The sequence below is a fragment of the Arenibacter nanhaiticus genome (assembly GCF_900141935.1).
GTDB classification, from domain to species: Bacteria; Bacteroidota; Bacteroidia; order Flavobacteriales; family Flavobacteriaceae; genus Arenibacter; species Arenibacter nanhaiticus.
Genome location: NZ_FQYX01000032.1, coordinates 1 through 41,801, shown reverse-complemented (window position 1 = coordinate 41,801; position 41,801 = coordinate 1). Strand labels below are relative to the sequence as shown.

40 protein-coding genes are annotated in these 41,801 nt (G+C 38.9%); 18 read left to right on the top strand and 22 right to left on the bottom strand.

Features of this window, described 5'->3' with window-relative positions; translation table 11 throughout:
* The 5 genes from BUA16_RS15510 to BUA16_RS15490 form a co-directional block, all read right to left on the bottom strand.
* On the bottom strand, positions 1–283 hold a 283-nt coding region (locus tag BUA16_RS15510; protein ID WP_072765658.1), incomplete at its 3' end, for an ISAon1 family transposase N-terminal region protein.
* A 186-nt stretch (positions 284–469) separates the two neighbouring features.
* Positions 470–880: a hypothetical protein gene (locus BUA16_RS15505; protein WP_072765657.1), complete on the bottom strand. Its 411-nt coding sequence runs from the start codon at positions 878–880 to the stop codon at positions 470–472.
* A gap of 34 nt (positions 881–914) precedes the next feature.
* Positions 915–1,322 carry a lipocalin-like domain-containing protein gene (locus BUA16_RS15500; protein WP_072765656.1) on the bottom strand — a complete coding sequence of 136 codons (408 nt, stop codon included), beginning with the start codon at positions 1,320–1,322 and terminating at the stop codon, positions 915–917.
* Positions 1,323–1,676: 354 nt separating this feature from the next.
* Positions 1,677–3,101, bottom strand: a complete 1,425-nt coding sequence (locus BUA16_RS15495; RefSeq protein WP_072765655.1) for an amidohydrolase family protein — start codon at positions 3,099–3,101, stop codon at positions 1,677–1,679.
* A gap of 451 nt (positions 3,102–3,552) precedes the next feature.
* Positions 3,553–4,728, bottom strand: a complete 1,176-nt coding sequence (locus BUA16_RS15490; protein WP_143150537.1) for a helix-turn-helix domain-containing protein — start codon at positions 4,726–4,728, stop codon at positions 3,553–3,555.
* 652 nt (positions 4,729–5,380) lie between these two features.
* Between BUA16_RS15490 and mfd the strand changes: the two genes are divergently transcribed.
* On the top strand, positions 5,381–8,749 hold the full coding sequence (gene mfd, locus BUA16_RS15485) for a transcription-repair coupling factor (protein WP_394333080.1): 3,369 nt from the start codon (positions 5,381–5,383) through the stop codon (positions 8,747–8,749).
* A gap of 90 nt (positions 8,750–8,839) precedes the next feature.
* Entirely contained in the window at positions 8,840–10,171 is a 1,332-nt protein-coding gene (locus tag BUA16_RS15480; protein WP_072765652.1) for a TlpA family protein disulfide reductase, read from the top strand.
* Positions 10,172–10,205: 34 nt separating this feature from the next.
* Here the strand turns inward: BUA16_RS15480 and BUA16_RS15475 are convergent, their stop codons facing one another.
* Together BUA16_RS15475 and BUA16_RS15470 are read right to left on the bottom strand one after the other, a co-directional pair.
* A complete protein-coding gene (locus BUA16_RS15475) occupies positions 10,206–10,865 on the bottom strand; it encodes an aspartate kinase (protein ID WP_072765651.1) in 660 nt (219 codons plus the stop codon).
* A gap of 52 nt (positions 10,866–10,917) precedes the next feature.
* Entirely contained in the window at positions 10,918–11,277 is a 360-nt protein-coding gene (locus tag BUA16_RS15470) for a YraN family protein (RefSeq protein ID WP_072765650.1), read from the bottom strand.
* Between the two features lie 519 nt (positions 11,278–11,796).
* Here BUA16_RS15470 and metG point away from each other — a divergent pair.
* From metG to BUA16_RS15450, 4 genes are all read left to right on the top strand, one after another.
* Positions 11,797–13,866 carry a methionine--tRNA ligase gene (gene metG / locus BUA16_RS15465; RefSeq protein WP_072765661.1) on the top strand — a complete coding sequence of 690 codons (2,070 nt, stop codon included), beginning with the start codon at positions 11,797–11,799 and terminating at the stop codon, positions 13,864–13,866.
* A gap of 557 nt (positions 13,867–14,423) precedes the next feature.
* Positions 14,424–16,547 (top strand): Tex family protein, encoded by a 2,124-nt coding sequence (locus BUA16_RS15460; RefSeq protein ID WP_072765649.1) that lies wholly within the window; start codon positions 14,424–14,426, stop codon positions 16,545–16,547.
* 72 nt (positions 16,548–16,619) lie between these two features.
* Positions 16,620–17,522: a histone deacetylase family protein gene (locus BUA16_RS15455; protein WP_072765648.1), complete on the top strand. Its 903-nt coding sequence runs from the start codon at positions 16,620–16,622 to the stop codon at positions 17,520–17,522.
* Positions 17,523–17,588: 66 nt separating this feature from the next.
* Entirely contained in the window at positions 17,589–18,107 is a 519-nt protein-coding gene (locus BUA16_RS15450) for a ferritin (protein WP_072765647.1), read from the top strand.
* 551 nt (positions 18,108–18,658) lie between these two features.
* Here BUA16_RS15450 and BUA16_RS15440 read toward each other — a convergent pair.
* The gene (locus tag BUA16_RS15440) at positions 18,659–18,991 is read right to left on the bottom strand and encodes a single-stranded DNA-binding protein (protein ID WP_072765645.1); all 333 of its coding nucleotides are present in this window, start codon (positions 18,989–18,991) and stop codon (positions 18,659–18,661) included.
* A gap of 483 nt (positions 18,992–19,474) precedes the next feature.
* On the opposite strand from BUA16_RS15440, the gene BUA16_RS15435 reads away from it, so the two are divergent.
* From BUA16_RS15435 to BUA16_RS15420, 4 genes are all read left to right on the top strand, one after another.
* Positions 19,475–21,067 (top strand): M60 family metallopeptidase, encoded by a 1,593-nt coding sequence (locus tag BUA16_RS15435; protein ID WP_072765644.1) that lies wholly within the window; start codon positions 19,475–19,477, stop codon positions 21,065–21,067.
* 504 nt (positions 21,068–21,571) lie between these two features.
* On the top strand, positions 21,572–22,144 hold the full coding sequence (locus BUA16_RS15430; RefSeq protein ID WP_072765643.1) for a pentapeptide repeat-containing protein: 573 nt from the start codon (positions 21,572–21,574) through the stop codon (positions 22,142–22,144).
* 153 nt (positions 22,145–22,297) lie between these two features.
* Positions 22,298–22,687, top strand: coding sequence for an SMU1112c/YaeR family gloxylase I-like metalloprotein (gene gloA2, locus BUA16_RS15425; RefSeq protein WP_072765642.1), 390 nt, complete (start codon positions 22,298–22,300; stop codon positions 22,685–22,687).
* 32 nt (positions 22,688–22,719) lie between these two features.
* Positions 22,720–23,070, top strand: coding sequence for a hypothetical protein (locus tag BUA16_RS15420; RefSeq protein WP_072765641.1), 351 nt, complete (start codon positions 22,720–22,722; stop codon positions 23,068–23,070).
* Between the two features lie 14 nt (positions 23,071–23,084).
* On the opposite strand, the gene BUA16_RS15415 is transcribed toward BUA16_RS15420, so the two are convergent.
* On the bottom strand, positions 23,085–23,546 hold the full coding sequence (locus BUA16_RS15415; protein ID WP_072765640.1) for a CBS domain-containing protein: 462 nt from the start codon (positions 23,544–23,546) through the stop codon (positions 23,085–23,087).
* A gap of 212 nt (positions 23,547–23,758) precedes the next feature.
* Between BUA16_RS15415 and BUA16_RS15410 the strand changes: the two genes are divergently transcribed.
* The 4 genes from BUA16_RS15410 to BUA16_RS15395 all read left to right on the top strand — a co-directional run bounded on the left by BUA16_RS15410 (position 23,759) and on the right by BUA16_RS15395 (position 28,178).
* Positions 23,759–26,041: a M28 family peptidase gene (locus BUA16_RS15410; RefSeq protein WP_072765639.1), complete on the top strand. Its 2,283-nt coding sequence runs from the start codon at positions 23,759–23,761 to the stop codon at positions 26,039–26,041.
* On the top strand, positions 26,038–26,847 hold the full coding sequence (locus BUA16_RS15405) for an SDR family oxidoreductase (protein ID WP_072765638.1): 810 nt from the start codon (positions 26,038–26,040) through the stop codon (positions 26,845–26,847). Before BUA16_RS15410 ends, BUA16_RS15405 begins: the two co-directional genes overlap by 4 nt.
* Positions 26,848–26,968: 121 nt before the next feature.
* The gene (locus BUA16_RS15400) at positions 26,969–27,346 is read left to right on the top strand and encodes a hypothetical protein (RefSeq protein ID WP_072765637.1); all 378 of its coding nucleotides are present in this window, start codon (positions 26,969–26,971) and stop codon (positions 27,344–27,346) included.
* Positions 27,347–27,482: 136 nt separating this feature from the next.
* The gene (locus BUA16_RS15395) at positions 27,483–28,178 is read left to right on the top strand and encodes a hypothetical protein (protein ID WP_072765636.1); all 696 of its coding nucleotides are present in this window, start codon (positions 27,483–27,485) and stop codon (positions 28,176–28,178) included.
* Between the two features lie 113 nt (positions 28,179–28,291).
* On the opposite strand, the gene BUA16_RS15390 is transcribed toward BUA16_RS15395, so the two are convergent.
* The gene (locus BUA16_RS15390; RefSeq protein WP_072765635.1) at positions 28,292–28,798 is read right to left on the bottom strand and encodes a nuclear transport factor 2 family protein; all 507 of its coding nucleotides are present in this window, start codon (positions 28,796–28,798) and stop codon (positions 28,292–28,294) included.
* Complete coding sequence (locus BUA16_RS15385) at positions 28,791–29,285, bottom strand: hypothetical protein (RefSeq protein ID WP_072765634.1); 495 nt, start codon at positions 29,283–29,285, stop codon at positions 28,791–28,793. The genes BUA16_RS15390 and BUA16_RS15385 overlap by 8 nt, the downstream gene beginning before the upstream one ends.
* Positions 29,286–29,349: 64 nt before the next feature.
* Between BUA16_RS15385 and BUA16_RS15380 the strand changes: the two genes are divergently transcribed.
* Positions 29,350–30,291: an NAD-dependent epimerase/dehydratase family protein gene (locus tag BUA16_RS15380; protein ID WP_072765633.1), complete on the top strand. Its 942-nt coding sequence runs from the start codon at positions 29,350–29,352 to the stop codon at positions 30,289–30,291.
* A gap of 99 nt (positions 30,292–30,390) precedes the next feature.
* Here BUA16_RS15380 and rimK read toward each other — a convergent pair whose 3' ends face one another.
* The 7 genes from rimK to BUA16_RS15345 all read right to left on the bottom strand — a co-directional run bounded on the left by rimK (position 30,391) and on the right by BUA16_RS15345 (position 36,828).
* Positions 30,391–31,767: a 30S ribosomal protein S6--L-glutamate ligase gene (gene rimK / locus BUA16_RS15375; RefSeq protein ID WP_072765632.1), complete on the bottom strand. Its 1,377-nt coding sequence runs from the start codon at positions 31,765–31,767 to the stop codon at positions 30,391–30,393.
* A 105-nt stretch (positions 31,768–31,872) separates the two neighbouring features.
* Entirely contained in the window at positions 31,873–32,289 is a 417-nt protein-coding gene (locus tag BUA16_RS15370) for a VOC family protein (protein WP_072765631.1), read from the bottom strand.
* 49 nt (positions 32,290–32,338) lie between these two features.
* Positions 32,339–33,118: an RMD1 family protein gene (locus BUA16_RS15365; protein WP_072765630.1), complete on the bottom strand. Its 780-nt coding sequence runs from the start codon at positions 33,116–33,118 to the stop codon at positions 32,339–32,341.
* A gap of 5 nt (positions 33,119–33,123) precedes the next feature.
* Positions 33,124–33,438: a hypothetical protein gene (locus BUA16_RS15360; RefSeq protein ID WP_072765629.1), complete on the bottom strand. Its 315-nt coding sequence runs from the start codon at positions 33,436–33,438 to the stop codon at positions 33,124–33,126.
* Positions 33,439–33,441: 3 nt separating this feature from the next.
* Entirely contained in the window at positions 33,442–34,419 is a 978-nt protein-coding gene (locus tag BUA16_RS15355; RefSeq protein ID WP_072765628.1) for a deoxyhypusine synthase family protein, read from the bottom strand.
* Positions 34,406–35,350 (bottom strand): agmatinase, encoded by a 945-nt coding sequence (gene speB / locus BUA16_RS15350; protein WP_072765627.1) that lies wholly within the window; start codon positions 35,348–35,350, stop codon positions 34,406–34,408. Before speB ends, BUA16_RS15355 begins: the two co-directional genes overlap by 14 nt.
* Positions 35,351–35,370: 20 nt before the next feature.
* Positions 35,371–36,828 carry a type III PLP-dependent enzyme domain-containing protein gene (locus BUA16_RS15345; protein WP_072765626.1) on the bottom strand — a complete coding sequence of 486 codons (1,458 nt, stop codon included), beginning with the start codon at positions 36,826–36,828 and terminating at the stop codon, positions 35,371–35,373.
* Between the two features lie 498 nt (positions 36,829–37,326).
* Here BUA16_RS15345 and BUA16_RS15340 point away from each other — a divergent pair, with 498 nt between their 5' ends.
* Positions 37,327–37,992, top strand: a complete 666-nt coding sequence (locus BUA16_RS15340) for a hypothetical protein (protein WP_245795578.1) — start codon at positions 37,327–37,329, stop codon at positions 37,990–37,992.
* Between the two features lie 239 nt (positions 37,993–38,231).
* Here BUA16_RS15340 and BUA16_RS15335 read toward each other — a convergent pair whose 3' ends face one another.
* From BUA16_RS15335 to BUA16_RS15320, 4 genes are all read right to left on the bottom strand, one after another.
* Positions 38,232–38,741, bottom strand: coding sequence for a hypothetical protein (locus BUA16_RS15335; RefSeq protein WP_072765625.1), 510 nt, complete (start codon positions 38,739–38,741; stop codon positions 38,232–38,234).
* A gap of 139 nt (positions 38,742–38,880) precedes the next feature.
* Entirely contained in the window at positions 38,881–39,219 is a 339-nt protein-coding gene (locus BUA16_RS15330) for a hypothetical protein (RefSeq protein WP_143150536.1), read from the bottom strand.
* Positions 39,220–39,328: 109 nt separating this feature from the next.
* Complete coding sequence (gene moaC / locus BUA16_RS15325) at positions 39,329–39,760, bottom strand: cyclic pyranopterin monophosphate synthase MoaC (protein WP_072765623.1); 432 nt, start codon at positions 39,758–39,760, stop codon at positions 39,329–39,331.
* 5 nt (positions 39,761–39,765) lie between these two features.
* Positions 39,766–40,206: a molybdenum cofactor biosynthesis protein MoaE gene (locus BUA16_RS15320; RefSeq protein ID WP_178338900.1), complete on the bottom strand. Its 441-nt coding sequence runs from the start codon at positions 40,204–40,206 to the stop codon at positions 39,766–39,768.
* Positions 40,207–40,545: 339 nt separating this feature from the next.
* Here BUA16_RS15320 and BUA16_RS15315 point away from each other — a divergent pair, with 339 nt between their 5' ends.
* A complete protein-coding gene (locus BUA16_RS15315; RefSeq protein WP_072765622.1) occupies positions 40,546–41,445 on the top strand; it encodes a DMT family transporter in 900 nt (299 codons plus the stop codon).
* Between the two features lie 156 nt (positions 41,446–41,601).
* A partial coding sequence (locus BUA16_RS15310; RefSeq protein WP_218616770.1) for a hypothetical protein occupies positions 41,602–41,801 on the top strand: 200 nt, incomplete at its 3' end.

Here is a 41,801-nt window from a genome sequence, read left to right as displayed (position 1 = left end):
CCCAATCTCTTTGCACGGCTTTCCCCGTGGCCTTGTCCAGCCAACGGCGGCGCTTAATGTGGAGAAAGACTGATTTTCCTCGTAATGGGAAATCCTGGACGACGATCTCCTTATGAAAGCCATGACCTATTAAAATGCGATGTTTTTCCTCTTTAGGTGTATCCTTCTTTTCTTCAAAATATAAATGAAGGGTACCCTCTTCTGTTTTATGGGAGACAAGATTAAAGTGGGTTATTAATAGTTCAGGCAGTATAAGCTTTAATAGGTCGATAGATAATTCCAATGCTGTTCGTTTTTCTGCAAATATCGAACTCCTATTTCAATTCACACACAACTTTTGTGCTTGATCCAGAAACGCTTTCCCCATAAGCAGAAAAGGGATCCGTCAACAAGATATTAAGCCCTGGCCTATCAGCGGGCCGAATATTCCTTGGTTATTACAGGCAGTTATATCATTTTATTCAAATTATTATTTAATAAAATTCCACACCTGTACATCTACTTCTACCTCTGAATTATTAGATGGATGTTTTCTTGTTAATTTATAGGTTAATTTCGTGTTGTTGTGAAAATCTATATTTAAAAACTCTTGATTAGCTTGTTCTACAATGCTTTGAAAAATTATTTTTGCAGAAAGATCACTTACTTCTAAAGTATTTCCTGGAATAGCTTTAGTCATCATCCAATCTTTTTCTAAGAATAGTTCTGTAGCTTGGGTTGCACCTTCTGTATTGGGAGTAACCGTCATGTTCGTATAAGTTTCCAGCGTATAACTGTAAATAGTGGTGGCTTCATCATCGTCACTATTGCAAGATGTGAAAGATAATAGGGTGAAAACACTAAAAAACAGAATTATTAATCGCTTTGCGAAAATTTTCATTTTGATAAATTTAAATTGTCGTTATTATAAAAGACTATTTTCTATTTAGAACTATGACTTCTGATTCGTCTTCCATAGAAATCTCTTTCGTAGTGATCGTATTATTGTTATTACTGAATAAAATATTAATTTGTTGTATTAAAGTAGCTCCATTATTTTTTATAGAGTAGACATCATTTCCTTTATTCTCCCAATTGCCTCTTATTAATTCTTGCTTGTCACAATTATTTTCTGAATTTACGTTATAACCTTCTAGAATATAATTTCCGTCTTTTAGAAAAAGAATTTCTGTTTTTTTAGTGCATTCATTTACTGGGGCTTCATTAATTGTAACAATATTCCAAACACCAATAATAGGATCTTCAGAAATAGGGTCATCACCCTTACTACAACTTGTTAAACAAATCATGGCAAGTATAAATACATATAATACATTTTTCATTTCTATTTGATTTTTTAAAATTAGCGGGCAAGTAGCGCCTTATTTTTAGAGCGCGAAAATAAAATAAAAAAGTTCGAGCTAGCCTTATTCAGCCTCTTTTAACATTTCTTTACACTGCTTGGGCGTAATGCCTTCTTGTTTTTTGAATTCGGTATAAAATATTGACCTATTGTTGTTTTACATCTCCCTCGTACAGTTTTACAATAAATTAATTAGACAATACTTAAAGGTATTGAACAGTGGGCTAATACCTGCTTGAAGCTACCTTTAGGTTCAGTTCAATAACTAAGGCTTCATGTTGGACCATACCGGCCACACGAACACAGTTCTACGTTTTTAACCATAGTTTTTTTATTAATTTTTTAAACTATTCAAAAGTTCTTTCCAGTCATACTTTTCTTTATTAGCAGTATTCCATTTCTCAACTTCTGATAGCATTATGTCAATTTTACTTCTATCAATCCAGTTACCGTCAACGAATACACCTGAAATTTTCCTTGTATTGCATATTTTTTCTAAAGGATTTTCATTAAGTAAAATTAAATCTGCCAACTTACCAGTTTCAATAGTTCCTATTTTATCATCAATTCTAAGCCATTCAGCACCTAATCTAGTTGCAGAAGTCAAAGCCTCTTCATTCGTTAAGCCTGCTTCTACTAACAATTTGAGTTCATCGTGAAGTGAAAATCCCAAAACAATACCAGAAATTCCAGCATCTGTTCCTGCAACCATAGGTACGTTAGCTTTTTTAAAAGCTTTTACAATAAGGATGTGAAAGCCCATCAATTCTTTATAATATGTTATTAAGTCATTTGAAGCACCATAATAACTATTAGAGGTTAGCCATTTATTTTGCATCAATGGATGTACGTACTTAAAACCTTGTATATTTTCAATATTTTTTAGTGATTTGGCTTGTTTTTCAATAGCCACCATATTGGACAAGTTTGGAATTAACCAGGTACCATTTTTTTTGGCTAAACGTGCGAATTCTTGTGCTTTTTCATAACTATAATCGTCTGTTTGTTTTGATAATTCTTCTGCGTGTGCAATTAAATCAAAGTGAGGTACAAAAAAATCCTTGGCTTCTTTCCCTTTGAAAGCGATTGGAATATGCCCTACTACTTTCATATTTTGTTTTTCGGCTTCATTTATTACTGCTTTGAAAGTTTCTTCATTTAACCAAGTATAAACTTTTATAAACTCATAGCCCTCTTCTTTCGCAAAACGCACTGCATTTCTTCCATCAGAAGGGGTTTTTGCGGTAAGGTTAGACTTATTTCCTCCAATTACTTTGGCTAAAGCTATTCGTGGCCCAATAACATCTCCTCTGATAATTTCATTACGTTGTCCTATATGTTCAGGTCTTGCACCCAATTCAAAAACTGTTGTAACTCCATTTGCAATATATGGAGTCATATTATATTGAGTGTTGAAACTAACTAAAGGGCCTTTTGTTGGGTACATTACAAAAGGAGATCCATCTGATAATGTATGAACGTGCATATCAATAAGTCCAGGAATTAACCATTTATCTGTGCCGTCAATAATTGTTGGGTTTTTTGGTATTGACTTATTGATAGCGTATATTTTGTTATCTTTTATGACTACTGTTGCATTTTCAATGACTTTATTTTCCTTGGTCATTGGGATTACGTTCACATTCTTTATGACATAGGTAATTTCCTTTTGTTTGTTGGATTTTAAATTTGAATTGTTTTGTGCGTTTAAATTGAAGTTGATAATTGCAAACAGCACTAGAAGTTTTAAGTACTTCATTTTGAATTTTGATTGATGATTTACTTTACAAGACGGATAATCTCATTTTTTGTTACAGTTTTTTGTCCAACAGCTAAGGTTTAGTGTCGAGTAGGAAAAGGGAGTTTCACCCCGTACTTCTTACTAAAAATGTGAACAATTTAATTAGTTATAAGTCTCCCCCAGCCCCCTCTTCTTTCCAACAACATAATTATTAATTAATTTATATACTATTTCTAGATTCAAATCTAAAGGAAACCGTAAGTGATAAGGCATATTGATAAGATTAAGTTTAATATCCTAAAACAACTGGAACCGCCTGACAAGAGGCACCAACATGTTCTAAAAGATGAGTTTGTCGAGCACATAATCGCCAGGAACCAAGTCTAGGATGGTTTTAGTGGTGTCTACATTAAATCTAGACATCCTTTTGTGTAGTAAAAATGTAAGGCAGGAAAACCGCAGCAGTCCCTTAGTCGTTCGGCTGCAGGTTTTGCATATATTCACTAGGACTAAGACCTGTAGCGCTCTTAAAAGCCTTGCTAAAAGAGCTTCTACTGGAAAAACCACACTCCCAAGCCAAAGCTTCCATAGTATTATTGCTCAAGAAGTCCTTGGCAATCATTTCTTTTGCATGCTCCATCCGCAGATTATTTTTATAGGAGGTAAAACTTAGCCCATAATATTTTTTTAAAAAATATGATATATGGTGGGCAGGCATTTCCAGCTCCCGAGCGCAAAGACTTACGTTAAAATCTTTTTGCAGATACAACTTATTTTGACTAATGAGTTCCAGTTTTTCCTTGATCTCAGTTTCTTCTAGGCCAAATTTTAGATCCCCTGTTTCTCCCATACCCTTATTGGTCACTGGCGTAACTTTTTTAAATTGTGGGTATCCCTGAAGGATGGTAGGGAAATAGATGGGGATTATCCCAATACAAAACACCACTAGGTACAAGACCAAGGGTACTATGATATCGCTATGGCTGAAATTGAAGAATAAAAGGTTGAACAAGCTTTTCCCCAATATCTTTTCAACAGCATACAATATGGCCCCGAGTGACATAAACATCAGAATAGACCAAAAAGTCATCAACCACTTGTTTAAGCTCCTCTTTAGTTTGTCCTCGCGCTCCTCCTTCATAAAATTCAACAATTTCGGCAATAAGACCAACAGTGCCGCCAATTGGCAAATATGCCGCATTAGATGGTGTTGCGTTAAACCTAATAACCAATAATGAGCCTGAAGTCTATCTTTTGGATTGGTAACCGCCTTATAAAAAAGATCATCGTACACTGAATCAGGCGACAGAAAGACATAGGCAACATCTATCATGGCCAATAGCATTGGTACAAATAGGAGCAGGTGACGCTTTCTCCATCTAAATTGATCTTCAATAACAAGTAGAAAGTAAAAATATACCGGGACAAAAATTAAATTGAAAGGCACAAGAGGCCATAAAAAAAAACCAGGATATTCTTCTAGATGCCCGCCATCAATTACAAAAGCATGTAAGGCATAGAAAGACAACAAAAAATAGAAGCTTCCCAAAAAAAAAGTTGCCTTGGAATTGGTCGATTTCTTAAAAAAAAATAAGGTTGTTAAAACAAATCCAAAAATGGAGGTTATCAATAGAATATTATACAAACCGCAAGTAATTAATAATTATGTGAACCAGACTTTTTAAAATTAATTCGTCCCTACATGGCCGTGCTATAAAGGTTATGGCTCCTTGGGTTTTGAATCCAAAATTTCACACTTGTTCTACATAAGCCAAACATTTTTTTCCTGGTTCCATTTTCACCCATTTACCAAAAATAAGCCCGAGACCCCATTGTTCTATCGGGATACCCATCCTACGCAAGCTTCAAAAATCCAATATAAAAAAGAACTCTATAGACCAGTCTTCAGAACCTTCTCACCATGGAGATATATCTGCTCCCAAAGTAAGTAAAAGTAACACGTACTACCAAAATAAATGCTTATTTATAATAGAATCATCCCTGATAATTACCCCCTTTTTTTTAAAGGATACAATGTTTTTTAAAATACTTTTAAAAAAGTGTTATGGCAACTCCACATTATACCATGAACAGTTGGCATGTGAACGAAAAAATGGCAGGTACATCGCCATAAACCAAAAAATAAATAATACCAACCAACCTGTATAGATCATTATTCTACAAGGACCAAGGTTTTGCCCAATAAGAAAATATAAGGTAAAATACCCCCATCTTTTTGGGGAAGCAAAATCTAGGGTTATATTTGCAAAAAAATCATACGGTTGACAAAATCTTCTATGTTACAACTGTTTACACAGTCTCCGCAATTGCGAAAACTGCAGCAAACTATTGCAGAATTTCAAGGCGCTTCTTCAAGCAAAACAAATTTAAAAGGGCTTATCGGTTCTTCATTATCGTTTGTAATTTCTGAAACCTTCAGAAAAACACATACCCCTTTTCTATTTATATTAAACGATAAGGAAGAGGCCGCCTATTACTTAAACGACCTAGAGCAGCTATTGGGCGACAAGGATGTCTTGTTCTATCCTGGCAGTTACCGAAGGCCGTACCAAATTGAGGAAACGGACAATGCCAATGTATTGTTGCGGGCAGAAGTGCTTAACCGGATCAATTCCCGAAAAAAACCGGCCATCATCGTCACCTATCCCGATGCGCTTTTCGAAAAAGTGGTCACTAGGAAAGAGCTGGAAAAGAACACCTTAAAAATTAAGTTGGATGACACCATCTCCTTGGATTTTTTAAATGAAGTATTGTTCGAGTACAAGTTTAAACGAGTGGACTTTGTAACCGAACCGGGAGAGTTTTCTGTTCGCGGTGGTATTGTCGATGTATTTTCCTTTTCACATGACGAGCCTTACCGAATAGAATTTTTTGGGGACGAAGTGGATAGTATCCGAACTTTTGATGTAGAGACACAACTCTCTACCAACAAGGTGAAGAAGATTACCATCATTCCCAACGTTGAAAATAAATTTTTAGACGAAAACAGGGAGAGCTTTTTAAAATACATAGCTCCCGAAACTATTATATTCAGCAAAAACCTGAGTGTCATTTACGCGAGGTTGGATTCCTTTTTTGAAAAAGCAGAAGAGGCTTTTTCACAACTATCGCAAGAAATTAAACGCGCCAAACCAGTAGAGCTTTTTGCCCATTCTGGCCTTATTAAAGAACAATTGGCTGATTTTAATGTGGTTGAGATTGATGGTGAGTTCACCTCTAAAAACGCCCCAATCAGCGGAGAGACCATCGAATTCCGCACCAAACCACAGCCCTCTTTCAATAAGAAATTTGATTTATTGATAGAGAACTTAAACGAGAATCACAAAGCTAAATACACCAATTATATTTTTTGTGCTACGGAACAACAGGCCAAGCGCTTTCACGATATTTTTGAAGAGGTAGACAAAGAAGTTCATTACAAAACCATAGTACTCCCCCTATATCAGGGATTTATAGATAACGACTTAAAAATAGTTTGTTATACCGATCACCAAATCTTTGAACGTTACCTAAAATTCCATTTAAAAAATGGCTATGCCAAAAAACAGGCCATTACCCTAAAGGATCTAAACAAATTAGAAGTTGGCGATTATGTTACCCATATCGACCATGGAATCGGAAAGTTTGGTGGCCTACAAAAAATAGATGTAGAGGGCAAAAAACAGGAAGCCATCAAGTTGGTGTATGGAGAACGCGACATCCTGTATGTGAGCATACATTCTTTACACAAAATCTCCAAATTCAATGGAAAGGACGGCACCCCGCCCAAAGTGTACAAATTGGGCTCCGGAGCATGGAAAAAAGTAAAGGAGAAAGCTAAATCCAGGGTAAAGAAAATAGCCTTCAACCTAATACAATTGTATGCCAAGCGCCGATTGGAAAAGGGATTCCAATATGGTCCCGACACCTATTTGCAACACGAATTGGAAGCTTCTTTTATTTACGAAGACACACCAGACCAGACCAAGGCTACCGAAGACATTAAAAAGGACATGGAAAGCGAACGCCCCATGGACCGCCTTGTCTGTGGCGATGTAGGGTTTGGAAAGACAGAAGTAGCTATTAGAGCCGCCTTTAAAGCAATAGACAACGGGAAACAGGTCGCTGTATTGGTACCTACTACCATCTTGGCTTTTCAACACTACAGAACCTTTTCCGAGCGCCTAAAAGAGATGCCGGTAACCGTAGAATACGTCAATCGCTTTCGCACCGCAAAAGAAAAGAAAGACACTCTAGAAAGATTGGCCGCCGGAAAAGTAGACATCCTTATAGGTACCCATCAATTGGTCAACAAAAACGTCGTCTTTAAAGATTTGGGGCTTTTAATAGTCGATGAAGAACAAAAATTTGGCGTGTCGGTAAAGGATAAGCTAAAATCTATAAAGGAAAATGTAGATGTCCTTACCCTCACCGCAACCCCTATCCCGAGAACCTTACAGTTTAGCCTTATGGCAGCAAGGGATTTATCGGTTATCAATACCGCTCCGCCCAACCGTTACCCCATAGAAAGTGAGGTTATCCGTTTTAGCGAAGAAACCATCAGGGATGCTGTTACCTATGAAATTCAGAGAGGTGGCCAGGTGTTTTTTATTCACAATAGGGTAGAAAACATCAAGGAAGTGGCCGGAATGATCCAAAGGTTGGTCCCAGATGCAAAAATAGGGATCGGACACGGCCAAATGGACGGTAAAAAACTAGAAGCTTTAATGATGGCTTTTATGAATGGCGATTTTGATGTTTTGGTATCGACAACCATTATCGAAAGTGGACTAGACGTGAGTAATGCCAATACTATTTTTATCAATAATGCCAATAATTTTGGCCTTAGCGACCTTCACCAAATGCGTGGACGCGTTGGCCGAAGCAATAAAAAAGCATTTTGTTATTTCATTACCCCGCCATACGAGGTCATGACCAACGACGCCCGAAAAAGAATTCAGGCCCTAGAGCAGTTTACGGAATTAGGAAGCGGCTTTAATATTGCCATGAAAGATTTGGAAATTAGAGGTGCAGGGGATCTTTTGGGAGGTGAACAAAGCGGATTCATCAACGATATTGGTTTTGATGCCTACCAGAAAATTCTGACAGAAGCCATAGATGAATTAAAAGAAAACGAGTTTAAATACCTCTATGATGAAATAGAGAACAAAAAGAAGGTCTTTATAAAAGAAACCCAACTCGATGCCGACTTTGAGCTCCTTTTCCCAGATGACTATATCAATAATATTACTGAACGCCTAAACCTGTATACCGAACTCAACTTGGTCAAAGACGAAGAAGGCTTACAAAAGTACGAACGCGAACTGGTCGATAGGTTTGGTGAAATTCCTTCTCAAGCCGAAGATTTACTAAATTCTGTACGTATCAAGTGGATCGCCAATAATATGGGAATAGAAAAGATTGTCATGAAAAAAGGAAAAATGATCGGTTATTTCATTGCCGACCAACAGTCGGAATTTTACCAAAGCCCTACGTTTAACAACGTATTGCGATTTGTACAGAACAACCCCGGTTTAGGAAAACTAAAGGAGAAAGAAACCCGAAACGGTCTGCGATTGTTGTTGGTTTTTGATGGCATTAAATCTATAGACAAGGCATACAAAGCCATGCAGCCTTTTGAAAAAACTCAACAAACTGTGGCTTAAAACTTTGTTTTGCCAATCGCCTTATTTAATATTGTAGATTGCATTGGCAATGATACCAATGGAACCCCATGAACATGAAAATTAAAAGGTATGGTTTTTAAATATTTCTTTTTTATAGCAAGCCTCTTCCTCGCTATTAATGTAGAAGCACAGCACAACATTACGGGAACCTTGTCACCGGCATCGCACTTCAAATGGATAATTGCCTACCAATTACAACCTGGGAGCCTCAATTATACTGCGAACACGCCCGTAGAAGAAGGCAGCTTCTCCTTAACTATGCCACCAACTGCCCCGGCAGGTATATACCGCTTGGTGTATGCCGTACCTCAAGAAGAATTCTATTTTGATGTTATTTACAATGGTTGGGAAGATATTACCTTAGACTTTGATTTTAACAAGGGGATATCCTTTTCCAATTCACAAGAGAATATCTTGTACCACGATTATTTTTCGAAAATTTCGGAAGTAGAACAAGATATCATTAAATATTATTCGGAAAGAAACTCAAACAAAGACGTCCTTTCCAAATTGAACAAGAAATTATTTGCCCTTCAAAACTATTATGAAGTACAAACAAGCGGACTATTTATAGAACCTTTTATAAAAGCCAATCACCCTTATATTTCAGACGGTAACGAGTCTGTTTCGTCTTATGTAAGAAATAAAAATCGTCAATTCTTTGATCACTTCAGTTTTGAAAACCCGGTATTACAAGCCTCCAAATTCATAACGGAAAAGATCAATAACTACGTATTTACAGCCCTGCCATTAGAGCGTCTCTCCGAAGATAAACTGGAAAAAGAAATGCAGGTGAACGTAGAGGACGTAGTAACAAAAATTAACGGTACCTCCCTGCCCTTTAAAATTAAAGTCTTAAGTGAATTATGGCGAGAAATGGTTAAGAACAATCATAATGATACCGCCGATTATATCTATAATAATCACTTGAAAGAAATGGCCATCGCCACCAATAACGGTGAATTGATCAATGAAATTGAAGCCTATAACCGCTTGCGCATAGGGGCTGTCGCTCCAGAAATCACCTGGGTAGACGGTTATACCGAGAAAAAATTAAGCGATCTAAAAGGCGCTGATACCTATGTACTGGTATTTTGGAGCAGTAGCTGTCCACACTGTCTAGAGCAACTGCCATTGCTACAACAAGCGATGAAAAACCGTAAGAATACTAAAGTAGTGGCCATTGGCTTGGAAGACGACGCGGTCAACTGGAAAAAAGAGATTGCCCTGCTGCCTACTTTTATCCATGGTATTTCTTTGGGGAAATGGGAAAGTCCATATACTTCCTTATATCAAATAGAACTCACCCCTACTTTTTATATCCTAGATGATAAAAAAAGAATTGTAGCCAAGCCGTCAGATGTTATAGAAGTAAAAGAGGTTCTTAACAGCCTTTTGTAATATGCCAATAAAAAAAGCCTTGTAGATGTATATCTTACAAGGCTTTTAAATCTTTAATAGTCTTAAATGCAATATCTACCTGTTCGTCATTTACTATAATTGTAAACTCATTGGTCGTCGATATTACCTCGTATAAAACAATTCCCTCCCAGGCCAATCGCTGAAAAATAAAATAATAAATTCCAGGTACCGATACATTTTCTGCCGGTAACTTTACGGTAATCGAAGATAAGTGTTCTGCTTTCTGAGTACACTTTTCGTTCTTGAACAACTCCTCAATCGCGTCTTCCAAAATATTACTTACCACAATATTCATCTCATTTACCCCTCTGGAAGAAGTGTAAAAAACATCCTTGTTTTTATTGACCTCTTTCAATAACATGGTCTGATTCTCCAAAATTGAGTCGGAAACCAAAAATGTAAAATCGGTCAAAGAAGAACGCACCGTAATTTCACCAATATTTTTTAAAACTTTGATGATTTTATGAGTGGCCCGGAACTCCAAATCGTCCGATAATCGCTTTAAAGCCATCACAATAGCACCGTTCCTAATATCCTTTCCAAGTTCATTTTCTATCTCCGGCTTCACTATTCGAGACAGTGAGGTTAAGTTGATAATTCCCTGAGCTAGAGCGCTTTGAAGAAATGGTTTCTTCTTGATATAATCCTCAACAACAGATGATATAGTCTTCATGATCCTTAAATTTTTGGTAAAAATAACAAATTGTTACAAATAAAACAAATAATCAAAAATGATAAAATGCATTTTCGATATGCTCCATCGTAAAACCCCCCTTATCTTTAAGAATTATAAAGAGATCGAACCGCACCTCAACGTCCAAATCACGAGACACAACATAGTGGTCTGCCGTCCGTACCAACAGTTTAATTTTCTTCTTAGTAATGGTATCACCAATATCCTGTAGGAAGTCTACACTTCTAGATTTTACCTCTACAATGGCCAAAATTTCTCCTTTTTGGGCGATTATGTCTATTTCTCCTTTTAAATACCGATAATTTCTACGTTTAATAGAATAGCCGTCTTTTACCAGGTAATCTACTGCCATTTGTTCTCCTGTCTTACCAAAATCGTTGTGAGCTCCCATCGCTGTTGCTTATTTCTTACAAAAAACGTGTATTAATCTAAAAACCACCTACTTGCTCATCCAAAATTCGACCATTAGCATAATTGTACAGATAAGATTACCAAGATGTTATGAGTAATAAATATGATAAGGAATACCCCTACTAACCTAGTTTTCCAAAAACGATTGGTACGGTAAGGCTGAAATAAACAAGCAACTAAAACTACACTTCTTCTCTAGCACTGAGCTAAACACCCGATTGCACCAGGCGATGGTCCAAGGTACGCCCCGTATAGAAGAAAAAAGAAGGAATAGGGTCCAATAAAACGTCCCCTCCTTGATCGAAAAAATACAGTGCTACCCTAGCCGTAAAAATCAAACAATTCGTTAGAACTTTTAGAGCAGCCGCATATTCCCTCTACTTATTGCATGGGCCTTTGCTTTTTCCAAGGAAATTTGAGAAGGATAAAGGCTTATTTTTTTGCCTTAAAGGGCTCCCCCTCGCAAAAATCTTTATTTTTGCACCCAAATATAAATGTAATGTCGCAAAACCAGACGATTCCAGCAAGATATACCATTACTGCTGCCCTACCATATACCAACGGCCCCATACATATTGGACATTTAGCAGGTGTTTACGTACCTGCCGATATTTATGCGAGGTACTTACGGCTAACAGGAAAAGATGTTGCCTTTGTTTGTGGTAGTGATGAGCACGGAGTGGCCATTTCGATGAAGGCCAAAAAAGAAGGCGTTTCGCCACAGGCCATTATCGATAAATATCACGGTATTATAAAAAAATCTTTTGAAGATTTTGGGATCACCTTTAACAACTATTCCCGTACCTCTGCCCCGATACATCATAAAACCGCCTCTGACTTTTTTGTTAAATTATACGAGAAAGGCGATTTTATCGAAGAAACAACGGCACAGTTGTACGACAACGAAGCACAACAATTTTTAGCCGATCGTTTCGTCATAGGTACCTGCCCTAAATGTGGTCATGAAGAAGCCTATGGTGATCAGTGCGAAAAATGTGGTTCTACTTTAAATGCTACGGACCTAATAAATCCTAAATCGACTATCTCAGGGGCTATCCCTACCATGAAAGAGACCAAACATTGGTTCCTGCCTTTAGACCGCTATGAGGATTTTTTAAAGGAATGGATCTTACAAGGTCATAAAAACGATTGGAAACCCAATGTATACGGACAATGTAAGTCTTGGATCGATGATGGTTTAAAACCTAGGGCGGTAACGCGCGACTTGGATTGGGGTATCCCAGTACCGGTAGAAGGTGCCGATGGCAAGGTTTTATATGTATGGTTCGATGCTCCTATAGGGTATATTTCTGCCACCAAGGAATGGGCAGAAAGGGAAGGAAAGGACTGGGAACCTTATTGGAAAGCAAAGGACACCAAAATGGTGCATTTCATAGGGAAAGATAATATCGTTTTCCACTGTATTATTTTCCCGAGTATGTTAAAAGCCCATGGCGAATTTATTTTACCCGAAAATGTACCGGCCAACGAATTTTTAAATTTGGAAGGCAATAAATTATCGACCTCTAAAAACTGGGCGGTTTGGTTACACGAGTATTTGGAAGATTTCCCCAATATGCAAGATGTATTGCGCTATACCTTAACGGCCAATGCTCCGGAAAGCAAAGACAACGATTTTACCTGGAAGGATTTCCAAGCAAGAAACAACAATGAGTTGGTAGCCATTTTTGGCAATTTCATCAACCGTGTCGTGGTTTTGACCAATAAATATTACAACGGAATCGTTCCCCCTCCTGCGGCCTATACGGAGGTAGACAGGGAAACCCTTGAGGAGCTTAAAAAATACCCGGCAATCATCTCTAGCTCCATAGAGCGCTACCGTTTCCGTGAAGCCGGACAAGAATTGATGAATTTAGCCCGTTTAGGGAATAAATATTTGGCCGATGCCGAACCTTGGAAAGTTATAAAACAAGACGAGGAACGCGTAAAAACCATTATGTATGTAGCCTTACAAATTGGATCGGCCCTAGCGGTTTTAAGTGAGCCATTTTTACCTTTTACGGCCACTAAGCTTAAAAATATCCTTAATATTAGCCCAGCCTTGGCTTGGCAAGATGTTGCCTCAAAAGAAGCGCTACTTCCGGACGGACATCAAATTAACCAGGCCGAGCTATTGTTCAGCAAAATCGAGGACGAAACCATACAGGCTCAACTAGATAGATTGGAAGCTACCAAAAAAGCAAATGAAATTATGAATAAAGAAGTTACCCCACAAAAAGACACCATTACATTCGATGATTTTTCCAAATTAGATTTGCGTGTTGGGACCATCATTGAAGCGGAGAAAATGCCTAAGGCCAAAAAATTATTGGTCCTTAAGGTCGATACCGGTATCGATGTTAGAACCATTGTTTCTGGTATTGCAGAAAGTTTTGCTCCCGAGGATATTGTGGGCAAGAAAGTGACCGTATTGGTGAACTTGGCACCGCGGGCCTTACGTGGTGTCGATAGCGAAGGGATGATCTTAATGACCGAGAATGCCGATGGGAAAATAGTTTTTGTTAACCCAGACGAAGAAGGCGTTAGCAGTGGCGAGACCATAAATTAAAAGATGCACACACGGCCAAACGAGCCCTGTGCCAACCTTTATACTACTCATAATTGGGCCTATTTCCAATACTACTTTGGGAATAGGCCCATTTATTTTCCAACTTCCGATACCCATTTGCTTCATACTTTGGGCGTTCCCTCCTTCGTCGGGCGGGCTCTTCGCTATATCCCTTGCCATGCTGCGGGGATGCCGCTGCGATCCCTAACGCATTAAAACCATGCACGGCCAGTTTGGGCCGAATTGTTCTATTGGACCTATATGTTTGAAGACTATATAGCTAGAATTTTAATAGAAGTCCCAACTTTTGAAATGGGGCCTGCTTGTTTTATCAATGTTCAGCTTCCCCATAAAGCAATAAAACACTGCAATTATTCCTGATCCGTACCTCCTTTTAGTTACTAATAAAATTATATATTGCATGGCGGCTTGCCACAATACTGGCAAGAAAATTAAGAGGCCATAAAACAAGATCCTTTAGAAGACAATTATTTATTTTCTATGGAATCACCTTTATCTATGGCCGCTAACACTCACAAAAACACTAAGTACTAATTATGCAACTTTTAGCCTACATTGCCCAACATTCCCAAATTCCGACCAAGAGTATAGAAAACACCGTTGCTTTATTAAACGAAGACTGTACGGTTCCCTTTATAGCTCGTTATAGAAAGGAGCGAACAGGTAATTTGGACGAGGTTCAGATTGGGGATATCGTTACTCTTAAGGCTCAGTTCGAGACTTTGGAGAAACGCAAAACCGCCATCCTTAAAGTTATTGAGGAACAAGGGGCTTTGAACGATGTATTGGCCCAAAAAATAAAACAAAGCGGCGACCTTACCACCCTAGAAGACTTGTATCTTCCCTTTAAGAAAAAAAGGAAAACCAAGGCAGAAACCGCTATAAAAAACGGCTTGGAACCCTTGGCAAAAATAATCATGGCCCAACGCACGGAAAATCTTGCCAGCATCGCTACAAAGTATGTCAATGAAAATGTTTCCAATGAGGACGATGCCCTAGAGGGCGCAAGACATATTATTGCGGAATGGATCAATGAACGGGCCGATATACGGAATATAGTTAGAAGACAACTACAACGGCATGCACAACTGGGCACAAAGGTTATTGCTACTAAAAAAGAGGATGAGAAAGCCCAAAAATACAGGGATTATTTTGAATGGAACGAATCTTTAAACCGTTGTCCATCGCATAGGCTGTTAGCCATTCTACGCGCCGAAAAAGAAGGTTTTATACGCGTTAAAGTAGCAATTGAGGACGATAAGGCCATTTCGGACATTGCGGACCGCTTTATTAATGGCAACAATGCCTGTAGTGAGCAAATCAGCATAGCGGTACAGGATGCCTATAAACGCCTATTGTTGCCGTCCCTCTCTAAGGAAACCCTAAAAGCAGCCAAGGAAAAGGCCGATGAAGCCGCCATACAGGTGTTTTCCAAAAACCTCAAACAATTATTACTAGGGGCCCCCTTGGGCGAAAAAAGAATTATGGCCATTGATCCCGGATTTAGAACCGGCTGTAAGGTTGTTTGCCTAGGTGCCCAAGGCGAATTAAAACACAACGAGACCATTTACCCCCATGCCCCGCAAAACGATAGCAAGGGCGCCATAAAAAAATTGAGTTCTTTGGCCGATGCCTATAAAATAGAAGCCATCGCTATTGGGAACGGTACCGCCTCCAGGGAAACGGAACAATTGGTAAAACGAATCCAATTTAAAAACCCTATTGAGGTCTTTGTGGTCAGCGAAGCCGGAGCCTCCATCTATTCGGCTTCCAAAATAGCCAGGGAAGAATTTCCCAATTACGATGTAACCGTAAGAGGAGCCGTATCTATTGGGCGTCGTTTGGCAGACCCCTTGGCCGAACTGGTAAAAATAGACCCAAAATCTATAGGTGTGGGACAATACCAACACGATGTAGACCAGAATCAATTAAAAAACTCCTTGGATGTGGCCGTAGAAAGCTGCGTGAATACCGTTGGGGTAAATATAAATACCGCCAGTGTTGCCCTGTTGAGCTATGTTTCGGGGATAGGACCTAAATTAGCTGAAAACATTGTGGCCTATCGAAATGAAAACGGTCCGTTTAGCAGTAGAGCTCAGATAAAAAAGGTGGCCAGATTGGGGGAGAAAGCTTTTGAACAATCGGCCGCATTCTTACGGATCAAAAATGCCAAGAACCCTTTGGACGACGCCGCTGTACATCCGGAAAGTTATTCCCTAGTGAACAAAATGGTAAAAGATCAAGGGGTTGAACTTTCAGAAATTATAGGCAATAAAGAGGTCCTAAAGAAAATAGACCTTCAAAAGTATTGTACTGAAGATATAGGCCTTCCCACCTTGGAAGATATTATCAAAGAATTGGAAAAACCAGGCCTGGACCGACGTGAAAAGGCCAAGGTTTTTACCTTTAATCAAAATATAAGAACCATTACCGATGTGCAGGAAGGACAACTATTGCCGGGTATCGTAAACAACCTAACCAATTTTGGTTGTTTTGTAGATATAGGCATCAAAGAGAGTGGCCTTATACATATTTCCAACCTTTCCGATAGCTTTGTAAAAGATGTCAATGAACACGTTCATTTACACCAACAGGTAATCGTAAAAGTATTAGAAGTAGATGTTGCCAGAAAACGCATCCAATTGGCCTTACATAAATAAAAACAAGGGATTTTTCGTGCATTCTTTGATAAAAAACGATGTAGATACCCTCATAAAGATCCGACCGACAAAATGTTAAAAATAGCGCATCACCCCCTCTATAACCACCCCTTACCGGAAGGGCATAGGTTTCCTATGTTGAAATACGACTTATTGCCACAACAATTGTTAGAGGAAGGCTGTTGTGTACCCGATAATTTTTTTATGCCCAGCGTTCCCAATGACAAATATATTTTGGCGGTACACGATCCGGAGTATTTCTACGATTTGTTAAATATCAAAATCCCGCAAAAAGCCGCAAGAAAAATAGGTTTTCCGCTGACCGAGGATTTGGTAGAGCGCGAAAGAATCATAGCCGACGGCACTATAAAGGCCAGTGAATTTGCCCTGCAATACGGGATAGGGATGAATATTGCCGGGGGCACGCACCACGCTTATTCCGACAAAGGGGAAGCTTTTTGTATGCTAAACGATCAGGCCATTGCTGCCCGTTACCTACAAGGGAAAGGCTTGGCCAAAAATATTTTAATCCTCGACCTGGACGTCCATCAGGGCAATGGGACCGCAGAGATTTTTCAGAATGACCCTTCGGTCTTTACCTTTTCTATGCATGGGGCCGGCAATTACCCTTTTAAAAAGGAAACATCGGATATGGACATTCCACTGCCCAAGGGCACTACCGATGCACAATATCTTTCCATTTTAAAGGATCGCCTACCCAAGCTATTAGCCACTTTTAAACCCGATTTTATATTTTATTTAACGGGAGTAGATATTTTGGGCACCGATAAATTAGGCACTCTTAATATGACTATCGAAGGATGTAAACAACGCGATATTTTTGTTTTAGAAACTTGCCACAACCATCAAATTCCGGTGCAATGTAGTATGGGAGGCGGCTATTCCGAGGACCTAAAACTCATTATTGAAGCCCATGCCAACACCTTTAGAGCGGCACAAAATATCTATTTTTAGACGTTTCCAAATGGCTTCAATTATTCGTAACTTTAAAAAATATAACCTTAGAAAAAAAACACTGCTATGTTATCAAAAAAACTAGAAAAGGCACTCAATGACCAAGTTCGTATAGAGGCCGCATCATCTCAAGTATATTTATCTATGGCCTCATGGGCAGAAGGTAAAGGATTAGAAGGTATTGCCAATTTTATGTATGCCCAGTCCGATGAGGAGCGCATGCATATGCTTAAATTGATAAAATTCATCAACGAACGTGGTGGCAACGCCCATATTTCGGAACTAAAAGCCCCAAAAAATGATTTTGGCACTTTTCAAAAAATGTTCAATGAATTGCTCGAACACGAAATCTTTGTTTCCGATAGCATTAATGAACTGGTACATGTAACCCTTGAAGAAAAGGATTATGCCACCCACAATTTTCTGCAGTGGTATGTCGCCGAACAAATAGAAGAAGAAGCTTTGGCCCGTAATATCTTGGATAAGATCAACCTTATTGGAAATGACAAAGGCGGACTTTATTTATTTGATCGTGACATTCAGCAGATTACAGCGAACAGTGCGGCCATTACTCCTAAGGAATAGAATAACTTTAACATTAAATCTTATTTAGATTGAATTAAAATAGATATTTTTGCCGTCGATTAATTTCTGAAAAAGTGGGCAAAAAGAAAGATAAAGACCGGGAAAAGCAGGTGAAGAAAGCCGAAAAAAAGCTTAAAAAAGAGCTAAAGGCATCCAAGAAAGAGGCTCTTAAAGCATTGGTCCCCCAAGGCTGCAAGACCAAATGCTGCGAAAAGTTTAAAAAATCCGAATCTAAAAGATGTAAACGTTGCCCTTGCTTTGATTTGATGAAAAAGGTTGCTTAAATCAAATTCTTCCCAGCAGATTTTTTTTACAGCATCGTTTGGCATAGTTCCCAATTAGGTGCCTTCTCTCTAAAGATGGTGGCATACACCATTGGCAATTAAAAGGATATCTATAACCTCATATAATGGCTTCTCGATTTATTTCTGGAGGCCATTTATTTTTTTACCAATCTCAAAAAGTTATTACCCCATTCTTATCGTTTTGGGAAAAAACAAAAAAGCTCCCTACAGCTGTAGGGAGCTTTCCCATATATTGCTTTACCCGGCCTATTTGCCCAGCATTAACAACTCATTACATTTAATTTCGGTAAAATACCGCTTCTCCCCATCCTTGGTCTCATAGGACCTGGTCGTTAATTTTCCCTCAATGGCCACTTCTTTGCCCTTGATCAAATAATTTTCCACGATCTCCGCAGTCCTGCCCCATACCACCACATTGTGCCACTGGGTATCCGTAACCTTCTCCCCTTGGGCGTTCTTGTAGGTCTCATTCGTGGCAATGGAGAATTTGGCCAGTTTGCCACCGCCTTCTAGATTAATAATTTCTGGGTCGTTCCCCAAATTTCCGATCAACTGTACTCTGTTTCTAAGTGCGTTCATAATAAAAAGTTTTAATGTTAAACAGTTAATAATTTTTGATACCACAAACCTACTCCCAGGACCAAAAGTTATTCGGTTAAAAACTATTTAATTTCGCTTGTTATCGTTTGTAGTCGTTTGTAAACTCCTGTCCTTGAGAAGAAAAATACTTGCTGTTTTGGGGAATTTGTGATTTATGATGGAAAATACCAATAAAATGTAAGCACTCCATAAGCAAAACTTAATTTGGGGAAAGCAAATCTTTAATAATTAGTATCTTTCCCTTCGGAAAAAATTAATCGCCCTAGAAGAATATAGCTACAGCAATGCCTACAGAAGTTAAAATGCCCCTGTGTTTGAAATCCATGACTGTAAAGCTTCTTGCCTTCCTAACAATCTTTAAGAAATTTGCTCTTAGGGTTATCACCGTTCAAAATTATAACCAATTCCCTTTTTCTATAATAGAACACCATCCTTATTTATAAAATTAAAATCAATATACGCATGAAAAAAAATTTCATTACCATTCTCTTTTGCTCCTTATTTATTGTTGCAGTTCATGGTCAATCCGCTTCGGAAATAGCCGCTGTTTACACGGATCTCTCGGTATTTGAAACCCCCATGGCCCTATCCTTAAAAAAGAAGGTTAAAAAACGAGACATCGCCAACATAAAGAATGAGCGTTTACGAGAAACGGCGGAGGCCTTGTATGCCCAAAAATATGATGCCAATTTTCGTATGGCAAGGTATGGTGCCTACCTTTCTCCTACTGTTTTAGGACAGGAACTAATGATCGGGGACGGTTACAGCAAGTACGAAAACATTACAGGTATTTATATGCCCACCGGAAAGCAGCTTGTACTGGTCGATGGCATTGCCGCTAACACCGAAGTTGGTTTAGTCATCGTAAATTGGAACCGCAGGGCTCCAGAAGGCATAGACCCCACAAAAGACCCTGCCGGTTGGGGCATTCAAAAGAAGGAATTCAGACTGCAAAACGGGGTAAACATAGTGGAGGTAACCGATTTTGATGGCCTTGCCTACATTGATTACTTTTCTGATGACCCCGAAACCAAGAACGCCATTCAGGTCCATTTTCCTTCGGCACCGGTCAATGGCTATTTTGACAGCGCCACGGACACTGATGCGGACTGGAACAACTTAGTAGACAATGCCGTCTACCCTATTGTAGACGCTCGGGGAAAACATATCCAGATTGCCTATCCGGCAGCGGATATTAAAAAGTACGCCTATAACAGAGGCATGGAGCTCATTAATAATTACGACTCCTTAGTGTACAGGCAACACCGTATCTTAGGGTTGACCAAATATAACAAAGTTCCTAAAAACCATATTTTAGCTCGTGTAAACTACAACTATTATATGTTTAGGGATGGGGATGGCGTGGCCTATATGGGCACAGAGCCCGGTAATGCCATGGCCATGGTGGTAGACCCGAGCCGGGTAATCTCCGGGGACCCATGTTGGGGCTTTAGCCATGAGGTTGGGCATGTACATCAGTTGCGTCCTTATTTCAACTGGGGCGGTCTTGGAGAGGTCAGCAATAATATTTTTTCCCTGTACGTGACTACTTCCTACGGCAATAAAAGCCGTATTGCTAATCAAGAGAACTATAAAAAATCGCGCGAAAGCATTATTGACGGAAAAATATCTTATTTACAGGATGGGGACGTGTTTAACCGCGTAGTTCCGTTTTGGCAATTACAATTATATTTCGCCGGTATCGGAAACAATCCGGACTTCTACCCGGACCTGTTCGAAGCATTTCGCCAACAGGGAGAAGCTAAGCGCGAGAAAAACGGAAACCCAAAACGAGCAGGAGGATGGGGAGACAGAGGTAATAACCCTGCCAAACACCAACTCAATTTTGTAAAAACGGCCTGTGAAGTAAGTAAGACCGACCTTACCGATTTCTTTGATCTATATGGTTTTTTCCATATAGGCGAATTTGATTATAACGACTATGGCAACTATACTTATAAGATGACCCAAGAAATGGTAGACGCCTGTAAGGCCGAGATAAAAGCTATGAACCTACCAAAGCCAAAAATTGACATTAGTACTTTAGAAGACTAGTTCACGACACAGCTGAAGCAACCGACCTTGGTCGTAAGCCTTGAAGTTGACTAAAGGTTGTCGCTAAATTTCCCTGGCGTTTTACAAAAGCAAGATGTCCTTGGAAGGAACTAAAAGATCGGCCAATCTATTAAGATGGCCGATCTTTTTTTGTAGCAGGGGCATGTTTGCTTTGACCACTACATTCCTATGTCTATTCCGTAGATATCTGCAGTGGCACCAAAAAAGCTGTTATGGTGAATATTTACAATATTTTTGCGTTAAGGATCGCGGCGGCATCCCCGCAGCAGCGCAAGGGATATAGCCAAGAGCCTGCCCGACGTAGGAGGGAACGCCCCACTAAAAATGCCAACAGTGGGTAGCACTATCGAATTTTTTCTATTTAGATACTTTAATATAGTTGCCTAAATTGCTTATTTTACAACCTTAAAGATCATTTAAAATAAATGACGCCACAGCATACCTCCTATGAATCGATTGCTGCTAAACAGTTAAAATATTTTAATGAAGCCTATTTTTATTCAAGACCAAACCTTTACGGGCATAGATTTTACAGTAACTCCTTTAGCGAAGGGAGAATATGACAACTGTACTTTTATAGGATGCTCCTTTTCCGAGGCCGGAGTGTTTAACAATAGTTTTTTGGAGTGCGAGTTCGTGGAATGCGATTTTAGCAATGCCAATATAACCAACACCTCTTTTAACGAAGTTCTCTTTACAAAATGTAAATTATTGGGTTTGAGGTTCGATAAATGCAATCCGTTTTTGCTGTCTTTTAAATTTCAGGAGTGCAACTTAAACTTGGCTTCTTTCTATAACATGACCCTAAAAAAGATCATATTCGATACTTGTAAATTACAGGATGTAGATTTTTCGGAAACCAATTTAACTGGGGCAAGTTTTAACCACTGCGATTTAAAAAGAGCTGTTTTCGAAAGCACCATATTGGAAAAAACCGATTTTAGAACTGCCGTTAACTATAGTTTGGACCCTGAAAAAAACAGGCTAAAAAAAGCAAAATTCTCCAAAGAAGGTGTGGCCGGGCTTTTACAAAAATACGATATAAGCGTTCAATAGGCCTCAACCCCCTGATAGTCGTTTGTAATTGTTTATTTTGTACCTTCAGCCTACCCCTTAATTCCCTTTACCTTCTTATACTATAATAGTGGCTATAATTATGACGGGGAACATACAATGGTACATTGTGAATAGAAATAATAAGAAACATCCATGCTTAGTTTAAATAAGGTACACCATATCGCCATTATCGCTTCGGACTACGAAAGATCCAAAAATTTCTATATAGAGGTACTTGGGCTAACTCCTACTCTAGAAGTCTATAGAGAGGAAAGAAAATCTTATAAATTGGATTTGGCATTGAACGGGGAATACGTTTTAGAACTATTTTCCTTCCCCGACACCCCAAATCGATTATCGAGACCGGAAGCAGCCGGACTGAGGCATTTGGCCTTTGAAGTAGAGGACGTGCAAAGCGCGGTACGGCAATTAGCTTCATATGGCGTTGTTGCAGAGCCCATACGCTTGGATGAAAATACTCAAAAGCAATTCACTTTTATTTTTGATCCTGACGATTTACCGATAGAACTATACCAAAAATAAAGTCGGTTTACACCGACCTAAAATTAAAAAAAATGGAAAAACAATGCTTAGAGTGCGGAGATAAGATTGTTGGCAGGATAGATAAAAAATTCTGTTCGGATTACTGTCGCAATTCATACAACAACAAATTGAACAAGGACAGTAAAAACCTTATCAGAAATATTAACAACCGACTACGAAAAAATTATAGGGTCTTGGACAGTTATTCCTTAAAGGAAGGAAAAACAAAAACGACCAAAACCCGTTTAATGGACAAAGGTTTTGATTTTGATTACCTAACCAACCTTTACACCACAAAAAAAGGGACTACTTATTATTTTGTCTACGATTTGGGATATCTCCCCTTGGACAACGACTATTATATGATTGTAAAACGCGAATAAGTCCCTAGCAATCATTACCAGCTATGTCCGCTTAATTTTAAGGCTGCAATGACAATATCCTTACGACTGATCTGTCCTACTAAAACGCCGTTCTGCATTACAGGCAGTCTTCTCCTTTTGTGTTTATCGAAAATTCCTGCTGCATCAAAAATGGTCATATCGTACGGAATGGTTTCTACCTCGGTACTCATAAAACGCTCCACGTTTTTGTCCAATATTGGTTGATTAAAATACCTACTTTCCGAAATTTGTTTCATACAATCGGCTTCTGAAATAATACCGATCAGTGCCCCTTTACTATCCAATACCGGTCCGCCAGAAATATGGTGTTTGGCAAATAGTTCCATCACTTCTAAGATAGATTGTTCCGGAGTAAAGGTGATTAAACTTTTAGTCATGTAGTCTGCTACTAAAATGGGAGCATCAAATTCCTTTTTAACTGCTTTGCGCACTCCCTGAAAACTTTTTATCCCCATATATTTCGTTTTAGATTAATTTGAAATATAGTATTTTATTCGCAATTAAGCAACTTATTGACACTTCTACCTTTACATTAATAATTATCAGGGAAAATTATTGCGTTTTTAGAATTGTTGGTTTTAAATAAATCGTTCCCTTTATAACTGTATGTGAAACAAAAATGGTTTAACAGCAAGAATTTCTTACTTTTAAGTTTTATCCAGGTTTTATGAAAAACATTCATTCTGTTAGCAGTCTACTACTGATTTTACTGGCAATTTTTTGGAGCTTTAAGAGTAGTATGCCCTCTTATACTCCCCATTCTTCTATTGCCGACACCCTGTTTTCTACGGACCGCGCACTTGTACACGTTGAAAACATGTCAAAAGAACCGCATGCTGTTGGTTTTGTTGCCCATTCCGATGTTAGGGAATACCTAATTTCAGCATTGAAGAACCTAGGATTGCAGCCTAGCATTCAGGAAGGGTATACGGCTGGCGACTGGGGCAACTTAAGCAAGGCCACCAATATATTGGCCCGAATAAAAGGCAGTAACCCTGGGAAAGCATTGCTATTGCTCTCTCATTACGACAGTAGCCCACATTCATCCTTAGGGGCCAGTGATGCCGCTAGTGGTGTTGCTACCATTTTGGAAGGAATCCGTGCCTTTTTACACGAAAACAAGCTCCCAAAAAACGATATCATCATTCTTTTTACCGATGCAGAAGAATTGGGCCTCAACGGAGCCGACCTTTTTGTGAACCAGCATCCTTGGGCAAAGGAAATTGGCCTGGCCTTAAATTTTGAGGCCCGTGGTAGCGGCGGCCCTTCCTATATGCTCATAGAGACCAATAAAGGAAATGCCAACCTCATCAAGGAATTCACGGCGGCCGATCCGCAATACCCAGTTGCCAATTCACTGGTGTATAGCATTTACAAAATGCTGCCCAACGATACCGACCTTACTGTTTTTAGGGAAGATATGGATATAGAAGGCATGAATTTTGCCTTTATAGACGACCATTATGATTACCATACCTTTAGAGACGACTACGACCGATTAGACCGGAATACTTTGGCCCATCAAGGGAGTTACCTTATGCCGCTACTGAAACATTTTAGTGAAGCCGATTTAGGGAGATTACAAACTATAAATGATTCAGTATATTTTAATGTTCCCTTCTTTAAAATGGTATCCTACCCTTTTGAATACATTTTCCCCATGTTACTATTGGCAGTAGTAACCTTCATTATTTTAATGATCCTCGGGTTTCAAAAAAGGCGACTGAATATAAAGGAAATTGCCCTTGGCGCTATTCCCCTATTTCTTGCCCTGGTCATTAATGGACTCATCGGGTATTTTTCCTGGCCGGTTTTAAAATGGGCCTACCCCGAGTATCAAGATATCCTACAGGGCTTTACATATAATGGATACAGCTATATTGCTGCCTTTACCTTACTTTCTGTTGGGGTCAGCTTTTGGTGCTATCACAAATTCGGAAAAGGGAGCACCCAAAATTTACTGGTAGCCCCATTACTCTTGTGGCTTCTTATTTGTGGGGGCCTAGCGTTCTATTTAAAGGGCGGTAGTTTCTTTATTATTCCTGTGTATGGTTTACTTGCATCCCTATTGATCCTAATCAACCAAAAATCGCCTCACTCCATTTTAATGCTCCTTTTAACCTTGCCCGCCATTTGGATCTTTTCTCCATTTATAAAAATGTTTCCCGTTGGCCTAGGGTTAAAAATGATGATCGCGAGTACCCTATTAACAACCTTAACATTTTTCTTGTTATTGCCCGCACTAGGTACTTTTAAAAAGAAATTGCAATATGCAACCTTAAGTCTACTCCTTGGTATTAGCTTTCTTATAGCGGCACATTTTAGTGCATCCTATACCGTAGACCGCGCCAATCCTACTAGTTTGGTCTACCTTTTAGACGCGGACAAGAACCAGGCACACTGGGCTACTTATGACCATGTTTTATCGGGCTGGACAGCACAATATATTGGCGTGCAAAAAGAACACCCCCAGCCGAATGAGCACAAGACCTTAAGCAGCAAATACGGCACAGGATTTACCCAACTATCAGCAGCGCCCTTAAAATCTATATCTCCCCCATTAATTACCACGAACAAGGACACCATCGTTGGCGGGTACCGTCACTTGGATATCTCTATAAGTCCACAACGAGAAGTTAATCGTTTGGAAATATTCACCAACGACATTCCTATTTCTAAAGCCATCATTAATACGATACCCTTATCCGATTACTTTTTAGCACACAGAACAAATGGTAAATTAATTTCACATTACATCAGTAATAATGAAGATACCCATTTACAACTGACCATCCCCAGAGACAGTACTTTAGCCTTAACAATTTACGAGGCTTCCAACGACCTGCTGCATAACCCTCTTTTTTCGGTTCCGCAGCGTCCTCAGGATAATATCCCTAAACCATTTGTATTGAACGATGCAGTCATTATCACTAAAACCATAAGATTTTGAGTAAAAACATAGGTATTATAGGCTGTGGGTGGCTAGGTTTGCCCTTAGCCAAATCTTTAAAAGAACATGGGCATGCCGTATATGGCACGACCACCGCTGCCGATAAAATAGCGCTTTTACAAGATAGTGGAATAGTTCCTTTTCAGGTTCGCTTATCCGAAGGCGGAATTAGCGGAAACATCCATGACTTTTTGTTAAACGCAGAGGTCCTTATTATTAATGTTCCTCCCAAATTAAGGGGAGCTACCACTGAGAACTACGTGGCTAAAATGCGCCATTTATACACCGCTTTAAAAACTAGCGCCATAAAGAAAGTAATTTTCATCAGTAGTACTTCTGTCTATGGTGCTGCCCAGGGAACGCTTACCGAAGATACGCTGCCCCAACCTACCACCGAGGCTGGCAAACAAATACTAGCTTCCGAAAATATTTTTAGAAGCGACAGTGAGCTGAACACTACTATCATTCGTTTTGGCGGATTAATTGGCCCAAACAGACATCCAGTATATCAGCTTTCGGGGCGAAAAGATCTCACCAATGGCGATCAGCATATCAACCTTATTCACTTAAACGATTGTATCAGGGTTATAAGGAGCGTCCTAAAAAAAGACCTTTGGGACCAAGTCTTTAACGCGGTATATCCATATCATCCAACAAAAAGAGATTACTATACGGCAGAAGCCTTGAAAAGAGGCCTTGTTCCACCTAATTTTTTAGACAAGAACACCGAAAAAATCGACAAAATCATAAAAAGCAATCATTTTAATGTTAAAAACTATCTTTTCCACACCTCCATTATCAGTTAGTTCACCACATAAAAACGCACTTTCACAACAAACCGAGGCACTAGGTGTTAAAGTGGCTTTAGTTTTGGCAATGGTATAAAATTTGTCTGCTAACTTTACACCGATCAAAAAGCAGAATATCATGAAAAAAGAAAGGTTAGAACCGCAAAAACTCAGAGTGGCGTTGAAAGCCTTAATTGATAAAAGTTGTTCCCAACCAAAGATACCCAATCGCTTTCAAGCATTTCATATAGCACTTGTTAAAAGGAACTTTAATGCCATTGAAGTATCCATAGACTATCACCGTAAAAGAGTCTATATGGATATTGTCTTAGACGACCATGAAAGTGATGTTGACACGGGCACTCTTATGGTACCGACTTTTAGAACCAACTTGCTCTATCGAGATTTAAACGAATTTTTAAATTCTTGTATAGAACTAGATTTTGAGAACAGTCCCTTTTATGCCAAACTTCTGCACAGTTTTAGCATAAAAACGGAAGAACATATTTCTTGTTAGTACAATTATTACATAACAAATTCTAAAAGGGATGCTCCTTGGCATCCCTTTTTTTTTGCTCCTCTAAGGATAAATATCCCTCTTGGTAAATGGATGGGAATAATTTATTAGTTTTGGTGAACTAAAATAGAAAATAATGAAAAAAGCAGTACTGGTTTTCTTGCTTCTGACAGGCTTTGCCAATCAGGCACAAACTAAAAGTGACCTACACAAACACTATGAGGCCTTTTACGACCAAATGAGACTACAAGGCGATGTGGACGGGGTCATTAATGCCTTAACACACTTAAATGTACTTGCTCCCAGCAAAGAACGAATGGATACTTTGGCCTATATTTATGCCAATGACAACCAATATTTACAGGCACTAAATACGATCGGTATCGAAAAAAACGAATCGGATTCGGATTTAGGCGTACAGGTAAAAGCGATGTCCTTAAAGGCTTTAAACCAGCCAAAAAGAGCTTTGGAACAGTTTGAAGTTCTTTTTAAAAGATCTCCAAATGCTTATTTAGCCTATGAAATGGCCGATCTAAAAATACAAGTCGGAGACGACAAAGGAGCTACTGAAAATATAACCTACGGCATTGCCAATGCACAGGACGATATGAAATATGCTTTTTATGAAAGACAACAACCCTATGAAGTTTCTTTAAAGGCTGCCTTATTGCACCTGAGGGCTTTGGTAGAGTTTAATAAGGATCAGAACAACCCAGACCAAGCCTTGGCTACTATTGAAGAAGCTTTAAAATTAGATCCTAATTTTAATTTGGCCAGTCTAAGCAAACAAGCCTTGGAAGCTAGAAAACAAGAGCTACAAGCGCCAAAATAAAATAGCATCCTACCCTATTAGCGCTGTTATAAAGCAACAAAAACCCACCGATCGGTGGGTTTTTACTTTTAAGGAGCGGTCTGTTCTTTTTAATCTTAATTAAAAAAATTTCGTTACTGCGACCCTAGTTTTTTTATCACGGCATCGTCTTTCTCTTGTTTTAGCTGTACCACCTCTGAAACATTCTCATTGGGGATTACCAAAGAAAGTACATAATGGGCAATTTTCCATTCTCCATCGATCTTTTTTAATACTCCAGCGCCACGGCAAAGTTTCATTTGGGTGTCCAGCAATTCATCAAACCAGACGATATCCTTGGACTCATTGCTGTAAATATTTCTTTCTACTGCTGTGAAATCCCATGCCTTTCCTTTATCAAAATGAGGTTTTGCATAGGCCATAAAAGCTTCTTTCTGCCAATTCTCATGCGCATCGGTCCCTATAAAAACGGCATCTTCGGACATGAGATCAAAATACCCCTGAAAATTCGCCTGGGCAGCCGCCTTATGCCAATCGTTTAAGGTGGTATTAATTTCGGTTTTATATGCTTCTGCAGTCTTTTGCGCCCAAAGCGAAGACGACAAAATAGTCATTAGTCCTACTATAAAAAGTCTATTCATCGAAAATAAGGGTGGAATCCATGGCACTGTTCACCATGACGTTAAACTGATTTCTAAAAGCGTTGTAGGCATGGATCATTTCTATGGTAGCCTCTTTTGTATTGACCCTATATTCTAGATCCCCTTTTGTTTTTAGGATAAAGGTTTCAAAAACTTTTTGCCTGCTTTTTACCTGGGGAACATCGAATTTTTCGGGATAAGGAGATCCCGCCACCAACTTTTGCTTCTCTATCAAGTCTTCGATGACCAACTTCAAATCTTCCCTATTGGCGACTTTGTACAAGGATTCAAAAGCAGTTTCTAAACGATTAAATGCTTCCCAATCTTTTACTTCCAAACTAGCCTTACCATTTAAGGCATTGGGTTTTGGTAGCGAGTCTACACTAAAGAAAGTATCGACGGTTTCATTGGAAATCACATTTTTTTTATCCTGATTACAGGCGGCCAACAATAAGAAGGCCAAGGTAATTGAAAATAATTTTGCCATGTAGCGAATGTACAAATTTTAATAAAAGCTATCTTAGCCAAAATTTTTATTTAACTACAATTTAATGCAAAAAATGATACTTATTATAGGGGCATGTGGACAAATCGGAACAGAACTGACCTTGGCATTACGGGAAAAATTCGGCAATGACCGAGTAGTTGCCAGTGATATAAGGGAAGGAAACGAAAGTTTGATGGCATCTGGTCCTTTTGAAATTTTGGATGCTACCAATTATCAGGCCATTGAAAATGTAATAATGCACTACGAAATTAACGAGGTGTATTTAATGGCTGCTATGCTAAGTGCCACCGCAGAGAAGTTTCCCATGCGTGCCTGGGATTTAAACATGAATTCTCTTTTTAATGTTTTAAATTTAGCTAAGGACAAAAAGATCAGCAAAGTATTTTGGCCATCGAGTATTGCCGTATTCGGACCAAATACGCCTAAGGAAGACACGCCACAACATACTATAATGGAACCATCGACCGTGTATGGTATCAGTAAACAATCTGGAGAACGTTGGTGTTCATATTATTTCAAGAAATACGGTGTAGATGTAAGAAGCGTGCGTTACCCAGGTCTGATCAGTTGGAAAACTTTACCAGGAGGAGGTACCACCGATTATGCCATAGACATTTATCACAATGCCCTTGCGGGTAAAAAATTCACTTGCTTTTTAGGGGAGCAGACCAAATTGCCTATGATGTACATGGACGATGCTATTAGAGCTACCATAGACATTATGGAAAGTGATGCCGAGAACATTAAGGAACGTTCTTCCTATAACTTGGCGGCAATGAGCTTTACTCCTGCAGAAATTGCTCAGAGCATCCAAAAACATATTCCTGACTTTGAGATAGATTATGAGCCCGACTTTAGACAGGCTATAGCCGATTCGTGGCCAAGCAGTATCGATGATACGGAAGCCCAAAAAGACTGGAAATGGAAAGCACAATTTACCTTGGAACAGACCACGGTAGAAATGTTGGAAAATCTAAAAAACTAATTTACCTCATAAAAAAAGACCTAAAACAATTCGTTTTAGGTCTTTTTTTTTTAAAACTATTACTTACTATCTGATCTTTTTAATCAGAATTTTGCTTTCCTATTGATTGAACTTAATTTTCCGTTCAATAGCCATGATCATGGCATTGGCAATATCTTTTCCAGTAGCATTTTCTATCCCTTCCAACCCTGGGGAAGAATTCACCTCTAACAGCAAGGGCCCCTTATTAGAACGGATAATATCGACTCCTGCCACTGCCAAATTCAACACTTTGGCCGCTTTTAAGGCCAGCTTTTTTTCTTCGGCAGTAATTTTTACTACCGAGGCTTTTCCTCCTTGGTGAATATTGGCTCGGAACTCGCCTTTTTCTGCTTGGCGCTGCATAGAAGCCACTACCCTACCATTGACTACAAAGCAACGGATATCCTGACCGTTTGCTTCTTTGATAAACTCTTGCACCAATATATTGGTCTGTACGCTCTTGAAGGCATTTATAACGCTTTCAGCAGCCTTATTGGTCTCTGCCAAAACCACCCCTTTTCCTTGAGTGCTTTCCAAAAGCTTAATGATTAGGGGAGCCCCGTTCACCATTCTTATAAGGTCCTTGGTATCCATTGGCGATTTGGCAAAACCGGTAATCGGAATATGAATATCGTTTTTAGAAAATAGTTGGGAGGCAAATAATTTGTCTCTGGATTGAGTAATGGCCTCGGCCGAATTTAGGCAGTACACCCCTAAATTATCGAATTGTCTAATTAAGGCACAGCCATAAAAGGTCACTGCTGGTTTAATCCTCGGAATAATGGCATCGAACTCATTCAATATATTACCGCCTCTATAGCGAATCTCCGGGGAATTGGCATCCAATTTCATATAGGCATGCTCGACGTTTAGAAACACCATTTCGTGTCCTCTGGCCTCTCCGGCTTCCATCAACCTCTTATTACTGTATAAGGTGGGGTTACTGGCCAAAATCGCAATCTTGAGTCCAGTTTTTTCCTTAACTTGGGAGGCGTATTTTTCGGCTATTTCATCTTCTGAAAATTCTTTGAAGCTATAGCTAATCGCAGAATTCACCATAAAACGGTCGTTTAGCGCTTCTCTTCCTAAAAGCATTCTGTACTCCATGGTATCTCTATTGGCAAGGGTCAGTTCTATCTCAAAAACACTCTCTCCTATCTTTACAGGTGTTTTGATGACATACCGCTCTTCGGATATCCCTGAAGAACTTTTTACGGTTCTTCTATCGACCAATTTAGCCAAACATTCTATATTGATGCTTCTATTGTCCTGTAAGGGGTTAACCTCGAACCTTACCCATTCATGGGCGCCCTTAGAGATTACCTTTATATTATTTGCCTGTATTGAAGAGGTCTTTGCTCCAGAATCGACCCTTGCCTTAATGGCCGGAATTCCCAATTCTTCGAACACACACCATTCTTCACTACCAATAATACCCAGGTTACTATTATCCATACCTATTGCTATATTTTTATAGTGGCCAAATTCAATCTTTTACGAATCCGCTTCACTATTTTATCATTAATTATTTATTAAATTTTTAAGTGGGAGGCTATTAGTTTACACTTTAAACATTTCCTCTTGCTCACTAAAGCATTTTAACTCTACTGTATGTCCGTTCGGATCCTGTACAAAAAAGGAAGTATGTTCGCCACTTTTGTTCTCTAAAAAAAGAGTTTTTTCGGTGTGCTTAACCTCCGATTCAGATATTCTCCGATAGCATTTCTCCCAAGTACCTTTATCTAGGATAACCCCAAAATGGAAAGCGGGCAATAATGTATTTTCAAATTTATAGGTTTTAAATACAAAATTAAAATCCCCAGCCTTGGTAAAGGTAATCTGATTTCCGAACAAATCAATATCTAACCAATGAGAAGCAAATCGGCCTAGATGTGCTCCTAATAGATAGACATAAAATTCTTTGGTTTTGGAAATACTCAAACAGGGCAATGACAAATGAAAAGGCGCTTTTTTCATAAAGGCTAAATTTAAACATCCTATATTGTGGCCATCCGCAATATACAGCTTAGCGAATCAAACGGAGTACAAAAAGATCTAAGACCTCTACTAAAATCAGGATAATAATGATCCATTCTAGCCTACTGCTCTCCCTATGATCTAAAATATCCTTAAAAAGCCCTAGATTTTCCTTAATAATTTCTATTCGTTCATGAATATTCCGATATCTATTCTTTAGGTCGAAGGTTTGTTTAAGCGCTACATTTAATTTATTGAGGCTTTCATTTTCCCAAGTACTATCGGGCTCGTCAAATATATAAAGGTTCTCGGTAATCTGATTTTTAATATTCAGCACCTTCCCTATAAATCGCTTTAATTTTATCCCCGAAATATTGAGCCTACCGTGTTGTTCTAAATATTTGGTATGCTCATTGGTTTCTCCCAATAGCTCTTCAAAAATCAGGGAGTACCTGTCCAGGGCCACGGAGTGAGACGTATTTAACATCACCAACCTAATAAAATCGGAATCGAAATTTGGCAAAACTACTTTATCAAAGGCCACCTGTTGGCGGCCTTCGATAATTTCTACTTGCATTGTTTCGGTTAATTCTGGAGATCCTCCCTCTTTGGAGAGCTCCCTTAAGGAATATAATATGCGTTGCATCTCCTTTTCGGAATGATTGAAAAAGGAGACCAAGCCGTATTGAAATATGTAAACAAACTTCTTATCGCCATTTTTCAAATAAAGCTCCTCACTGTCCGAATATAAGATCTCTAAGGGCAAAAGCGATTTACACTGTCTTATATTTAAGGACGAAGCTATATGAAAGGCTACGACTTTATACATGGGTTTTAATCATCATCTTCTCCATCCTCTACCGCTTCGATGTCGACATCGGGAATAGCATCTGGATCATTATCATCAAAATCCTCATAATCATCCTCGTCATAATTGGCCATGGTTTTTTCTAATTTGGCACTAATTTTAACCAGGTATTTGGTATCCTCCGTAGTAACCTCAACAGCTTCTATACGTTCTCCTTGCGCATTTTTAAAGGAGATGATATTTAAATCATCGTATCCATCGGGATACTTTTCTACCAAAAGCTTGAGCACCTCTGGGGTCAGCTTTTTAAAGTCTACTATAACTCTCTTTAAATTATCCATAAACTACATATCTAGAAGGTAAGCAAAAACTAATGGAGCCACGATGGTCGCATCACTTTCGATAATAAATTTGGGCGTATTGATATCCAATTTCCCCCAAGTTATTTTTTCGTTAGGCACAGCACCGGAATAGGAACCATAACTAGTAGTAGAGTCACTAATTTGGCAGAAGTAACTCCAGAATGGCGTATCCGTGCGTTCTAGATCTTGGTACAGCATTGGCACAACACAGATCGGGAAATCACCGGCGATACCGCCACCTATTTGGAAAAACCCGATTCCATTTTGAGAATTGGCGGTGTACCAATCTGCCAAAAAGGTCATATACTCAATACCAGATTTCATCGTACTCGCCTTCAACTCTCCTTTCACTACGTAAGAAGCAAAAATGTTCCCCATAGTACTGTCTTCCCAACCTGGGCAAACGATAGGCAGGTTCTTTTCGGCGGCAGCATACATCCAAGAGTCTTTAAGGTCTATTTCATAGTATTCTTCCAGGACGCCAGAGAGCAACAGTTTGTACATAAACTCGTGCGGGAAATAGCGTTCTCCTGCTGCTTCTGCATCTTTCCAAATCTTCACGATGTGTTTTTGTAACCTACGGAAAGCCTCGTGTTCTGGGATACAAGTATCGGTAACCCTGTTTAAGCCTTTCTCCAACAAATCCCACTCGTCCTGAGGTGTCAGATCGCGATAATTAGGCACTCTTTTATAGTGTGAGTGTGCCACAAGGTTCATAATATCTTCTTCTAAGTTCGCTCCAGTACAAGAAACAATCTGCACTTTATCCTGACGGATCACCTCGGCAAAAATCTTGCCTATTTCCGCTGTACTCATGGCACCGGCCAAGGACACCAACATTTTGGACCCTTGTTTTAACTGATCTTCATATCCTTTGGCAGCATCTACTAGGGCTGCTGCATTAAAATGCAAATAATATTTCTCGATAAAATCGGAGATTGCTCCTTTATTCTTCGTCATCTTCAAATTTTGAATGGTTATTGCCAATTTGTTTAGAATCTACTGCATACGAATTGTCATAATCGTCGTTTACAGCTTCTCCCATAAATTTATAACTTAACATTTTATAATACAATTTTGCAGCAAGGAAATCGGACGATCTTTCTTTCTCGTTCGGACAAAGCTCCACGATGTCAAATCCTACCACATTCTTGTCTTCAAATACTTGTTTTAAGAACTCTAAAGCCTCATAATACAACAATCCGCCTGGTTCTGGAGTACCGGTCGAAGGCATAATGGACGGGTCTAAAGCATCAAGGTCGAAAGTAATGAAAACATTGTCTGTCATCAGGTCAATGGCCTTGTCCATCCAATACTCGTCATTGACCATATCATGGGCAAAAAAGGTTTTTTCCTCATCCATAAAGGTTTTTTCAATAGCATCCATACTACGGATCCCTACTTGAATAAGGTTGGTGGTTTGGCTTGCTTCATGAACGGCACAGGCATGGTTATACTTTGTTCCATCATACGACTTCCTCAAATCGGCATGAGCATCGATATGCAATACCGTAAGGTTGTCGAAACATTCGTTAAACGCTTTAATAGTCCCTATAGAAATGGAGTGTTCTCCTCCAAAGACCGTAACGAATTTATTGCGTTTAATATACTCCTTGGTGGTTCTGTGCACCGCATTTACCATGGCTTCTGGCGAGCTGTTTTCGGTGACGGCATCGGCTAAATAAATTCCCTGTTGATATACTTCTGTACCTGTTTCAATATCGTACAGTTCCATATTGGCAGAGGCTTCCAAAAAGGCATCCGGCCCCTTATCGGCTCCTTTTCCCCAGGAACTGGTTCCATCATAAGGTACTGGAATTAGTACCACTTTTGCTTTTTCCAATTGCGCAAACTCGTCTGGAATGCCAGCGTAATTGTTTGTTGTAATCATTTTTTTAAGTTTATAATTTTTTATTGGTCAGTTCCTATTTTATCTATAACCTCTGACTTAGCAACACCCTCTTCCTTTTGCCCCATATCATAGCCCAATATCCTTAGCAGGTCATCTGCCTTTTGTTGTTCACTAAATAATTTGGTTGTAATATTTCCTTCTGCGTCCTTATCTATTAAAATATGTTTTGGATGTGGGATAAGACAATGTTGTAAGCCCCCATAGCCCCCAATTGATTCCTGATAAGCGCCCGTATTAAAGAAACCTATATACAAAGGCTTGTCCTTCTTATACTTTGGCAAGTATATCGCGTTCATGTTTTGCTCACTGTTGTAATAATCATCGCTATCACAGGTGAGTCCACCCAACAACACACGTTCGTACTCGTCTTGCCAACGGTTCACCGCTAACATAATAAACCGTTTGTTTATAGCCCAAGTATCTGGCAAAGTAGTAATGAAAGAAGAATCGATCATGTTCCACTTCTCACGGTCATTTTGTTGTTTTTGATACAAGATTTCATAGATAGCACCGCCGCTTTCCCCTACTGTAAAACTACCGAATTCGGTAAAAATATTAGGTACCGCCACATCTGCTTCTGCACAAGATATATTGATTTGATTAATAATCTCATCAATCATATATTGATAATCATAATCGAAGGCCAACGAATTCTTAATCGGGAAACCACCTCCAATATTCAGACTGTCCAATGATGGGCAGATCTTTTTTAACCTTATATACACCTTCAAACATTTTACCAATTCGTTCCAATAGTACGCATTATCACGGATTCCGGTATTGATAAAGAAATGGAGCATTTTAAGCTCTAACTTATCATTGTCCTTGATTTGATTTTCATAAAAAGGTACAATATTTTTATATCCGATTCCCAAACGAGAGGTATAAAACTCAAATTTAGGCTCTTCCTCAGAAGCAATACGGATACCTACTTTAAAGGTATCGTTTATAGCTTCGGACAACAAATCGATCTCCTCATAATTATCGATGATCGGAATACAGTTCTGATGCCCGTTATTAATCAGCCTGGCTATATTGGAAATATATTGATCTCTTTTAAACCCATTACAAATAACATAGGTATTATCCTTGATCCTCCCTGTTTCCTTTAATTTTTCTACGATATTAATATCAAATGCCGAAGAGGTTTCGATATGGATATCATTTTTTAAAGCTTCGTTTAAAACTGGTTTAAAATGGGAACTTTTTGTACAATAACAATAATGATATTTGCCTTTATAGTTATGTTTTTCCATGGAAATCTTAAACCACTCCTTTGCTCTAGTGATGTTATCACTAATTTTTGGCAGATAGGTAAATTTTAATGGGCTACCGTATTTTTCTACCAATTCCATGAGAGGGATGTCATGAAATTTTAGGTTATCGCCATCCAAGGTAAACTCTTCTTGCGGAAAATAATAAGTTTGATCAATGAGATTAATATACTTTGTGTTCATTTCAAAAAATATGATGGATTGTAAATAGGTAAATACTCTAACAAGTTACTACAATTACCGTTAAACCAAAATTTCTTTTCTGGTAGTAGGTACAAAAAAATATTCGTGCTGACTGGACACAATTGAAGATAAACTTGAAATTAGCTTTAAATATTGGCTATCCATACCATAGGAATCCACTAAGTAAAACCTCTTAGTATCCACAAGTCTCAATATAAAAAAATGGTTCATTAAATTCTGCTAAGTGCAATTGTCCTAAACAAAATATGCTGCTTATTTGACGTGACAAATGAAAACAAAAAAAATGAAAAAACAAGCGTTTTAATTTTTTTTACAACCAATGGCCCCTCAAATTTAACATAGCACCCCATTTTAGGCACAATCAATTGACTACTATGGAATTATAATTTATATTTATTTAAAATAAAGCTAACAATGAACGCTAAAAAAATAAGAATACGGTTCCTTTTATATCTTTTTTTTACAACTATTTTCTTCATGAAGGCACAAATACCTTCCAATGTTTATTATTATACCGAAAAAACAAATGGAAAAATAATTCAACATGAATTAAAAATAGACAGCAGTTATTTTGTACACACCAGCTATCAAACTTCGCCTTCAAAATTTATGGGTACCAGAGGTGGATATTACCGTCTCGAAAAGGACCACTTGAAGGTCCAATTCGAATTCAATTCTAACTACCAAAAAGATTCACTGACCTCTTTAGTGCTGCCTTATACTCTACAAAAAGGGGGGTTGACCCTTTTAGGTTCTAGTCCAAAGAAATTTAGACCTCTTCCTTATGCCCCTCAGGCCTTGGAAGGCAAATGGCTCATGGCCGGAAGGGTTACCGAGGAAGGGGAAAACCGCTGGGATAACACGGGACCACGAAAGACCATGAAATTCTTACTCAACGGGCATTTTCAATGGATTGCCTTTCATACAGGCACCATGGCTTTTTTAGGTAGTGGTGGCGGCACCTATACTGCCAAGGACGGCCTGTATACCGAAAACATTGGTTTCTTCTCCAGGGACAATTCCAAAGCTGGGGCTGTTCTTAGCTTCCAATATGAGGTAATTGCCAATGAATGGTACCACAGCGGAAAAAGTAGTAAAGGCGACCCATTACATGAAATTTGGGCCAAAAGACCCCTAAAATAGCCATTTCGTATTCCTAGATATACAGCTGCATCCGCGTTAGGGACTGCGGCGGCATCCCCGCAGCGGCGCAAGGGATATAGCCAAAGGCCCGCCCGACGTAGGAGGGAACGCCCAAAATAAGGTCCATAACGCTACGGAAATATGAAATTCTACCTAGAATGCTTTGAAGAAATAAGAGGTATACAAACAAAAACCCCCAGCGGGGCCGGGGATTTTTATAAATAAAATGGGTGAAAAAATTAGGCTACCGCTTTACGGGCAGTATTAAGGTCCAAGCCAGCAGTGATAAGCTCACTCCATTTCTGGGCTCTTTTCAGCTCAAAATCTTCGCCGTAAATGTCCTGATTATCATAAAAACCAAGTACTAGGTTATTCTTGTCCTGCGCTATAAAACTAAGTTCTAAATGCAGTTTTTCCAGAACAGATTCCCTTTTGGAATTAGTCCTCACCAATTTGGTTTTTGTAATTATTTCGCATTTGTCGATCTCATTGATTGAAATCATCTGGGTAAAAGGCTCGCCATCCTTAATTTTTGAAAATACCAGTTTGTTCTGAACCTTATCGATTCCGATCATAGAATTCCCCCAGTTTTCTTTAACGTCTAGTTTTAAATTCCCTTTTTCTGCCATTTGCTTAAACTGCTTAGACATTAATTTTATATCGCTTTTTCCTGCTTTATTAAACAGTAAAAAAGGTAAAAAGGTACACAATACCAGTATTCCGGATATTAACAACAGTGATGTATTCATTTGTATATTTTTTTCTAAAATTATTATTCTTAAAATTTGACATAGCAGCAGACCATAGTTAATGAAGACCAACAATGGGTACGGTTGCCCGGGCCAAAAACGGAATGTTTTGGAACCTGAATTAAATTATGAGAATAGTTTAGAAAAAAGTGTGAAAGGGATAAATGATGGTAAAGGTATCTAAGCTGACCGAAACAGGCTGCTCAGCGTCCATTTTTACGATAGGATGTCTAAAAGCCAAGTAGTATCCAGGCCTTATCCTATATAAAAAGTTCTTAAAATCCCTATTGAATTGATTGACAACAGGTATTTCGTAAGCAACAGAAAGGTTAAAAATATTGCCTCGGCGGAGTGATGCTTGATCTACTAAGGAGTGATCTTTTTGGATTTCTCCCGGGAAATTTTCCACGACATCGTTCGCTACGGAAGTCGATGCCATAGCAATATGGCCTATACTTAAGAACAGTATAAGCAACATGTATTTACAGAAACCTATTTTACCAGACTTTTGCATGCTACAAAGATAAAGGAGAATTGTGCTAAAAAGTTGTTAAACACTTAAAAGCTTGGTCAAAAAAAAAAAAAATCTAGGTGGCCACTCCTATGTCTGACTTGCCCCCTGTTTTCTTAAGGAGCTTAATGTTTTGAATTTCAACACCCTTGTCAATAGGCTTTAGCATATCGTACATATTGAGGGCTACAATACTGGCCCCATGCATTGCTTCTACTTCGACCCCGGTTTTATAGATGGTCTTTACGGTAATGAGCACTTGTATTTGTAAGCCATTAATAGTGTACGAAATATCGGTGTATTCTATTGGCATTGGGTGGCAATCCGGAAGCAGATCGGCCGTTTTTTTGACGCCTAACAAGCCGGCGGCCTTACTCATACTAAACACATCGCCCTTAGGTACCGTATTGTTTTTTATGGCCGTTATAGTTTCTTCCGAACTTACTAGTACGACCGCCTGGGCCATTGCGGTACGCAGCGTGGCTTTTTTATGGGTAATGTCTACCATTTAGCTTACTTATTTACTTTCCATTGATAAGAATCGTCCTTAAAAAGTTCCTTTCCAAATATGGGTACTTGTTTTTTAATTTCCTCGACAATATGGTTCAAAGCATCAAAGACTTCTTTTCTATGGGGGGCAGATACAAATACAAACAAACATATTTCCCCGGCATTTACCCTTCCGGCGCTGTGATAAATATGCATGCAGCTCAGCTGAAATTTGGCAAAGGCAGCCTCTCTTATTTCGTGGAATTTCTGATTGGCCATTTCTTCATAGGCCGTATATTCTATAGCGGAAACCTCCCGGTCATCGATTATATCGGCTCTTACTTGGCCCAAAAATATATTATGGGCACCTATGCCGGTTTTAGACTGATGCTTGGCGATGGAATTGGCAATGAATTCTGGACTTATAGGTCCTTGTACAAATACATTTTTTATCTTTTTTTCCATTCGAATAAAATTACGGTGTGGCAGATTCTAACTTTTTGGCAAGTTATAAAATTCTGAAGATTTAATTGCTTTACGCCCAAAAAAGGAAATATATAAGGCTCTTGAATTTAAAGCCGGTGGTTGTAGGGCCGTAGGTATTTACTGCCACCGCCAGCATAGCGCTCCTTATCATTTTTACATTGATCACCATTTAAGGATATAGCATCCAACGCTTGCTGAAGCTAGCGATTCCTTACTCAAAACAGAAAATTATTTTTAATATAAAAATAATTTTCACAACCTATATGAAGGGCGGCAAACCACTTATTCATTGTACTAAAATAAGCTTACCTTCGCGCGATGTGGATGTATTTAGGGCTTTTAGCCGCGCTTTTTTTAGGATTACACAATTTATGCAAAAAACATGCTGTTCAGGGCAATGAGGTATTTCCGGTGCTTTTAGGGACTATTGGCTCGGGCTTTATATTTATTTTACCCTTATTTTTCAGTTCTGTTTTTCTCCCCGAATACAGCAAGGCCAGCGGGTTTTTTATTCCAGAAATCCCTTGGGAGGTTCATGGCTTTATATTTATAAAATCGGCTATTATGGCCGCCTCTTGGATTTTAGCGTATCAGGCATTAAAGCATTTGCCCATCACTATTGTTACCCCTATTCGGTCTTCCGGCCCTTTTTTTACTTTTATTGGCGCCATTTTTATTTATAACGAAAGACCTAATCCCTTACAATGGCTTGGTTTTTTTGTCATTATATTCTCCATGATGTTGTATTCCAGAATTGGAAAGAAAGAAGGCATCAATTTTAAAAGGAACAAATGGATATTTGCCATTATTGCCGCTACATTTTTAGGCGCTTCCAGCGGCTTGTATGATAAGTACCTTATTCAGTCTCTGGATTTAAACCCACAAACCTTAATTTTCTGGTTTAGTTTTTATGTCATTCTAATTTTACTGGTCATTTTATCGATATCATGGTTTCCAAACCCTGAAAAACGAAAGGCCTTTACTTGGCGTTGGAGTATTCCTGCTGTTGGTGTTCTTTTGCTTGCTGCTGATTATTTTTATTTTAAGGCCCTCCAAGATCCAGAAGCTTTGATCATGTTGCTTTCAGCAATCAAACGCAGTCAGCTTATCATTGCGGTGGTGGTAGGCGGACTCATTTTTAAGGAACAAAATAAACGAAAAAAATTGGTGCCCTTATGTGGGGTTTTGTTGGGTGTGTTCTTGATTTTATATTCGTAAAAGGGCTGGTGTAATCGGAAATTAAATCTGCACAGTTTTCGGTAAATAGGAATACACAGAAAATGGCAACAGGAATACACAATTAAAAGACCATTTGGGGCATGCCCCAAATGGTCTAAAAGCTAATATTGCTGGTTCACCAAAACCAGCAATTCTATGAATGTGTATTTAGCCAAATTTATGATTTATTATGAAATCCATCGAATGCACCGTGAAGGGCATTCCAAGAGCAGGATCAGTGAATTCCTTTTGCTCGATAGGCGTACGGTATCAAAGTACCTAGCAATGAGCGAATCGGAATACGAAGAATTCCTTACCAAGCAGACCAATCGTGGGAAGAAACTACTTCCCTATGA

Coding starts and splice junctions, on each gene's coding strand:
- BUA16_RS15320 (WP_178338900.1), bottom strand. CDS start 40,206: ATGGAAAAAAAGATAAAAAATGTATTTGTACAAGGACCTATAAGTCCA.
- BUA16_RS15365 (WP_072765630.1), bottom strand. CDS start 33,118: ATGTATAAAGTCGTAGCCTTTCATATAGCTTCGTCCTTAAATATAAGA.
- BUA16_RS15460 (WP_072765649.1), top strand. CDS start 14,424: ATGCAACTTTTAGCCTACATTGCCCAACATTCCCAAATTCCGACCAAG.
- rimK (WP_072765632.1), bottom strand. CDS start 31,767: ATGGATAATAGTAACCTGGGTATTATTGGTAGTGAAGAATGGTGTGTG.
- BUA16_RS15315 (WP_072765622.1), top strand. CDS start 40,546: ATGTGGATGTATTTAGGGCTTTTAGCCGCGCTTTTTTTAGGATTACAC.
- BUA16_RS15330 (WP_143150536.1), bottom strand. CDS start 39,219: ATGTTGCTTATACTGTTCTTAAGTATAGGCCATATTGCTATGGCATCG.
- BUA16_RS15345 (WP_072765626.1), bottom strand. CDS start 36,828: ATGAACACAAAGTATATTAATCTCATTGATCAAACTTATTATTTTCCG.
- BUA16_RS15470 (WP_072765650.1), bottom strand. CDS start 11,277: ATGGGAGCTCACAACGATTTTGGTAAGACAGGAGAACAAATGGCAGTA.
- BUA16_RS15410 (WP_072765639.1), top strand. CDS start 23,759: ATGAAAAACATTCATTCTGTTAGCAGTCTACTACTGATTTTACTGGCA.
- BUA16_RS15340 (WP_245795578.1), top strand. CDS start 37,327: ATGAAGGCACAAATACCTTCCAATGTTTATTATTATACCGAAAAAACA.
- BUA16_RS15420 (WP_072765641.1), top strand. CDS start 22,720: ATGGAAAAACAATGCTTAGAGTGCGGAGATAAGATTGTTGGCAGGATA.
- BUA16_RS15480 (WP_072765652.1), top strand. CDS start 8,840: ATGGTTTTTAAATATTTCTTTTTTATAGCAAGCCTCTTCCTCGCTATT.
- BUA16_RS15505 (WP_072765657.1), bottom strand. CDS start 880: ATGAAAATTTTCGCAAAGCGATTAATAATTCTGTTTTTTAGTGTTTTC.
- BUA16_RS15390 (WP_072765635.1), bottom strand. CDS start 28,798: ATGAATAGACTTTTTATAGTAGGACTAATGACTATTTTGTCGTCTTCG.
- BUA16_RS15360 (WP_072765629.1), bottom strand. CDS start 33,438: ATGGATAATTTAAAGAGAGTTATAGTAGACTTTAAAAAGCTGACCCCA.
- BUA16_RS15495 (WP_072765655.1), bottom strand. CDS start 3,101: ATGAAGTACTTAAAACTTCTAGTGCTGTTTGCAATTATCAACTTCAAT.
- BUA16_RS15335 (WP_072765625.1), bottom strand. CDS start 38,741: ATGAATACATCACTGTTGTTAATATCCGGAATACTGGTATTGTGTACC.
- BUA16_RS15400 (WP_072765637.1), top strand. CDS start 26,969: ATGAAAAAAGAAAGGTTAGAACCGCAAAAACTCAGAGTGGCGTTGAAA.
- BUA16_RS15440 (WP_072765645.1), bottom strand. CDS start 18,991: ATGAACGCACTTAGAAACAGAGTACAGTTGATCGGAAATTTGGGGAAC.
- mfd (WP_394333080.1), top strand. CDS start 5,381: ATGTTACAACTGTTTACACAGTCTCCGCAATTGCGAAAACTGCAGCAA.
- gloA2 (WP_072765642.1), top strand. CDS start 22,298: ATGCTTAGTTTAAATAAGGTACACCATATCGCCATTATCGCTTCGGAC.
- moaC (WP_072765623.1), bottom strand. CDS start 39,760: ATGGTAGACATTACCCATAAAAAAGCCACGCTGCGTACCGCAATGGCC.
- speB (WP_072765627.1), bottom strand. CDS start 35,350: ATGATTACAACAAACAATTACGCTGGCATTCCAGACGAGTTTGCGCAA.
- BUA16_RS15500 (WP_072765656.1), bottom strand. CDS start 1,322: ATGAAAAATGTATTATATGTATTTATACTTGCCATGATTTGTTTAACA.
- BUA16_RS15435 (WP_072765644.1), top strand. CDS start 19,475: ATGAAAAAAAATTTCATTACCATTCTCTTTTGCTCCTTATTTATTGTT.
- BUA16_RS15455 (WP_072765648.1), top strand. CDS start 16,620: ATGTTAAAAATAGCGCATCACCCCCTCTATAACCACCCCTTACCGGAA.
- BUA16_RS15385 (WP_072765634.1), bottom strand. CDS start 29,285: ATGGCAAAATTATTTTCAATTACCTTGGCCTTCTTATTGTTGGCCGCC.
- BUA16_RS15450 (WP_072765647.1), top strand. CDS start 17,589: ATGTTATCAAAAAAACTAGAAAAGGCACTCAATGACCAAGTTCGTATA.
- BUA16_RS15475 (WP_072765651.1), bottom strand. CDS start 10,865: ATGAAGACTATATCATCTGTTGTTGAGGATTATATCAAGAAGAAACCA.
- metG (WP_072765661.1), top strand. CDS start 11,797: ATGTCGCAAAACCAGACGATTCCAGCAAGATATACCATTACTGCTGCC.
- BUA16_RS15355 (WP_072765628.1), bottom strand. CDS start 34,419: ATGACGAAGAATAAAGGAGCAATCTCCGATTTTATCGAGAAATATTAT.
- BUA16_RS15370 (WP_072765631.1), bottom strand. CDS start 32,289: ATGAAAAAAGCGCCTTTTCATTTGTCATTGCCCTGTTTGAGTATTTCC.
- BUA16_RS15430 (WP_072765643.1), top strand. CDS start 21,572: ATGAAGCCTATTTTTATTCAAGACCAAACCTTTACGGGCATAGATTTT.
- BUA16_RS15415 (WP_072765640.1), bottom strand. CDS start 23,546: ATGGGGATAAAAAGTTTTCAGGGAGTGCGCAAAGCAGTTAAAAAGGAA.
- BUA16_RS15395 (WP_072765636.1), top strand. CDS start 27,483: ATGAAAAAAGCAGTACTGGTTTTCTTGCTTCTGACAGGCTTTGCCAAT.
- BUA16_RS15380 (WP_072765633.1), top strand. CDS start 29,350: ATGCAAAAAATGATACTTATTATAGGGGCATGTGGACAAATCGGAACA.